Origin of the sequence: Blautia acetica (genome assembly GCF_038739805.1) — a bacterium.
Taxonomy (GTDB): Bacteria; Bacillota; Clostridia; order Lachnospirales; family Lachnospiraceae; genus Blautia.
The window spans coordinates 1-57,671 of sequence record NZ_JBBEWO010000022.1; the positions used below are offsets into that span (position 1 = coordinate 1).

Genomic DNA, 57,671 nt, shown 5'->3' on the forward strand with positions numbered 1-57,671 from the left:
GGGCGGCAAAGGTGGATTGGCAATTTAAAACTGCTGATGCACGAATCAAATTGAATTCGCTATATCCCAAATTTACTGCCACTTCCGTGTAAGTGGCAGTAATGCTAAATGTATACGTGTCAATGCACTAGAATATTCCAAAGAAAATTTACTTTCCAATTATATTGATATGGAGGACAAATCATGAGCATACAGGAAACCATGGATGATTTTTTAGAAATGTTAAAAGAGCAGACAAAGGAATGTCCGCATCTTATGGAACTTTTCACTACCTGCTACACCAACACACTGGATACCACGGTAAAGAGAATGGAAAACAATACCACCCATGTCATTACCGGGGATATTCCTGCCATGTGGCTGCGGGATTCCGCTGCCCAGCTGCGTCCGTACATCTTTCTGGCGAAGGAAAATGAAGAGGTGCGGGAATTGATAGCAGGTCTGGTAAGACGGCAGTTTTTCTGTATATGCATAGACGAGTATGCCAATGCCTTTAACGATTCTCCAAGCGGAGCCTGCTGGGAAAAAGATGACCCCAACCAGAATCCCTGGGTTTGGGAACGAAAATTTGAGGTGGATTCTCTGTGCTATCCCATTCAGCTTGCGTACCTCTTATGGAAGAATACAGGCTGCACCACCCAGTTTAACGAGGATTTCCAAAGCGGGGTACAGAAGATTTTAGAGGTGTTCCGAACCGAGCAGCACCATGAGGAAAAATCCTCTTACCGCTTCTGCCGCCATAACGGTTATTACCGGGATACCCTTTCCAGAGATGGAAAAGGTGCGCTGGTAAAATCCGGTACGGGCCTGATTTGGTCCGGTTTTCGTCCCAGTGATGACGCCTGCACTTACGGGTACCTGATTCCTTCCAACATGTTCGCCGTAACCGTGCTGGGATATCTGGAGAAAATTGAGCGGAAGATTTATGGCAATGGGGAAATTGCAGAGGCGGCAAAGGCTTTGAAAGAGGAAGTACATACCGCCATTGAAACCATTGGAAAGACTTTTACCGAAGAGTTTGGCATGGTCTACGCCTATGAAACGGACGGATTCGGCATGTACAATTTAATGGACGATGCCAATGTGCCAAGCCTTCTGGCCATGAATTACCTGGGTTATCCGTCAGATAAGGAAGTCGAAGCCAACACCAGAAGACTGCTTTTAAGCGAAGCCAATCCTTTTTACTTCAAGGGCGCAAAAGCGGCAGGGATCGGAAGTCCCCATACTCCGTCCAACTACATCTGGCACATTGCCATGGCGGTGCAGGGGCTGACCACCGGGGACAGAGAAGAAAAGAGAAGAATTCTGGAAAACATGGCTGCTACCACAGGAGGAAAAGGCGTGATGCATGAGGGCTTCTGCTGCGAGGATGACACCCGGTATACCAGAGAGTGGTTCTCCTGGGCCAATGCCATGTATGCAGAATTATTCTTGAATTATCTGGGGTATACACTGGACAAATAGAATTATGCAAAGCGTTTCTTTGCGCCTGTGATGATTTCCTGCCAGGAAGAAAGCTGGCTGACCCAGGAAGCCAACATGAACCGCCAGCATTTTGCATTTGAGAAATCTATTACCCTAAATGTGACAAATGAGACTTTAAAAGACAGAGAAATTTTGGTAAAATGGTATCTGCGGAACGCGAAGGCAGAAATTTTGGAAGCCTATGAAATACTTTAAATATGAAAATCCAAATCTCCGTTACAAAGTGGAGGGGAATACCATTACCGTGTGGGCGGATGCCTATGCAAAGAGTGTGGAAATCTTAGATGAGAATGAGGATATGGTGCTGTCCGACAATTATTTTGATTTGCACGGGGACAGCAGAACCGTGGAAGTTTTAAGAGGTGTGCCTGAGAATATCAGAGTCCGCAGCGTTTATGACATTCGATAGAGGAGGATAACAGCAATGGGTGAAATGAGTAAAAAATATTTGATTGATACGGAGGAAAACAGACAGTTTTTAAAAGAAATCAATGAGAATTTATTGAGTTTCGGACATAAATTCCCGTCTCCGGGAGGAAGCTCTTACTATCTGGGCGGGGACGGAACTCCCTGGAAGGAGAGAAACCGTGAAACCTGGATTACTTCCCGTATGGCTCATGTGTACAGCATCGGAACTTTTCTGGGACATGAAGGCAGCAAAGAACTGGCAGCCGTAGCCATCAAAGGTTTAAGAGGAGAGCTTCACGATGATAAAAACGGCGGCTGGTATGCAGGACTTACCGCAGACAATGAAATTGTGCCGAATAAACAGTGCTATGCACATGCATTCGTTATTCTGGCCGCTTCTTCTGCCGTACTGGCAGGGGTAGAAGGTGCTCAGGAACTTTTAGAAGACGCTTTGAAACTCTATGACCTGCGTTTCTGGAACGAAGAGGAAGGTCTTTCCTGTGACACCTGGAACACAGAGTTTACCGTGTTGGATGACTATCGCGGTTTAAATGCCAATATGCACACCGTAGAGGCATTCCTGGCAGCAGCAGACGTGACAGGAGATGAAAAATACCGCAAAAGAGCAGGACGTATCATTGACCATGTGCTGGTATGGGCATCAGATAACAACTGGAGAATCCCGGAACACTTTACAAAAGAGTGGGTGGCAGATTTGGAATGCAACAAAGAACAGCCGGCAGACCAGTTCAAACCATACGGTGCTACACCGGGACACGGCATTGAATGGGCAAGGCTGATTACCCAGTGGGCTTTATCTGCACACAAGGACAACAAAGAAGGCGCTGCAAAATACATCGAAGCGGCAGAAAATCTCTTTAACCGCGCAGTGGAAGACGCATGGAATGCAGACGGGGCGCCGGGTATCGTATACACCACAGACTGGGAAGGCAAGCCGGTGGTACACGACAGAATGCACTGGACACTGGCCGAGGCCATTAACACCTCCGCAGTGCTGTACCATGTGACAAAGAAAGAAAAATACGGCGAAGACTATACAGAGTTTATGAAATATCTGGACGAAAAAGTGTTGGATCATGTAAACGGTTCCTGGTTCCATCAGATGAATGAGAAGAATGAAGTCATTGGAACCGTATGGCCGGGCAAATCCGATATTTATCATGCCCTGCAGGCAACCCTGATTCCTTATCATACACCGGAACTGTCCATTGCTCCGGCGGTGAAGGCTGGGATGCAGATTTAGGCCGGTTTTGTTTAATTTTATAAAAAGCTTGTAAAACCAAGCGGAATTGCTTACAATACATCTGTTGCCCTATAACGATAGAAAACGGAGGAGAAATAGAATGTTGGAAAAGATATTCAAACTGCGTGAGAACGGTACAGATGTGAAAACAGAGATATTGGCCGGAATCACCACTTTTATGACCATGGCCTATATTTTGGCTGTCAACCCGGGTATTATGGCAGAAGCAGGCATGGACCAGGGAGCTGTATTTACCGCTACAGCTCTGGCTGCCCTTCTGGGTACTTTATTTATGGCGTTTTTTGCCAATTATCCATTTGCACTGGCACCGGGAATGGGACTGAATGCGTACTTTGCGTACACTGTAGTGCTGGGAATGGGATACTCCTGGGAAACCGCTCTCACAGCAGTTTTTGTGGAAGGTCTTGTTTTTATTGTTCTGTCACTTACCAATGTGCGTGAAGCAATTTTTAATGCCATTCCCCAGAACTTAAAAGCTGCTGTGAGTGTGGGAATCGGTTTGTTTATTGCTTTTATCGGCCTGCAGAATGCCAAAATTGTCATTGGCGGTTCCACTCTGCTGCAGCTGTTTTCTTTAGAGGCTTATAATGAGGTAAACGGAGTAAAGGCTTCCTTCCATGACGTGGGAATTACCGTGCTTCTGGCCATTATCGGAATTTTAGTCACAGGATATCTGGTTATTAAGCAGGTGAAAGGAAATATTCTGTGGGGGATTCTGATTACCTGGATTTTAGGAATTATCTGCCAATTTGCAGGAATCTATGTACCGAATCCAGAACTGGGATTTTATGGTCTGCTTCCTGATTTCAGCAATGGACTTTCCATTCCAAGTATTGCCCCTGTGTTTGGAAAATTGGATTTTAGCGGGATTTTTTCACTGAATTTTGTGGTTGTGGTATTTGCCTTTTTATTTGTGGATTTGTTTGATACCATTGGAACACTGATAGGGGTATCCTCCAAGGCTCAGATGCTGGATGAAGACGGAAAACTTCCCAATATTAAAGGTGCCTTAATGGCAGATGCAGTAGCTACAACATTGGGTGCCGTTATAGGAACATCCACCACCACTACTTTTGTAGAAAGTGCATCTGGTGTTTCAGAAGGAGGAAGAACAGGACTGACTTCCGTGACAACGGCTGTTTTGTTTGGTCTGTCCCTGTTCCTGTCACCAATTTTTCTTGCTATTCCGTCTTTTGCAACGGCGCCTGCACTGGTAGTAGTCGGTTTCTATATGCTGACGAATGTAGTGAACATTGACTTTGATAATGTTTCTGAAGCATTGCCGTGCTATATCTGCATTGCTGCCATGCCTTTCTTCTACAGCATTTCCGAAGGAATTTCTATGGGGGTTATCTCCTATGTGGTTCTGAATCTGTTTACAGGAAAAGCAAAAGAGAAAAAAATCAGCCTGTTGATGTATGTGCTGGCAGTACTGTTTGTGCTGAAGTATGTGCTTCTGTAAGAGAAGAAATAAAAAGATAGCCGGGAATGCTGCAGTTGGCAGTCTCGGCTATCTTTCTGTTCCGGCATAAGTATTTTCCAGTTTTCTCCCTCTTGTATGAAATGAGTTATCCGGTACATAATAACTCAAGTAGGAAAGAACTATTAAAAATTTAAAAAAATTGTAACAAAATGAAGAAATTACAAAAAAAAGATGATATAATAAGCGCACATTACGTAATTGAATCAGTTGTATTTTGGGTAAAGGGTGGTAATTAATATGAACCAGAGAAGCAGGAGAAGGCACAGAAGAAATATCCGAAGAGTCCGGCAGAGAAACAGAAGATTGCTGTTAATGGCGGTTCTTATGTGCTTTATTGCCTGGGCGGGCATTACGAATATAAAGAAACAGAAGGAAGCAGAGGAGTCCAAAGCGGCTTACGCAGAGCAGCAGAAAAAAGAAGAAGCAGAAAAAGAAAGTGAAAAAGAAGAATCCAAGCTGGTTCTGGCAGAGGAAAGCGAGAAGGACAAGTGGTATTTAAAGCTGGTAAATGCCAAAAATCCCATGACAGAAGCAGACGTGCCGGAGGTGGAGACGGAAACTCTGGATTCGGAAGGGTATCAGGTGGATGCCAGAATTATGGATGACCTGGAAGACATGTTTGCAGCGGCAAGAGAAGCCGGACGTTCTCCTATGATTTGTTCGGCATTTCGCTCCTGGGATACGCAAGTATCCTTGTATCAGAACAAAATCAGCAGAGTCATGAGCGAGGACGGGCTGAATGAGGAAGATGCAGCCATAAAAGCGGCCACTGTAGTGGCAAAGCCAGGTACCAGTGAACATCAGGTGGGGCTGGCTCTGGATATCGTTTCTTCCGAGTATACCAATCTGGATGAGGGACAGATGGAAACGGAAGACCAGAAGTGGCTGATTGAAAACTCCTGGAAATATGGATTTATTCTCCGTTATCCACTGGACAAAAGTGATATTACAGGGGTTATTTTCGAGCCCTGGCATTACCGCTATGTAGGGAAAAAAGCGGCAAAAGAAATTACCGAGCAGAATCTGACTCTGGAGGAATATCTGGGGGCAGAGCCGGTGGGAGACCCTACGGGGGATTTGTAAAAAGGGAATCGTCGTTTTATGCGACGGTTCCTTAAATTATTTACGGAGAATTTCTTCAAAAGGAAAAGATACACTTTTTCACAATCTTTATTTCTTCCCCCTTTTACAGTATGAAACAAAGAGTAGAAGCATCTGCTAATACTTTTGCAAAGATGCATCCATTTTTGTCATTCCTGGGGGTTTTTATCGGAATGCCGATTCTGACGCTGGGAGCCGTAGCTCTTTGCTCTTTCGTCGTGGTTTTTCCGGTAGCTTTGATAATGGGATGGATATAAAGATTTCTTTATACAGTCTTAATACTGTATAAAGTTTGCTTACACAGTTTTTATGCATGACAAGCCATAATTAAGATACCATAAAGATTGTGGAGGAAGAGAAAACTCATGCGTAAAAAAAGACATTTTACTTCATTTCAGATTATCAGTCTGGGATTTTTTATAGTAATTTTGACTGGTAGCCTTCTTCTGATGCTGCCTGTTTCTACCAATGGACCGGGAGGAGCCTCTTTTTGGGATTCTCTGTTTACGGCCACTTCTGCGGTTTGTGTAACTGGTTTGATGCTGCATGATACGGCACAGTACTGGTCTTACTTTGGGCAGTTTGTCATTATGATTCTCATTCAGATAGGCGGTATGGGCGTAGTGACTGTGTCCATTGCCATAGCCATGCTTTCCGGGAGAAAAATAGGATTTATGCAGCGAAGTACGATGTGCGAGGCGATTTCCGCCCACCATGTTGGGGGAATTGTGCGCATGACAGGCTTTATTTTAAGAACAACAATTATCATAGAACTGACAGGAGCAGCAGCCATGTTTCCGGTGTTCTGCCGGGATTTTGGCGCGGTGAAAGGGTTGTGGTATTCTCTTTTTCATGCGGTTTCAGCTTTTTGTAATGCCGGATTTGATTTGCTGGGAGTGAGAAGTGAATTTTCCTCCCTGACTACTTATGCGGACAATCCGGTGATTAATATTACCATTATGACCCTGATTGTCACCGGAGGAATCGGTTTCCTTACCTGGGATGATATAAAAACCCACAAAATTCATCTGAAAAAGTACAGAATGCAGAGTAAGGTGATTCTTACGGTAACCAGTCTGTTGATTTTACTGCCTGCCCTGTATTTTTATTTTGTAGAATTTTCTGCGGACAAGTGGAGCGGCATGAGCGTATCAGAGAGGATTTTGGGTTCCTTTTTCCAGTCTGTAACACCCAGAACAGCCGGATTTAATACAGTGGATTTGACCATGCTCAGCGAAGCGGGCGTATTTATTATGATTATCCTTATGATTACCGGCGGTTCTCCCGGGTCGACTGCAGGCGGCATTAAGACAACTACCATTGCCGTGTTGTTCTCTTCTGCCTTTTCTGTATTCCGAAGAAAAGGGGAGACCAATTGTTTTCATCGCAGAATTTCAGACGACACCATAAACCATGCGGCTACGATTCTCCTGATGTACCTGGTGTTGTTCCTCACCGGCGGAATTGCCATAAGCTGTATGGAAGGCATTCCTATTTTGGACTGTCTTTTTGAGACGGCTTCGGCCATAGGAACTGTAGGGCTGACCCTTGGAATCACTACAGAACTTGGATTTGCTTCCCGGCTCATATTGATTGTGCTCATGTTCTGGGGACGTGTAGGCGGCCTGACTCTGGTCTTTGCAGCTATTTCCGGCAAGCATCCGGACTTTGCCAAATTTCCTATGGAGAAAATTACCGTGGGATAGTGAAGCGCAGAGAAAAGTGTGCTAATATGGAAAACAGAAAAAGAGGAAAGGATGCAAAAAGATGAAAAGTACGTTCAGGGACTTGTTAAGCCGGGAAAAAGGGAAAATAGAAAATCTGGCAGGAGATGTTTTAAAAAGTATATTTGTGCTGGCAATCTCTACATTTATCAGTTACTTTTTTTCCCGGCGGGGATTTCGGGAAGCAAATATTATTACCGTATATATTCTGGGGGTTCTGATAACGGCTATATGGACTTCAAAGAGAGCATACAGTCTTGTCAGTTCCGTTATCAGCGTCCTGCTCTTTAATTTTCTGTTCACAGAGCCGCGCTATACTTTCAATGCCTATGACGCTGGGCATCTGGCGACCTTTCTGGTGATGTTTATCGCTGCTTTTATCACCAGTTCCCTGGCGGTGAGAATAAAGCAGCAGGCCATGCAGTCTGCGGAAACAGCATACAGGACAAAGATTCTTTTTGAAACAAATCAGCAGCTGGGCATGGAGCAGGATATTCAGGGGATTATTTCTGTTACCTGTGGGCAGCTCAGAAAACTTTTAAAGAGAGACATTATTTTCTATGAAGTGCAGAATAACAAACTGGGAAAGCCTGCAGTATTTCCTTATCAGGAGGAGGACTTACCCAATTACCTGTCACCGGAGGAAACGAAGGTTGCCCGATGGGTGCTGGAACACAATATTCATGCAGGTGCGGCTACGAAAACTTTTCCGGAAGCAGAATGCCTGTATCTGTCCGTAAGAGTGGGCAGTGATGTGTTTGGCGTAGTGGGAATTGCTATTGGAAAAAGCAGACCGGATTCCTTTGAAAAAAGTGTTATGCTGTCTATTCTGGGCGAATGTGCCCTGGCTATGAAAAATGACAAAGTTTCCAAAGAAAGAGCCGCCGCTGCGCTTTTGGCAAAGAATGAACAGCTTCGTGCCAATCTGCTGCGCTCCATTTCTCATGATTTGAGGACGCCTCTGACATCTATTTCGGGAAATGCAGGGATTTTGCTGTCCAGTGAAGAAAGTATGGACCGGGAAAAGCGCAGACAGTTGTATGAAGATATTTACGATGATTCCCTGTGGCTGATTAATCTGGTGGAAAACCTGCTTTCTGTTACCCGGATTGAAGATGGTACTATGAAGCTTCGGCTGAATACAGAACTTCTGGAAGAAATTGTTCATGAGGCAGTGAAGCATGTGGAAAAGAGAAGCAAGGAACACAGCATTACAGTTCACTTTTCAGACAGCCTGCTTTTGGTGAAGGCAGATGCCAGACTGATTGTTCAGGTATTGATAAATCTTATGGATAATGCTATTAAATATACCCCTGCCGGGTCGACGATAGAAGTAGAGACAAGGCAGAAGGATGGCCTGGCAGAGGTCAGCGTATCGGATAACGGAAGCGGTGTTTCAGAAAATGCCAAGGCGCATATTTTTGAAATGTTTTATACAGATGCCACAAAAGCGGCGGACAGCCGCAGAAGTCTCGGTCTGGGACTTGCTTTGTGCAAATCTATTATTACGGCTCATGGAGGAACAATAAAAGTCGAGGACAATCAGCCCCATGGCGCCCGCTTTGTATTCACATTGCCTGCGAAGGAGGTTAAATTACATGAATAAACCATTAATTTTAGTTGTTGAAGACGACACAGCAGTCAGAAACCTGATTGTAACCACTTTGGAAACCCATGATTATCGTTTCCAGGCAGCGCCCACAGGGGAAACTGCCATTATGGAGGCGGCTTCTCACAATCCGGACGTGATTCTTCTGGACTTGGGACTGCCGGACATGGACGGCATTGACATTATCAAAAAAATCCGTACCTGGTCTAAGAAACCGATTATTGTGATCAGTGCAAGAAGCGAGGACACGGACAAAATCGAGGCGCTGGATGCAGGGGCAGACGATTATCTCACGAAGCCTTTTTCCGTAGAAGAACTTCTGGCCCGTCTCAGAGTGACTTTCCGCCGTTTGAACGACAGCCGCGAAGAGCAGGTGCAGAATTCCGTATTTCAGGATGGAGACTTGAAGATTGATTATGCCGGGGGCTGCGCCTTTATGAAAGATAAGGAACTGCATTTGACTCCTATTGAATATAAACTGCTGTGCCTTCTTTCCAAAAATGTGGGAAAGGTGCTGACGCATACCTATATCACAAAAGCCATCTGGGGAAGCGCATGGGACAATGATGTGGCGTCCCTGCGGGTATTTATGGCAACTTTGAGAAAAAAAATTGAGCCAAACCCATCAGAGCCTATGTATATACAGACGCATATCGGCGTTGGGTATCGGATGCTGAAGGTGTGACAGGAAAAAACAGAAAATAACCACAGAAAACAGTAGTAATTTTATCCAGATTGGATTATACTGTAGGTAACACGAAATTGTATAAAAAGAAAAACAAAAGGGAGGTTACTTACGAATGGAATCCTTGAAATTGAGAGAAAATTTTTACTGGACCGGCATTGTAGATGACCAGCTGAGGGTATTTGACATTATTATGTATACAGAGTTTGGAACAACCTACAATTCCTATGTCATGAAGGCCGGCGATAAGACCATCCTGTTTGAGACAGCCAAGGCAAAATTTTTTGATGAGTATCTGGAAAAACTGAAAGAGATTACAGATATTTCCACCATCGACTATCTGGTGGTGAACCACACAGAGCCGGATCATGCCGGAAGCGTAGAAAAGCTTCTGGAATTAAATCCGGGGCTGAAAATTGTGGCAACAGGCTGCGCCATCAGCTTTTTGAAGGAAATCGTAAACGGCGAATTTACGGCCATTCCCGTAAAGGACAACCAGGAGATGAAAATCGGGGACAAAACCCTAAAATTTCTTGTAGTGCCCAATTTACACTGGCCGGATACCATGTATACTTATATTGAAGAAGAACAGATTCTGGTAACCTGCGACTCCTTCGGTTCGCACTACGGCTTCCATGATATTCTGGTGAGCAAGGTGACAGACCGGGAAGGCTATATGCGGGCAACCAAGTATTACTTTGACAACATTATCGGGCCTTTTAAGCCTTATATGAAAAAGGCGCTGGACAGAGTGAGAAATCTGGATATTTCCATGATTTGCACAGGACACGGTCCGGTGCTGGATACCAACATTGATTTTATGCTGGATACTTATGAGGAATGGTGCACCGTGGTGAATCCCAATCCCAGAAAAACCGTAATTATTCCTTATGTAAGCGCCTATGGATATACAAAACAACTGGCAGAAACCATTGCCAGGGGCATTGAAGAAAGCGGAGATATTGATGTGCGCTGTTATGATATGGTAGAAGCAGACCGGGGCAAGGTTTTGGAGGAACTGGGCTTTGCGGACGGAATCCTCTTCGGTTCGCCCACCATTGTAGGAGAAGCGTTAAAGCCTATCTGGGATTTGACAACCTCTATTTTCGCAGGCACTCACGGCGGTAAGCTGGCCGGCGCATTCGGAAGCTATGGCTGGAGCGGCGAGGCGGTTCCCCATCTGATTGAAAGACTGAAACAGCTTCGCATGAGGGTGATAGACCAGGGCTTCCGGGTGAAGTTCAAACCAGGAGAGGAAAATCTCATGGACGCTTATGAGTACGGCTATAATTTCGGCTGTGTGCTTCAGAATAAGGAAAATGTAAAGCAGGCAAAGGGAAGCAGAACACTGGTGAAATGTCTGGTATGCGGAGAAATCTTTGATTCTTCTCTGGAAATCTGTCCGGTCTGCGGTGTGGGCAAGGAGAATTTTGTGCCTGTAGACGTGGAAGAAAACAATTATCACAACGATACCAGAAACTTCTATGTGATTCTGGGCGGCGGCGCAGCAGGATACTCCGCAGCAGCGGCCATCCGGGAAAGAGATAAGACAGGCTCTGTGGTTATGATTTCCAATGAGCCATATCTTCCTTACAACCGTCCAATGCTGACAAAATCCCTTATGGCAGATTTGACAGAAGAGCAGATTGCCATGCAGAGCAAAGAATGGTATGAAGAGCAGAACATTCATCTGATACTGGGAAAAGAAGTTACCGGCCTGGATACAGAGCAAAAAGAGGTCCTGCTGGAGGACGGTACGAAGCTGGCTTATACAAAACTGATTTACGCCCTTGGTTCCGAGTGCTTTATACCGCCGATTCCCGGCCATGAGCAGGAAGGCGTTGTGGCTGTACGCCGTCTGGCAGATACCAGAAAAATTGAAAATATGCTTCCAAAAGTGAAACATGTTGTAGTTATCGGCGGCGGTGTGCTGGGACTGGAAGCAGCATGGGAAATGAAAAAAGCAGGCTGCAGCGTAACGGTACTGGAATTGGCTCCCCAGCTTATGGGACGTCAGTTGGACGAAGCAGCAGGAGAAATGCTGAAGCTTATCAGTGAGAGCAGGGGCATTTCCATACACACAGGCGTTCAGATTGCAGAACTGGAAGGAAACGGAAACGTAACAGGCGTGAAGCTGGGAGACGGTACAAGCCTTCCGGCAGAACTGGTTCTTGTATCCTGCGGTGTGAGAGCCAACACACAGCTGGCACAGGCAGCGGGCCTGGAAATTGACCGGGCTGTTGTGGTGAATGAGAAGATGGAAACCAGTGTGCCGGATATTTATGCCTGCGGAGACTGTGCCCAGTTTAAAGGCGTCAATTACGCAATCTGGCCTCAGGCGGTAGAACAGGGCAAGGTAGCCGGCGCAGCGGCCTGCGGCGATGAAGCCGTATACGAGACCGTTCCGGCGGCGCTTAGCTTCCACGGCATGAAGACCGCACTTTTTGCAGCAGGAGACAATGGCAAAAATCCGAACCTGATTTACAGGACAGCAGAGTTTAAGGATTTGGGAAGAAAACATTATCAGAAGTATTACTTCCTGAACAACCGCCTCTGCGGCGTCATTCTTATAGGGGATGTTAGCCGTATGGCAGAGATGACCCAGGCGCTGGAAAATCATGCGCTGTATCAGGAAATTGTGAAATAAAACGGGCAGAGATGATTTGTGAAACAACAGCGGGAATCTTTATACATGAGAGAATGGTGTATAAAGGTTTCCGCTTTGACTTTTGTCGGGTAGACAAACACAGAGGGGAAGGATATACTATTTAAAAGCAATAAAAATAAAACCAGTGAAAAGTGAGGTTACAGACATGGGAGAACGTCTTACCAAAAGCGATGTGGAAAAAATTCAAAAAGAAATCGAATACAGAAAGCTGATTGTACGCAAGGAAGCCATTGAGGCTGTGAAAGAGGCAAGAGCCCAGGGGGATTTGAGCGAAAATTTTGAATATTATGCGGCAAAGAAGGACAAAAATAAAAATGAGAGCAGAATCCGCTATCTGGAACGCATGTTAAGACAGGCTGTCATTGTGTCAGAAGACTCCAAAGCAGATGAAGCCGGTATGAATAACGTAGTCGAGGTATATTTTGAAGAAGAGGACGAGACAGAGACCTACAAGCTGGTGACCTCTATCCGGGGAAATTCTCTGGAGAATAAAATCAGCATAGAGTCTCCGCTGGGAAAGGCTATTCTGGGACATAAAGAAGGCGATAGAATCTGGGTAAAAATCAGCGACTCCGCAGGCTATTACATTGTCATTCGTCATATCCGAAAAAATACAGATGACGCAGAAGACGCCATTAAAAGTTTCTGATATTTTACATAGATTTAACATAAATCCTTAAAAGATTTTACATAGGCTGCTTATAATGAGAAAAACTAAAGAAATATACCGTACAGAAGGAGAAAATTATGGATTTTTTTAGCATTTTAAGTATGATAGGAGGTCTTGCCCTTTTCTTATATGGGATGCATGTTATGGGAGATGGTCTGGCAAAGGTTTCCGGTGGAAAGATGGAGAAGATTCTGGAAAGCCTTACCTCCAATCCTTTAAAAGCAGTAGGGCTGGGTGCCCTGGTAACGGCAGTGATACAGTCTTCCTCTGCCACCACAGTTATGGTAGTGGGGTTTGTAAACTCCGGCATTATGAAACTTTCCCAGGCAGTAGGCGTCATTATGGGAGCCAATATCGGAACCACGGTGACTTCCTGGATTCTCAGCCTTTCCGGTATTGAGAGCGATAATTTTTTTGTTCAGTTGTTTAAGCCTGCATCTTTTTCGCCGGTTCTGGCCATGATAGGTGTAGCTTTCTTATTGTTTGCCAAAAGTGAGCGGAAGAAAGATTTGGGAACCATTTTTCTGGGATTTGCCGTGCTGATGTACGGTATGGACAGCATGAGCGCAGCAGTGAAACCTCTGGCAGACGTACCAGAATTCACGGGAATTCTGACCGCATTCAGCAATCCTCTGCTGGGTATGCTGGCCGGCGCCCTTTTGACGGCTGTGATTCAAAGTTCTTCTGCGTCCGTGGGGATTCTGCAGGCCCTCTGTGTCACAGGGGCTGTCAGCTACGGAGCAGCCATTCCCATTATTTTGGGACAGAACATCGGTACCTGTGTGACGGCTTTGTTGTCTGCCATTGGCGCAAAGAAAAACGCAAAGCGCGCCGCTATGGTACATCTGTATTTCAATATCATTGGCACAACGGTATTTCTGGTGATATTCTACGGTCTGAATCTGGTTTTTAAGTTCAGCTTTTTGGACCATGCAGCCAATGCAGCAGGCATTGCCGTTGCCCACAGTGCTTTTAATGTTTTTGCTACCGCTGTGCTTCTGCCATTTTCCAAAGGTCTGGAAAAACTGGCCTGTCTTACCATCCGCGATGAAAAAGAAGAAACCGCACAGTCAGATGGTGCTCAGCTTTTAGACATTCGTTTTCTGGAGCAGCCAGCTTTTGCCATGGAACAGAGCCGCAACGTGGCAAAGCGTATGGCGGATACATCTAAGAATGCGCTTTTTACAGCCTTTTCCCTATTTAGGGAGTACAATCCCGAACAGGAAAAAGCAGTGACAGAAGAAGAAAAACGGGTGGATGCGTATGAGGATGCGCTGGGAAGTTATCTGGTGAAGCTGGGGCAGAAGGATTTGACGCAGCAGGACAGCAGAGATTTATCCATCATTCTGCACTGCATTGGAGATTTTGAGAGAATTTCTGACCATGCGGTAAATATTATGGAATCCGCCAGAGAACTCCATGAAAAAGGAATACACTTTTCTAAGAAGGCTCTGGAAGAACTGAAAGTTATCAGCAGGGCAGTGGCAGATATTGTAAATACTTCCTACCAGGTTTTTGAAGAAAAAGACAGAGAGCTGGCAAAGCAGGTAGAGCCTCTGGAAGAAATCATAGATGAACTGAACATGGAACTGAAAAACCGCCATGTGCGCAGACTGCGGGAAGGTACTTGTACCATTGAGCAGGGTTTTATACTGTCGGATGTGCTGACCAGCCTGGAGCGGATTGCAGACCATTGCTCCAACATTGCAGTGTGCGTTTCTCAGGTGGCAGAGGACAGCTTTGATACCCACAGTTACTTAAATGCCATGAAAAAAGAAGAAAATGAAGCCTTTCAGCGCAGAATGGAAGAGACAAGGAAGCAGTATTCTCTGCCGTAAGGAGATGCAAACGGGGGATACCAAGAAGGAGTAGGATACAGAGATGATTTATTGTGTGGAGGATGAACGGAATATCAGGGAACTGCTGGTATACACTCTTGGAACCACAGGATTTGAGGCCAGAGGTTTAAGCGATGGAAAAGAACTGAAGAAAGCGCTGAAAGAGGAAGTGCCGGAATTGATTCTGTTAGATATTATGCTGCCGGGAGAAGACGGCTACCGTATTCTGGAGAAGCTGAAGCAGAGCCCGGAGACCAGTGAAATTCCTATTATTATGGTAACGGCAAAAGAAGCGGAATACGACAAAGTACGTGGACTGGACGGCGGTGCAGACGATTATATTACAAAGCCTTTTGGTATGATGGAATTTATTGCAAGGGTGAAAGCGGTGCTGCGCAGAACCAAAAAACATTCTCAGAAACAGGAATATCGTTTTAAGGGGTTGAAGGTCCATGTGGAGCGCCATCAGGTTTTTGATAATGAACGGGCAGTGGAACTGACTTTAAAGGAATTTGAACTGCTCCGTTACCTGATGGAGAACCAGGGGCTGGTAGTCAGCCGGGACCAGATTCTGGAGCGTATCTGGGGATATGAATTTGCAGGTGAAACCAGAACCGTAGACGTACATATCCGGACATTGCGGCAGAAGCTGGGAGAATCCGGTTATCTCATAGAAACTGTCCGGGGTGTGGGGTATCGCATAGGAGACAGGCAATGAAGCAGAGAATCATGAATAATATAGGGTTTCTGGTGGCTCTGAGCATGCTTCTGACTTTTACCGCAGCCAGTGTTATTATGTATGAAAAATACAACAGTTATATGAGGCAGGATGTAAAAAATGAGGTAGAGTATATCCGATATGCCATAGAGAAGATAGGAGAGGAGTATCTCACGGAAGAGACCGGAAATCTGACAACCAGTCGGATTACCCTCACGGCGCCGGACGGAACCGTTCTGTATGATTCTGAGCAGTACGCTGACCAGGAGGAAAATCGTACCGGCAGTCCCGGATTTGAAAAGGTACAGGAAGATGGAACCGGAGAAGTCATGCGCTATTCAGAGTCCCTTTCCCAGCAGACCTACTACTATGCCGTTAAGCTGAACAGCGGGAATATTCTGGGGGTGGCGAAGACTACAGAAAGCGTTTTTCATACCATGTTTTCCAGCTTTGCCCTGATGGGAATTCTTTTGCTGGCAATTTTGGCGCTTGGCTTCTGTCTTATGGAGAGGCAGACCAAGAAACTCATAGAGCCTATCAATCAGTTGGATTTGGAACATCCTCTGGAACATGTGGAATACGAAGAACTGCGTCCTCTTTTAAACCGTGTGGACCAGCAGAACCGGCAGATTGCCCAGCAGGTGGAAGAACTGCGGCAGGCGGAAACCGTACGCCGGGAATTTTCTGCAAATGTGTCCCATGAACTGAAAACCCCTCTGATGTCCATTTCAGGATATGCGGAACTGATGAAAAATGAGATGGTGCGTCCCCAGGATGTGCCGGAATTTGCAGGCAGGATTTATGACGAGGCCAGCCGCCTGACCAGTCTGGTACAGGATATTATTGAGATTTCCAAGCTGGATGAAAAGAGCGGGGAAATGCCCTTTGAAACCGTGGATTTGTATGAAGTGGTGCAGGATATCTGTCAGAACCTCATGTTGCCGTCTAAGCGGAAACAGGTCACCATTTTTACAGAGGGAAAGAGTGCAGAGATATATGGAGTACGCCACATTTTATACGAGATGTTGTATAATCTTGTGGATAACGCCATTAAATATAACAAAGAAGGTGGATATGTAAAGGTTCTTCTGGCAAAAGAGAAGGAACATGTGATTTTCACGGTAGAAGACAATGGAATCGGAATTGCCAAAGAAGAGCAGGAGCGTATTTTTGAACGGTTTTACAGGGTGGATAAAAGCCATTCCCGCCAGACCGGAGGCACCGGGCTGGGACTTGCCATTGTAAAGCACGGTGCAATGCTCCATCACGCGGAAATTCTTCTGAGCAGCGAGCCGGGAAAAGGAACGAAAATCCAGGTACAGTTTTAAGAAAATACAGAAAAACAGCAAACAAAAAAGGCTATCGTTTTACATGCACTTCAAGCGATAGCCTTTTTTGCTGCAAAATTTTAATACCGTTTCCAGGTATCTCTTACAAATAACAAAAGCATGGGGAACAATTCCAGACGTCCCGCAAGCATATCAAAGGTCAGCACCAGCTTGGCGCCGTTAGAAAACAGACCGAAGTTCTGGGTCGGTCCCACCAGTTCCAGTCCGGGGCCGATATTATTCAGTGCAGAGGCCACGGCTGTGAAGTTGGTAATCATATCGAAATTATCGAATCCCACCAAAAGTACAGAAAAAGAAAATACCAGTACATAGGCAATGAGGAATACATTGGTAGCACGTACAACTTCATGTTCCAGGGTATGCCCGTCCATTTTCAGTTTCCGCACACTGCGGGGATGAAGCAGGGTGTGCAGTTCCTTTTTGATGGTTTTAATCAAAATCACGAAACGGGACACCTTAATACCGCCTCCGGTGCTTCCCGCACAGGCGCCTACAAACATCAGCAGTACCAGAATGGTTCTGGACGCTTCCGGCCAGTTGTTAAAGTCCGTAGTGGCATATCCGGTGGTGGTAATAATGGAACCTACCTGGAAAGCCGCATGGCGCAGAGCGTCTCCGAAGGTGTCATAGATATTCCGAATATTAAAGGTAATAAAGGCTGTAGTTACCAGAATAATACCGAGATAACACCGGACTTCTTCCATCTTAAAGGACTGACGGAATTTTCTGCACAAAATTAGGAAGTAGGCGTTAAAGTTAATTCCAAATAAAATCATGAAAACTGTGACTACCACTTGCAGGTAAGGGGAGTAGCCGGCAATGCTGTCATTTTTAATACCGAAGCCGCCCGTACCGGCTGTGCCAAAGGTGATTGTCAGCGTATCAAACAAAGGCATGCCGCCCAGAAGCAGAAAAAGAATCTCCAGGATAGTCATAAAAATGTAAATAAAGTAAAGGACTTTTGCTGTGGACTGTACCGTGGGCATGAGTTTGCCTACAGAAGGCCCGGGGCTTTCTGCTTTCATCAGGTTCATATGGGAACCGCTGCCATGGGTGTGCATGAAAGAAAGCAGGAACACCAATACCCCCATACCGCCAATCCAGTGGGTAAAACTTCTCCACATCAGCATACACTTCGGCACAATTTCCACGTCTGCGAGAATACTGGCTCCGGTGGTGGTAAAGCCGGATACTGTCTCAAAAAGAGCGTCCACCGGGTTTGTCATAACGCCTCCTATGAGAAAAGGAATTCCGCCCATAAGGCTCATGACAATCCAGCTCAGGGCAACGGTTACAAATCCCTCTTTTACATAAAAAACAGAGTTTTTTGGACTTTTTCTGGTAAGCACAGCGCCAATGAGCACGCACAAGAGGGCTGTAAAGAAGAAGGCCCAGCCGCTTTCTTCCTGGTAAATAATGGCAGTGACACAGGGCAGCATCATAAAAGCTGCCTCAAAGTACAGGACTTTGCCAATAATAAATTTAACAATTGCGTAATTCATTCCTCTGCCCTCTACTTTTTCAAAATATCTTTCAAATCGTTTAAGCCTTCTATCGTGGTTACCACAATGACGGTATCGCCCACCTGGATTTTATCCTGTCCTTTGGGAATCAGGATGTTGCCGTTGTGGTTGATACAGGCAATGAGAAGGTTGTCTTTGAGGTTCAGCTGGCTTAAGGGGACATCCGTAATACTGGAGGACTCTTTTACTGCAAACTCCAGAGCTTCCGCATGTCCGTCCAGAATGTGGTACAGCGTTTCTACGTTGTTGCTGCTGATGGAATTTTCCATAGCCCGGACATAGCGCAGAATATAGTCTGCTGTAATATTTTTGGGATAAATCACACTTCCCAGATCCAGTTCCTCCACAATATCGTCAAAGGCAATGCGGGTGACCTTGGTAATCAGCTTGGCATTGGAGTTTTTCTTGGCAAACAGAGACAGCAGAATGTTTTCCTCATCCATATTAGTAAGGGTCACAAAGGCCTCTGTCTGGGCCAGTCCCTCCTCAAGCAGCAGCTTTTTATCTGTACCGTCACCGCAGATGATGGTAGTTTCCGGCAGAAGCTGGCTTAATTCCTCGCAGCGGGCAATTTTGGATTCTACAATCCGTACATCGACTTTTAATTCCGACAGCAGAGTAGCGAGATAATAGCCAAGAGTACCGCCGCCTACAATCAGAGCGTTTTTTACCTGCTGGGTATGCACGCCGATTTTTTTGAAAAAGGCAGCCGAATTTTTTACAGAGGCCACAATAGAAATGCGGTCGCCGTTTTGCAGTACAAAGTTACCGGAAGGAATAAACACTTCATTCCCTCTTTCTACACCGCAGACCAGAATATTGCACCGGAGTTTGTCTACCATTTGCATAATAGACAAGCCGTCCAGACGAAATTCGGGCAGCAGCTTAAATTTCAAAAGCTCCACTCTTCCTTTGGCAAAGGTGTCCAGCTTAATAGCAGAAGGAAAGCGCAGAAGACGGAACATTTCCATGGCTGCGGAATATTCCGGATTGATAATCATGGAAATTCCAAGGCTTTTTCTGATAAAGTTCCTTTCTTTATTGTAAATCGGATTACGCACACGGGCAATGGTGTGGCATTTGCTCACCTTTTTGGCAATGACACAGCACAACAGGTTTAATTCATCCGAGCCGGTAACGGCAATCAGCATGTCCGCCTCCTCAATGCCGGCTTCTGACAAAACGTTGACACTGGAGCCGTTTCCAGCCAGTCCCATGACGTCAATGGTTTCGGAAAGCTGCTGGATTTTCAGCGGATTTGTGTCAACCACGACCAGGTCGTGTTGTTCGTAACTGAGCTGTGCTGCAAGGGTACATCCTATCTTGCCGCAGCCCACAATTATAATCTTCATAAGAACCTCCATAAGCATTAAAAATGTGTAAATATAATAAGAAAAAGATAAAGATTATATAAAGTTCAAGGCTAATTATAACACTCCCTGTTTTATTTGCAATGAAAGAATCTGTTTTTCATTCTTTTCATTAAAAATTGACAAGAAGAAGAGATTTTGGTATATCTAAAACATACAGAATGAAGGAAAAGGACGGGATGAATATGAGTAAGAAAAAACAGGGGACAACCAGCTGTGAATACTGCAGCAATTACATATATGATGAGGAATTTGGCTATTATATCTGTGATGTAAATCTGGATGAAGACGAAATGAGCCGTTTCCTTTCCGACAGTTTCTACCACTGTCCCTATTTTCAGATGAACGATGAGTATAAAATTGTGAGAAAGCAGATGTAGATTGCATAATGGAAACTTTCCATATATAATAAGTACATCTATTTATCAAGTTAAAGAGAAAAAGTAAAGAAGGGCGGTAAAACCATGGATATCAGAAGTGAAGTGAAAAAAATGAAAGAGGACAGCCCAAAGATGGCAGCGCTTTCTTTGGAGACCAGAAATCAGGCGCTGTTGGCAGTGGCAGAGGCGCTGCAGCAGCAGAAAGAAAAAATCTTTGAAGCCAATCAGAAAGACCTGGAAGCGGCAGCAGAGTCCGGCCTGCCCCAGTCTGTACAGAAACGGCTGAAATTTGATGCGCATAAACTGGCTGATGTTATCAGCGGAATCAAAGAACTGGTAAAACTTCCGGATCCTTTATCCCAGGTGCAGCTTTCCAGACAATTAGACGACCATCTGAACTTGTACCGGGTGACCTGCCCCATTGGAGTGATTGGCATTATTTTTGAGGCAAGACCGGATGCTCTGGTGCAGATCTCCTCTCTTTGTATCAAGAGCGGCAATTGCGCAGTTTTAAAAGGAGGTCGTGAGACCGCAGCCACCAATAAAGTTCTTTTTGGAATCATTTATCAGACAGTTACAGACTGCGGCCTGCCATCTGGCTGCCTTTTGCAGGCAGAGCAGCACAATGAAATTGATGAACTGCTTTCCTGCCATGACTGTGTGGATTTGCTGATTCCCAGAGGTTCCAACCAGTTTGTACAGTATATTATGAACCACACCAAGATTCCCGTTATGGGACATGCAGACGGCGTGTGTCATACTTATGTAGATGAGGACTATGATATGGAAAAAGCGCTGCCGGTTCTCGTAGACGCCAAGACCCAGTACACAGCGGCCTGCAATGCTACGGAAACCCTGCTGGTACACCGGAGGATTGCAGAAGAATTTCTTCCCAAAGCAGAAGCGGCTTTAAGAGCGGCGGGAGTGAGCCTGCGGGGAACTTTGGAAGCAAGTCAGTATATAGACTGCGAAATCATGGAGGAAGCAGAATTTCACACGGAATATCTGGACATGGTACTGTCTGTAAAACTGGTAGACAGCCTGGAGGAAGCCGTTCGCCATATCAATACTTACGGCTCCCATCACACAGACTGTATTCTTACGGAAAATCCGGAGCACGCAGAAACGTTTATGCAGCTTGTGGATTCCGCAGGCGTGTATCAGAACTGTTCCACCAGATTTGCCGACGGTTTCCGTTATGGCTTTGGAGCAGAGGTGGGGATCAGTACCGGAAAAATTCATGCCAGAGGCCCGGTGGGGCTGGAAGGCCTGGTTACTTATAAATACAAGCTGTATGGACAGGGACAGATTGTGGCGGACTATGCAGAGGGCAGAAAGTCCTTTCACTTTCAGGAACTGGATAGAGGATAAGAACAGATGAAAAAGGTTATATGCATTTTAAAGAGTCTGCTTCCTATGCTTCTCTGGCTGGGAATGCAGAGCGTCGTCAGCATCCTGTTTCTTTTGACAGGGGTTTTGACTGGAAAAGGGCCTTTATGGGCAACAGGGGGAGAACTGCCCTACGTCATTTCCGTGCTGGCGAATGGCGTTACTTTTCTCCTGGGATATCTGTGGCTGCAGAAAAAGAAGAAAGAAACCAGCGGGCAGGAGAGAAGGTTTTCCCTGGGCGCAGCAGTAAAACTTCTGGCTGTGGGTGTGATTTTTCAGATGATTGTCAGTCTGCTGCTGGCCGGTATGCAAGTGGTGTTTCCAAAAGCAATGGAATCTTATGCGCAGGTGCTGGAAAATCTGGGGGTGTTTGCACCGTCTGTCTTTTCTGTGCTGTATACGGTGGTGTTTGCTCCTTTGACAGAGGAAATGGTCTTTCGCGGCGTAACCCTGCGGATTTTACAAGAGGAACTGCCCTTTGCAGCAGCCAATGTGCTGCAGGCCGTTCTTTTTGCTCTGATGCATGGGAATCTTGTGCAGTCCTCTTATGCTTTTCTGGCAGGTCTGCTGTTGGGAACTGTTGTGAAAAGATACGGAAAACTCAGTGCAGCCATATGGTGTCATTTTGCAGTCAATGCTTCCGGTTTATTTCTGGGAGACATCAGCGTACCTGGAATCTTTCTTTTGCTGGGAATCAGTTTCGGAGTTCTCTTGGTATTTGTCATAATAGATAAAAAAATGGAGAAAACAAATGAAAAATATAGAGTATGACGTAAAAATAAAAACTGGAGTTGGAAAAGTGGCAAAAATAATGTTGATAATACAAAAATAGTGCAGGATAATACAAAGTTATTTGTGCAAAATTATGCTATTATAAGTGCATAAGAAAGAACGTATATAATGTAAGGAGGAATTTTCATGAAAAAGAAAGTTTTGAGTGCAGTTCTTTGTGAATGATGGTAGCTTCTCTGGCAGCCTGCGGAGGCGGCGGAGATAAAGAAACATCCGGCGGCGCCGACAGCGGCAAGGACGGGGGAAAAGAACTGGTTTACTGGTCCATGTGGAGTGAAGAGGAGCCGCAGGCAAAAGTGATTCAGGAAGCTGTGGACAAGTACACAGAAGACACAGGAGTTAAGGTAGACGTACAGTTTAAAGGACGTAACGGACAGCGTGAAGGTTTACAGCCTGCATTGGATGCTAAGCAGACCATCGACTTGTTTGACGAGGATGTAAACCGTGTAAACGGTTCCTGGGGAAGCTATCTGATGGATTTGGAAGAGCTGGCAAAAGATTATGAGGCAGAGCATGGAAATGAAACACTGTTTGCTATTGCCCGTAATGCAGCAGGCGGAACATTAAAATCCATTCCGTATCAGCCCTCTATTTTCGGTTTCTTCTATAACCAGACTTTATTTGATAAAGCAGGCATTGCAGCAGCGCCGACTACATGGGAAGAATTTGATGCAGCCTGTGCGAAATTAAAAGAAGCGGGAATTACACCAATCACAGGTGATACCACTTATATGACTTCCTTTATGGGATATCATCTGGGACGTTATCTGGGACAGGATGGCGTAAAAGCCTTAGTGAATGACCCGGCTATTCAGGAAAAAATTGACGCAGGCGAAGTGGAAGATGTAAACTGGGATGACCCAAGAGTTGCTCAGGCAGCAAAAGACATTGAAGACTTTGCTAAGAAAGGGTACTTCTCCGAAAATATTGCGTCTAACGTATATCCGGCAGGACAGAATCAGGAATTTGCCCCTGGAGAAGCAGCAATTATTATCTGCGGATCCTGGCTGCCAAACGAAATCAAAGCGTCTGTAGCAGAAGATTTGACATGGGGATACTTCAACTACCCATCTGTAAAAGACGGAACAGATGACAATACGGCAAACAACATTGCCAATCAGGTATTTGCCATTAACAAAGAATCCAAGATGGCAGAAGAGGCTATGGAGCTGATTACTTATATCACAACCGGGGAATTTGATAAGAAGATGACAGAGCAGTCTCTTTCCATTCCGGCTGACAAAGCAAACTCTGATGCATGGCCAACAGAACTTGAGGCGGTAAAACCTGGGTTTGAAGCAACAGCTACATACTATGACTGGGCTGTTGGCGCTGAAAACAATGGCGACCTGACACCTGTATTAAACGAAAACACAGTAAAACTTATGGCTGGCGACATGTCTGCTGATGAATTTGTAAAATCCTGTAAATCAGCAGCAGGAGAATAAGAAGTATAAAAGATATGGTGGCATGAGCGTACAGCGCGCTGCCACCATATTTCTTTTTGAATATTAAGGAGATACCCGCATGAAAAAAAATAAAGGAATGATTATCGGTTTTCTTGCCCCGGCAGTTCTGATTTTCCTGGCTGTATTCTTATATCCCATTGTCAGAACCGTTATTATGAGTTTTTTTAAGATTTCTTCTGTGACAGACAGTGTGGATTTGTGGAAATTCGTGGGAATAGAAAACTACCAGAAATTATTTGCAACTGATATTTTCAGAACCTCCATGATGAATATTGGAAAAATATGGCTTTTAGGCGGTATCATTGTTATGACAGTTTCCCTGCTGTTTGCCGTTATTTTAACCAGCGGAATCCGGGGAAAGAAAATCTTCCGCGCCATTATTTATCTGCCCAATATTGTAAGTGCTGTGGCTCTGGCTACCATGTGGCTGCAGTATGTATATAGCCCTAAGTTTGGTCTTCTTAAGAACGTTCTGGATAAACTGGGACTTCACGAACTGGCAAAAACCCAGTGGACGGCTCCGGACCATGTATTCTGGGCTCTGCTGTTTGCTTACTGCTTTGGTATGATTGGTTATCACATGCTTATCTGGATGAGCGGTATTGAGCGAATCAGCCCGGACTTTTATGAAGCGGCAACTTTGGACGGAGCAAACAAAATCAATCAGTTTCGTTATATGACACTGCCATTGTTAAAAGGTGTCTTTAAGACAAATATTACTATGTGGTCTGTAAGCACAGCAGGTTTCTTTGTATGGTCACAGCTGTTCTCTTCTGTTACAGCCAATAAAGCCACCATTGTTCCAGTACAGTATATGTATTCTCAGATTTTTGGCGCCGGAAATGCGGTGACAGAGCGTAATGCAGGATATGGTGCGGCCATTGGTATTATTCTTTGTATCTGTGTTGTTTTAATCTTTACCATCTGCAACGCACTGGTAAAAGATGATGATTTGGAATTTTAGAAGGGAGGACAGGTTCATGGCGAAAGAAAAGAAAATAGTCAAAGATAAAATTAACTGGAAAAAAGAACTGAAACTTGCTCCCGGATATATTATTATTCTTTTGTGGGTAGCGTTTACGCTTATGCTTCTGGGCTGGATTCTGGCTGCAAGTTTGTCCACCACAACGGATATTTTTGCGGGAAAAGCACTGAAGTTCCCTACGGGGCTGCATTTTGAAAATTATGCAAAGGCATGGGGCTCCGGCGGCGTAGCCACCTTCTTTATGAACTCCCTGCTGTATTCGGTAATATCCTGTACATTGCTGATTCTTATCTGCGCACCGGCTGCTTATGTGCTGGCAAGATTTACCTTTATAGGGAATAAGATTATTCAGACCGGTTTCGTGTCTGCTATGGGTGTTCCCATTACCATGATTGTGCTGCCGCTTTTCTGTCTGGTAGCAAATATGGGAATTTTAAACAACGTAGTGGCAAGTAAGGCAACGCTGATTTTCCTGTATATCGGAATTAACATTCCCTATACAACCATTTTCCTGCTTACCTTTTTTGCCAACTTATCCAGAACTTACGAAGAGGCTGCAGCCATTGACGGCTGTCCTCCGGTGAAGACTTTCTGGAAAATTATGTTCCTGATGGCTCAGTCTGGAATTGTTACAGTTACGATTTTTAACTTTATCAATATCTGGAACGAGTACTTCCTGTCTCTGATTTTTGCAAACAGTGATGAACTCCGTCCGGTAGCGGTAGGTCTTTATGGCATGCTGCAGTCTATGCAATATACAGGAAACTGGGCCGGTATGTTTGCAGCCGTTGTCATTGTATTCCTGCCAACCTTTATTCTCTATATTTTCCTGTCAGAGAAGATTATTGGCGGTGTTACCGGAGGTATCAAAGGCTGATATCGGTTTTGTATCGGGAATCAATCGAAGATGAAAGAGGATGTTGTTGCAAACAGCATTCTCTTTTTTTGCGAAAAAAATAATTGACAACTTTATTTGTCATTTGCTATAATAATGACAAATAAAGTTGTCAATATGACAAGAAAATAAGTCAAGGAGGCAGTGCGTATGCCGCTATATAACCGTCTGAAAGAATACCGGGCAAGGCTTGGCATTAATCAGCAGGAACTGGGAAAACGGGTAGGTGCTTCACGGCAGACGATCAGTCTGATAGAGAGGGGCGATTATTCGCCTTCCGTAACCCTTGCTCTGCGGATTGCAAAGGAATGCTCCGTAACGGTGGAAGAAATATTTCAGTATGAGGAGGATGAGAACGATGAACAGGAATAAGAAGAAAAAGGAAACCGATAGGAAGACAGCCTTGATACAAATGGTGATTATGCTTTCGTGCGGCGGTTTTATAGGAGGGGCGGGAACGGTGTTCTTTCTTTTCTATGGAGAATCTGTGAGCCAGGTGCTGAATCGGATTTCCGATTCTGTGGGAAACTATGCGCCCTGGATTTTGATAGTTCTTTGCACTTTGCTATGCGTGGCAGCACCTGTTGGTGTGGGAACTGTGAGGTACAAATTTAAACGCTGGAATCAGGATGATGAAGAAGAAACAGAAGCATTAGAGAAATATGTAGGGCGAGTTCAGAACTTTCTTTCGGTGTTTATCATTTTTGTCATGTGTATGGGAGGACCCTGCATGGCAGCACATGATGGGATGTCTACCATATCTGTTCTCTTTTTCGTAGCTACTACGTTCTGGACTCTGTTCTGGGTGAGCAGGGTCGTGTATTACCAGAAGCAGATGAACCCGGAGAAAAAAGGAAATATCCTAAGCTGGAATTTTGACAAAGAATGGCTGGCCAGTTGTGACGAAAGAGAACAGCTCAGAAGTTTTCGGGCGGGATATTATGCTTATTATTACAATCAGTTTATTAACCTGATTATTTTTGTTATACTTCTGTGCGCAGCCAATGTCTATGAGATGAGCAATCTTCCTTTTGTGATACTGGGCGTCGTCTGGTCTGCACAGACATTGATATACTGGTATGAGTATGAGAAGAAAAGGTGAGAGGAGCGTGAGATTATGGGACTTACAGTAGAGAATCTGACAAAGCGGTTTGGAGAAAAAACAGCGATTCATCATCTGAATTTTGTCATGGAGGAGCCGGGAGTATTTGGACTGCTGGGAACCAATGGTGCAGGGAAAACCACAACCATACGCAGCATTCTGGGTATTATGCAGCCGGATGAAGGAAAGGCACTCTGGAATGGAAAGAAAATTACCAGGGATACCCTGGCTTTCGGATATCTGCCGGAAGAAAGAGGCATTTATATGAAAGCAAAGGTTCTGGAACAGTTGATTTATTTTGGCATGCTCAGAGGCATGAAGAAAGCAGAGGCGAAACAATCGGCGCAGGAACTTATGGAACAGCTTCAGGTGACAGAGTACCAGAACATGCAGGCAGAAAAGCTGTCAAAGGGAAATCAGCAGAAGATTCAGCTGATTGCAGCTATTATACACAGACCGCAGTTGATTTTTCTGGATGAACCTTTTTCCGGTCTGGATCCGGTAAATGCCGTAGTGCTGCGGAATCTGGTAAAAAAGCTGGTAAAGGAAGGCAAATATATCATACTTAGTACCCATCAAATGGAAACGGTGGAGGAATACTGTAAAAATCTTGTGATTCTGGACAGAGGGAAAACTCTTTTAAACGGCACTCTGAAAGATATCAAAAGGGCGTATGGACGAAGCAATCTGATTGTTTCTGCGGAAAAGGATGTCAGGGATATTGCAAGGCAGGAAGGTCTGGAGGTTTTCGAGGAAAGAGCCGCGGAGACAGAGTATAAGATTCAGAGCGAGGAGATGGCCTGCTGTTTTTTGAAACATATGCTGGCAGAAGAAATTTACCCTTTGAAATTTCAGATTATGGAACCATCCTTACAGGAAATTTTTGTGAAAAAGGCAGGTGAGAGCAGATGAAACAAATGCTGATTGTGTTTGTCTATACCTTAAAAGAAGGAATCCGCAAAAAAGCGTTTTGGATTTCAACCATTATCATTATGGCAGCCGTGCTGCTGTTGTGCGCCGTTCCCAGAGTCTTTACAGCATTTACAGGAGAAAAGTCCACGGAAAAAGCAGACCATGAGAAAAAAGGTACCTGTTATCTTCTGGATGAAGTGGGGATTTTTCAGCAAAATCTTGAAATGTTTCAGGAACTGTATCCGGAACTTGATTTCCAGATTGCAGAGAACGAAAATCTGGAAACCTTGAAACAGGAAATTAAGGAGAAAGAAGACGATTCTCTTATTTATATTGAAAAGACAGACGGACAGCCAGTGGTACATGTGGTCAATGCAAATTTTATGAAAGGAATCAGTGCGAAAAATACAGCAGCTGTCTGTGACCAAATTATGCAGTCCCAGTCCCTCCGCGAGTTGGGCGTGGGAGAGCAGCAGATAAAAGTCATACAGACGCCCCTGTCCTATACGGAAGAATATGCAGGAGAGATGGATATAACAGGCTATATTCTCGGTGTTTTTATGACTATTGTTATGTTCTTTGCGGTTTATTATTATGGAAATGGGGTGGCTATGTCCGTAGCTGCCGAAAAAACCTCCAGAGTTATGGAAACACTGATTGTCTCAGCAAAACCTTCCAGGATTTTAGCAGGAAAATGTCTGGGCATGGGTGTTGTGGGGCTTTTGCAGCTGGGAGGCCTCCTGGTCTTTGGCGGATTGTGTTATAAATATCTGTTGCCCAACGATGTACAGCTGGGTGGAATTCAGCTTTCCGGAATTTCTGTTTCTGCAGGTACGGTAATTTTGCTGCTTGTGTACTTTATACTGGGCTATGCGCTGTATGCAGTGCTGAATTCCGTATGTGGTGCAGCAGTCAGCAGAATTGAAGACTTAAACGCAGCCCTGCTTCCGGTTTCCATTGTTGCAATCCTTGGTTTTTACTTAGGATATTTTACTTCCATTGCAGGAGGAGGCAGCAGTACCTTAACAGATCTGGCCCTGTACCTGCCCATATCCTCTCCTTTTGCAGTACCTTTTAAACTGTTGACAGGAGAAATCGAGCCGGTACAAATCGGTGTTTCCCTTGCCGTTTTGGCTGTTACAATTGTAGTGGCTGCAGCCATAGCTTCAAAGATATACAGTATTTCTGTAATGCATTACGGAAAACCCTTAAAATTAAAAGATATGAAAAAAATGAAATAAGAGAAGAAAGAAAGGGGGCTGCCGGAACAGTCCCCTCTTAAAATCTTATTTTACTTTGGAAAGTGCGGCTTCATCCGCTACGATGGTAACATCCGGGTGCAGCTGTAAGATAGAAGCCGGAACCTTTGGTGTAACCGGGCCGTTGATAACTTCATTGAGAATTTCCGCCTTGTCAGCTCCGCTGACTACAACCAGAATTTTCTTTGCACTCATAATGGTGCCGATTCCCATAGTGTAAGCCTGACGGGGAACATCGGCTTCGTTTTCAAAGAAACGTTTGTTGGCCTGAATGGTGCTTTCTGTTAAATCTACGCAATGTGTCGTTTTTGGAAAATCTTCTGCAGGTTCATTGAAACCAATGTGTCCGTTGTGTCCCAGACCTAAAAGCTGCAAATCAATGCCCCCCGCACGGCGAATAATTTCTTCATATTCTCTGCAGGCTGCATCGCTGTCTTCATTTAATCCGTCCGGCACAAAAGTACATTCCTTGCGGATATTTACAGAGTCAAACAGGTTGTGGTTCATGAAATAACGGTAACTCTGGTCATTGTCTCCGCTTAATCCTCTGTATTCATCTAAGTTGCAGGAAGTAATCTGAGAAAAATCCAAATCCCCTTCTTCATACCATTTTATCAGATTTTTATAAGTTCCCACAGGTGTAGAACCGGTTGCAAGTCCTAACACACAGTCAGGATTTAAAATTACCTGAGAAGCAATTATATGCGCTGCCTTTCTGCTCATTTCATCATAGTCTTTGGTTTTGTAAATTTTCATAATACCTTCTCCTTTAAGCTGGGATTTTTTCCCGTAATATAATTATTATAATATGAAAGTAATTGAAACACAATGTAAAAAACAGAAAGTAGAATCAAATTGGCAGGCGCAAAAGCAGAGACTACTTTCTGTCAGACAAAACTTTAATGGAAGAAGCATATTCTGACGGCGTCATTCCGGTAATTTTCTTAAACTGCCGGGAAAAGTAGTGAATGGATGTATAGCCGATAAATTCAGATATCTGCGTAAAATTGTGATGATTTTCCCGAATGAGCTGTTTGGCCAGTTCAATTTTTAAATGGGAAAAATAATCAATGACACCGCAGTGTGTCTGCTCCCGGAAGAGTTTCTGCAGCTGGGAACGCCCGATTAAATTGTCCTGGCAGATGGTCTCAATGGTCAGCCGCTCGCAGATGTGTTCTTCCAGATAAGTCGTAATCCGGTTGTAAATCAGAGAATCATTCTTCTGCTTAATGGATTTGATAGCAGGAGCGGAAAGCGTGCCCTCATCCATCTGGCGAATCATCAAAATCAAAAGCGTTTCCAGATATAGTTTAATCAACTGTTCAGAACCAAAGGGAGCTGTCTCCCGACGAAGCATTTCGGTGGTTCCAGGGTCGTCCAATGGATTGGCAATGCAGTGCTTGGCCTCATAAATAATCTGGGCAAGGAGATTTCGCTCCTGTTCGCCAATGCTGGTCAGCAGATTTTCAAAATATTTCATACAGGGAGAATGGCACTCAAAGGAGATGACTACCAGGTTGGGGGCAATGGTTCCATTCGCCTTTACGGTGTGAAATTCGTCCGGCTTGTGGAAAATGATTTCTCCTTTTTTCAGCGTATGGTGGATATTTCCGGCACATACCTCCACTTCCCCTTTATCCACGCACAGAAATTCCCAGAAATCATGTGTCTCTCCGGGAAAATTATAGTCGCTCATATATTCAAAGTAATGAATCGTAATAATTTTATTGATTTCAATGTCTTTTTTTAGTTCCAGACTTGTAAATGACATGACAAACCTCCTGAATAGGAAAATATATTCGTTTTTATTATAAAGGATTGCAGAGAAAAAATCCATATGTTGTCCTAAAATGTCTGGAAAAGCAATGAATTTACAGACAGGATATGGTAGAATAAAACATAAGAATTGAGAAAAGGCGGAGAAGGAAATGAAACATGTACAATTAATGATGAAACCGGCATCTTCCAACTGTAATCTGCGGTGTGCCTATTGTTTTTATGAAGATGAATGTAAAAACAGAGAAATCCCATCCTATGGAATTATGAAAGAGGCAGTTTTGGAAACCGTGGTGCGAAAAGCTCTGGAGGCAGCAGAAGAAAGCTGCACTTTTGGTTTTCAGGGGGGAGAACCAACACTGGCCGGACTGGAATTTTTTGAAAAGTTTATAGCGTTCACGAAAAAATATAAGAAACCCGAAACAAAGCTGTACTTCTGTCTGCAGACCAATGGAACACTGCTGGATGAGAAGTGGACGGAATTTTTAGGAGAAAATCATTTTCTGGTGGGAATTTCTTTGGATGGGACCAAAGAAATTCACGACAGAAACCGGCAGGACGCCGGTGGGAAGGGCACTTTCCAGAAGATTTTAAAGAATGCGAAAAATCTGCAGAAGAACCATGTAGAGGTGAACATTCTGTGTGTGCTTACCAAACAGAGCGCCAGAAAGATTACGTCTGTTTATCAGTATCTGAAAAAAGAGGGATTTTATTATCAGCAGTATATTCCCTGTCTGGACCCGTTGGGAGAGAAGGAGGGGCAGAACCCCTGGTCTTTGACGCCGGAGATTTATGGAGAGGCTTTAAAGTCCCTGTTTGATCTGTGGTTTGAGGATGTACGAAAAGGTACTATGGTTTCAATTCGGGAATTTGATAACTGGCTGTCCATGTTAAAGGGGTTTCCGCCGGAAGCCTGTTCCCAGACGGGAAGGTGTTCTATGCAGAATATTATTGAAGCAGACGGAGGGGTGTATCCCTGTGATTTTTATGTGCTGGACAACTGCAGGATTGCCAATGTGCAGGATGAGAAGTTCCGGTTTTTCCAGGGGATCTTTCCGGAAATGGAATTTTTCAGCCAGGGCAGGAAACGTGGAGAAGAGTGTACTGCCTGCAGATGGTATCCTCTTTGCCGGGGCGGCTGCAGAAGAAATTATACAGAGGAAAATAAGAATTATTTCTGCAAGTCTTATCAGGAATTTTTTGCCTATGCTATCAGCAGGCTGGAATGGCTGGCAGCCAGACTGTAGGGGACTGCTGCCAGCTGCGGCAGTCCCTTTGTAAATGGCAGCCCCCAAAGGGATTCAGGAAGGCATATATGGCGGATAGGGCTGTCCGGGAATCAGCTTGGTTCCGTCTGAAAAGCCCTCCGGCCGGTTCTTTAAAGTCTGGATTAAGCAATCCCGCAGCTGACAGATACGGTTCTGGCAGACCGGATTGTCTATTTCGTTATGCAGCTCTTTTGGGTCATCCAGCAGACGGAAATACTGCTCGGTTCCGGTTTCGCTGTACCAGATGAATTTATCCTGGGGCGTTACCAGCCAGTGATTGGAGTATTCTCCGTAGGAGTGTTCGCCGTGGAGCACTTCCCGCAGAGCTTTTTGCGGCTGCTCTATAAGCGGCAGCATGCTTTTTCCGTCCAGGGTATCTGGAATATGGGTATGAACAAAATCCAGCAGAGTAGGCATGACGTCCCGAAGTTCCACCAGACTGTGGGAAACCGTACCTGGTGTGAGCCCCGGAAGAAGCCTGTCGTTTCCTGAGAGAATCAGGGGGATGCGGATACTGCCCTGGTATGGCCGGGATTTGCGGAACATGTGGTGGTCACAGAGTTCTTCCCCGTGGTCGGAAGTAAAGAGAATCAGAGTATCCTCATAAACGCCGTATTCTACCAAAGCCTGAATCAGACGTCCAATCTGATGGTCCAGATGAGTAATGCAGGCATAATATCCCACTTGAGCTTCCCGTATTAAATCTTTATCCAGAGGACCGCATTTGGAATCAAAAACCCGTCCCTGACTCTTTAACAGTTCTTCGGTTTCCCAGTCGCCCAGAGCAGGCGGTGTCAGTTCTTTCCGATTGTACAAATCAAAATAATAAGAAGGCGCATCAAATGGCGGGTGAGGACGCAGATAAGAAGCCATAAGGAAGAAAGGTTTTTGCGGGTCTTTTCTGCGCAAAAAATCGATGCTGCGGTCTGTCACCCAGTTGGTGGGATGGTATTTTTCCTCATAAATCCAGGGACGAGCCACCCAGCTGTTGCATTCCAGTCCGGTATCCGTTACGTCTGCGTCGATGCCTTTTTCCTGTTTCAGCCAGTGAAAGTAATCATCGGCATTTTTCTGGGACTCCTGCCAGGGGACACTGGTATAGCGGGCGCTGTGAAGATAGCCGTCGTGAAGCTCAACATTGTGGAAACCCAGATAATTCCGCAGTGGGTGTACATGCATTTTCCCCACACACTGGCAGTAGTATCCTGCTTTGGAAAGTTCGCCTGCCATAGTGTGTGGATAATCCCAGATAATGCCATCCTCATAGCCGGTTCGCTTGTGATGTTCCTGGGACAGACCGGTGTGAAGAGCGGCTCTGGCGGCAATGCAGCTTGGGCAGGCGCTGTAGGCATTGTCAAAAGAAATACCCCGGCTGGCCAGTGTATCCAGATAAGGAGTTTTGACATCCGGATGTCTGGCAAAGCCCAGACAGTCCCCACGAAGCTGGTCAGTCATAATCAGTAAAATATTAGGCTGTTTCAAAGGTGATTCCTCCATTCATCAAAATTACCTATAAATATACGATGTTTCTCTGAAAAAGACAAGGTTTTTTCCGGAAATGCCCGTTTGTGTTATGAAAAGTGATGAAAGAGAAGAAGATGAAAGAAAAAAATATAAGAGGAAAAAAGAGCAAAAGATAAAAAGAGAAGGAGAATTTTGGGCAAAATAACGATGTGAAAGACGATTGTATAAAAGTTACAGCAGATAGTACAAATACAAAAATAGAAAATATGGTATAATGATTCGGTGAGATTTAAGAAAGATAGTTACTATCTACAATCTAGGGAGGAATTAGTAATGAAAATGAAGATGGTAAAGAAACTTGTAGCCATGGCTCTTGTTTCAACAATGACATTGTCCGGACTTGCTGCATGTGGAGGCGAAACAGCAGATACAAACAAAGATACAAGTAAGGATACTGCAAAAGAAGACAAGTCTGAAGGCAAAGAAGTGCTCAAATTAGCTGCTTTCAAAGGCGGTAACGGAGAAGAAATCTGGAACCAGATTGCAGCAGCATTTGAAGAAGAAAAGGGCGTTGACGTAGAATTAAACATTTCTTCCGAATTAGATAAAGACCTGACAAAATCCATTCAGAAAGGTGACTTCCCTGACGTTGTATACTACAATCTGGGACAGAAAAGCGGTTTCACAGAAACTATGCTGAAGGAAGGCGCAATCGCTGATATTACAGATGTATTTGATGACGAATTAAAAGGAAAGCTGTTAGACGGTATCACAGATGGTACAGACGCACAGCCATACGCAGACGGCAAAATCTATCTGGCGCCTATCTTCTACACGCCGACAGGATTCTGGTACAACAAGAATCTGTTTGAAGGAGACCAGAAAAAATATGACCTGCCGACAACATGGGAAGAGTTCTTTGCTTTAGGCGATAAGGCAAAAGCAGACGGGGTTTCCTTGTTTACATTCCCACAGGCTGGTTACCTGGACGCAACGATGTACAGCATGTTAGCACAGGCCGGCGGTACAGAGTTCTATCAGAAAGCAATCAAATACGATGCAGATACATGGACATCTGACGAAGGGAAGAAAGTTCTGGATACATTAGGCAAACTGGTATCTGCTGATTACACAGAAAAAGATACTGTAGCAAATGCCAACGCAGACGGTGGTTTCAAAATCAACCAGCAGAACGTTATCGACAACAAAGCATTATTCATGCCAAACGGTAACTGGGTAATCGGTGAAATGGCTGCTACAACACCGGAAGACTTCAGATGGGGTATGATGCCTGCACCGAAGTGGGATGGAGATGAAAAACAGACCATGTACACATTCACAGAACAGATGTGGATTCCTGCAGAAGCAGAGCACATGGATCTTGCAAAAGAATTCATTAAATTTATGTATTCTGACACAGTTGTTGATATTTTATTAAATAACGAAACAACAGACAAAGAAACAGGAAAAACTTCTCCGGCACCAGTTGTTGCACCTGTAAAAGGCGCTGCTGACAAATTACCGGAAGGTACAACAAGAGACTGTTATGCAGCTTCTACAGCAGACAACATTGTAACCGTTACAGGCGGTTGGGTAGCTACACAGCCAATCGAAGGTCTGAACATGAAAGACGCAGTTTACGGACCGGCATACTCTGTAAATACAGGAGATATGACTGTTGAAGACTGGCAGAAACAGTTAGTGGAAACATGGGAAAAATGTGCAGGCGCTTTAGAATAAGCACAATTTAAACCTGGTATCAGCAAACGGTGAGTTATTATAACTCACCGTTTTTAAAAGAAACAAGGAGGAAAACCATGAACAGGAAGAAATCACAGGGGCGTTTTGTTTTTGCCTGCCTGGCACCTGCCGCGCTTTTAATACTGCTTTTTATTTTCGTTCCTACGGTAAAGGTCTTTAAAATGTCTTTGTACCGCATGGGAGGAATTACCAATAAGAAAGAATTTGTAGGATTTGAAAACTTTACAAAGTTGTTCCAGGATAAGGCGTTTTTGGAGGCTATGCAGAATACCATCTTAATCATTGTACTGGTTATGATTTGTACAATCGTGCTGGCTGTTCTTTTTGCAGCTTTATTGTCCAGAGGAAACTTCAAAGGAAAGAACTTTTTCCGCGTTATTTTTTACATCCCAAACATTTTGAGTATCGTTGTTGTAGCCGGTATCTTCGGCGCGATTTACAACCCAAGTACAGGTCTTTTGAATACCTTCCTGGAAGCGATTCATTTAGACGGTCTGGTGCACCAGTGGATGGGTGAACCGAAAATTGTTATTTATTCCGTTATTTTTGCTCTGGTATGGCAGGCCATCGGTTATTACATGGTTATGTACATGGCCAGTATGGCAGCAATTCCGGAAGATTTATATGAGGCAGCCGCTTTGGACGGTTCTTCCGAGATACATACGTTCTTTACTGTAACACTGCCTCTGATTTGGAACAATATCCGTACCACCTTAACCTTCTATATTATCAGTACCATTAACCTGAGCTTCCTGTTTGTCCAGATTATGACGGATGGCGGTCCTAACGGAAAGACCGAAGTGGCGCTGAACTATATGTACAAACAGGCTTATGGTGCAGGGGTATACGGATACGGTATGGCTATCGGCGTTGTAGTCTTTATTTTCTCATTTGTACTAGCTGCAGTGGTAAACAAGATTACAGACAGAGAAGTGCTGGAATTTTAGAAAGGAGAATGAAGAGAAATGAAAGAAACACATAAATTTACAAAAATTTTGTCAAAAGCTATCATTTACATTGCTCTTTTTGTTCTGGCTATTTCTATTATTGTACCGGTTGGCTGGGTATTTATGGCGAGTGTAAAGCGCAATGCGGAATTTATCGGTGCAGATATTAATCCATGGGCGCTGCCGGCAGACCCACGTTGGGAAAACTTCAAACAGGCTTTTGTAGATGCGAGAATGGGAGAGTTCTTCCTGAACTCCGTTATGGTAACAGCTCTGGCGCTTTTCCTGCTTTTGGTGCTTGCTCTTCCGGCTTCTTATGTACTGGCAAGATTTGATTTCAAGTGCAAAAAGATTTTGAATTTGGCCTGCATGGCAGGATTATTTATCAATGTAAACTATATTGTAGTTCCGATTTTTCTCATGCTCACAGACGCCAACAAGGCTTTTCAGGTGGATTTTTTCCTGAATAACCGTTTCCTTCTGGCGCTTATTTACGCGGCAACCAGTCTTCCGTTTACGATTTATCTGTTAAGCGGATATTTCAAAACGCTGCCAAAGGGCTTTGAAGAGGCTGCTTATATTGACGGCTGCGGTTACTGGAAAACTATGGTGAAAATTATGGTTCCAATGGCAAAGCCAAGTATTATTACAGTCATTCTGTTTAACTTCCTTTCCTTCTGGAATGAGTACATCATTGCTTACACGTTGATGGATGGACATGACACACTGGCTATGGGACTGAAAAACCTGATGGCTGTGGAAAAGACAGCTACGAACTACGGTATCATGTATGCAGGTCTTGTTATTGTTATGCTTCCTACATTGATTCTGTATATTGCAGTCCAGAAACGTCTGACAGAAGGTATGACACTGGGCGGACTGAAAGGATAGGAGGAAATCGTAATGAATCATACAGTGAAAGTGATTATAAAGTGTATTGTTTTTGTTGTGTGTCTCGCTTTGATTATTATGGGACAGAAAAATATCAGCATTACGGGTCTGACTATGGAGTTGGTTGGTCTGGTAGGACTGCTGGTGCTGTTATTCCTTTACAATAAAAAGTATCAATAGAAGTATCTGTACGGAAAGAACAGACAGAGAGCGCCGGAAATACGGAGAGGAAAAGTTTCCCTCAAGTATTTCCGGCGCCTTTTTGAGTTCAGAAAAATATGCATAAAAATGACAAAAACAAATGAATTTGTGCAAAGGATTTGTGAAATATTTTTGATAAAATAAAGATAACTTAAAACGAAGTATGGTTGAGAGAAAAGGAGAAGGTAAGATGAAAAAACCAGTTTTAGTAGTTATGGCAGCAGGTATGGGAAGCCGTTACGGCGGTTTGAAGCAGATTGACCCGGTGGATAAACAGGGACACATTATTATGGACTTTTCTATTTACGATGCAGTAAAGGCAGGGTTTGAAAAGGTTGTCTTTATTATTAAGAGAGAAAACGAAGCAGATTTTAAGGCTGCCATTGGGGACAGAATGAGCAAAGTTATTGAGGTGGAATATGTATTTCAGGATTTGCACAATCTTCCGGAAGGATATGAAGTACCGGAAGGACGTGTGAAACCATGGGGAACGGGACATGCGATTTTGAGCTGTCTGGGTACCGTAGACGCACCGTTTGCCGTTATCAATGCAGATGACTACTATGGAAGCCATGCATTCCAGATGATTTATGATTATCTCACATCTCACGAGGATGATGAAAAATACCGCTATACCATGGTAGGCTATGTGCTGGAGAATACACTGACAGAAAACGGACACGTTGCAAGAGGTGTCTGTGTGACAGATGAAAACGGTTATCTGCAGGAAATCAACGAGAGAACCCATATCGAAAAGAGAGGAGACGAAACGGCTTATACAGAGGATGACGGAGCAACCTGGACCGTGATTCCGGAAGGCAGCATTGTATCCATGAATATGTGGGGATTTTCACAGAGTATTCTGAAAGAGCTGAAAGACCGTTTCGCAAAATTCCTGGATGAGAATCTGGAAGGGAATCCAATGAAGTGCGAATACTTCCTTCCTTTTGTGGTAGATGAACTTTTAGGGGAAGACAAGGCTACCGTACAGGTTCTGAAATCTCTGGATAAATGGTACGGGGTAACTTATAAAGAAGATAAACCAGTGGTGGTTGCGGCTATTCAGGCTTTGAAAGACAGCGGTTTATATCCGGAAAAACTGTGGGAGGAAAAATAGAAAATGGCAGAAATTAAAAAAGAAGTAATTGAGAATTTTCAGTTTGAGGGGGAATACACAGAAGGAATTCCTTACGGAAGCGGTCATATCAATGATACTTTCCGAGTGACTTTTCAGCATAAGGGAGAAACGAAACGATATATTCTGCAGCGCATGAACAATCAGATTTTTCTGAATCCGGAAGAACTCATGGAAAACGTTGTGGGGGTAACTTCCTGGCTGAGAAAGAAAATTGTGGAAAACGGGGGAGAACCGGAGAGAGAAACCTTGAATTTAGTGCCTGCAAAAGACGGCAAGGCTTTTTATAAAGACAGCGAAGGGGAATATTGGAGAGTGTACCTTTTCATTGAAGGGGCTAAGACGTATGACTTGGTGGAGAATCAGGAAGATTTCTACCAGAGCGCGGTGGCTTTCGGCAGATTCCAGGGACTCCTGGCAGACTATCCGGCAGAAACCCTTCATGAAACCATTCAGGATTTCCACAATACCGTAAAACGTCTGGATACTTTTAAGAAAGCAGTAGAAGCAGATGGGTGCGGCAGAGCAGCACAGGTGCAGGAAGAGATTCAGTTTGTGCTGGACAGAGAAGCACTGGCGCACAAGCTCTGTGATATGCAGGCAGAGGGAAAACTGCCGCTGCGTGTTACTCATAATGATACAAAGCTGAACAACATTATGATTGATGATGAAACAAGAAAAGCAATCTGTGTGATTGACTTGGATACCGTTATGCCGGGGCTGTCAGTGAATGACTTTGGTGATTCTATCCGTTTCGGCGCCAGCACAGGAGCAGAGGACGAACCGGATTTATCTAAGGTTTCCTGCAGTATGGAATTGTTTGAACTTTACACGAAAGGTTTCGTAGAGGGATGCAAAGGCAGTCTGACAGAGGAAGAACTGGATATGCTTCCGGTAGGAGCCATGACGATGACCTATGAGTGCGGCATGCGTTTCCTTACAGATTATCTGGAGGGCGACCATTATTTTAAGATACACAGAGAAGGTCACAATCTGGATCGCTGCAGAACGCAGTTTAAGCTGGTGAAGGATATGGAGGAAAAATGGAATCAGATGAATGAAATTGTAAACAAATACAGATAGTTTGCAAGGTATACTTGAATTTTCCAATGGAAAGTGGTAGCATAGAAACAAACATAGAAAATGTTTTGTAACATGAAAAATAGTTGATTTCTCAAAGGAGGAATAAAAAGATGGCAATTTTAGTAACAGGCGGAGCCGGATATATCGGCAGCCATACCGTAGTGGAACTTCAGAGTGCAGGATATGATGTAGTGGTTCTGGATAATCTTTCCAACTCCAGCGAAAAATCTCTGGAACGAGTGGAAAAAATCACAGGGAAACCTGTAAAATTTTATAAAGCAGATATTTTAGACAGAGAGGCTTTGAATGAAGTCTTTGAAAAAGAATCCATTGATTCCTGTATTCATTTTGCAGGCCTAAAAGCAGTAGGAGAGTCTGTTCAAAAGCCCTGGGAATATTATGAAAACAATATTGCAGGCACTCTGACTCTGGTGGATGTCATGAGAAAGCACAATGTGAAGAACATCATCTTCTCTTCTTCTGCAACGGTATACGGTGACCCGGCTTTTGTTCCTATTACAGAGGAATGCCCAAAAGGCACCTGCACCAATCCATACGGCTGGACAAAATCCATGCTGGAACAGGTTTTGACAGATATTCAGAAAGCAGACCCGGAATGGAATGTGGTTATTTTAAGATACTTCAACCCCATCGGTGCACATAAGAGCGGTACCATTGGAGAGAATCCAAACGGTATTCCAAATAACTTAATGCCATATATCACACAGGTGGCTGTAGGAAAATTAAAAGAATTGGGTGTATTCGGAAATGATTACGACACACATGACGGAACCGGTGTGAGAGATTATATCCATGTGGTGGATTTAGCCAAAGGCCATGTAAAGGCTTTAAAGAAGATTGAAGACAAATCCGGACTGTCTGTTTACAACCTGGGAACAGGTAAGGGATACAGCGTACTGGATATTGTGAAAAACTTTGAAGAAGCTACAGGCGTGAAGATTCCATATGTGATAAAACCGCGCCGTGCAGGCGATATTGCAACCTGCTATTCCAGTGCAGAAAAAGCGTACAAAGAACTGGGATGGAAAGCTGAAAACGGAATTAAAGAAATGTGTGAGGACTCCTGGAGATGGCAGTCTAACAATCCAAACGGATACGACGAATAAAAATAAGCCTATGGAAAGCCCCGTAAGAGAAGCAAAAGATTTGCTTTTCTTGCGGGGCTTTTTGTGGGGCGCCTGGCGGCGCAGGGTTTAATAAATTTTCTTGTGTTCGTATACAGGTTCAGAAGTAAGCTGCACGCCCAGTTTTTTGAAGACTTTCTTGTCCACAGAAGACAGCATGACAGAGGAATGTACCTGGCAGCCTTTCAGCTTTGGAAGCTGTTCCAGAGCCAATTTAGCCACGTCGCTGGTGGCAGCAGTACTGGACAGGGCAATGAGTACCTCGTCGGTATGCAGTCTTGGGTTTTTACTTCCCAGATAATCGATTTTCAGCTTCTGAATCGGTTCAATGGCTGTTGGGGAAAGCACATGCAGGTTGTGAGGAATCTGTGCCAGTTCCTTTAAGGTGTTCAGAAGGAGTGCAGCGGAAGCGCCCAAAAGGTCAGAAGTTTTTCCGGTGAGAATTCTTCCGTCCTCCAGCTCAATGGCAGCAGCCGGAGCCCCGGTTTTTTCCGCACGTTCTAAAGCAGCAGTGGTAACACGGCGGTTTTCAGTAGAAATGCCCGCCTGTTTCATCAGCAGTTCCAGCTTGAAGACTTCTTCCTCTGTGTTGGATTCCTCCAGACGGCCTTCCAATGCCTGGTAGTATCTGCGGATGATTTCCTGTCTGGAAGCCTCTCTGCAGGCTTCATCGTCAATGATACAGTTTCCTGCCATATTGACACCCATGTCTGTAGGAGACTGGTACGGGCATTTTCCGAAAATTCGCTCAAAAATAGCGCTGAGTACCGGGAAAATTTCCACGTCACGGTTGTAGTTTACTGTGGTTTCCCCGTAGGCTTCCAGATGGAAGGGGTCAATCATATTGACGTCGTTTAAGTCCGCGGTAGCTGCTTCGTATGCCAGGTTGACCGGATGTTTCAGAGGAATGTTCCAGATAGGGAAGGTTTCAAATTTTGCATAGCCTGCGTGGATACCACGTTTGTGTTCATGGTAGAGCTGGGAAAGGCAGGTAGCCATTTTGCCGCTTCCCGGTCCCGGTGCGGTTATAACAACCAGAGGACGGGAGGTTTCAATATATTCGTTCTTGCCGTAGCCTTCGTCGCTGACAATGAAAGGAATGTTGCTTGGATAACCGGCAATGGGATAATGCAGATATACACGGATTCCCAGGTTTTCCAGCTTGGTTTTAAAAGCCATGGCGCCGGCCTGACCGGAAAATTGTGTGATGACAACGCTGCCTACGAAAAAGCCTCTGTCCTTAAAGGCATCCATTAAGCGCAGCACGTCAAGGTCATAGGTAATCCCCAAATCCCCTCTGACTTTATTTTTCTCTATATCGCCGGCACTGATAACGATGACGATTTCCGCATGGTCAGAAAGCTGTTCCAGCATTTTCAGCTTGCTGTCCGGGGCGAATCCCGGCAGAACCCTGGAAGCGTGGTAGTCGTCGAAAAGTTTGCCTCCGAACTCCAGATACAGCTTGTTATCGAACTGACTGATACGTTCTTTGATATGTTCGGACTGCATGGATAAATATTTGTCATTATCAAATCCTATTTTCATCTTTAAGTGCCCCTTTTTCTTTGAATTTATTAAAAAACGCGTAAAGTTATCGTGTACTGCGTTAGTATACTACAATTATACGGGAAAATTCCAGTGTAAACGACAAAAATCTTTTATTTTGTGTAAATTTACAAAAGTTTAATAAATGTGTACAGTTTTTCATAATCTTATTGTTGATTTATAATCTCGTAATCCTTATAATAAAGAAGATAACGTGAGGAGGAAAGAAATGGAGCAAAATCAGAATAAAGGTCCGAAGGATGACGGGCCTAAGAATAAACAGTCATTGCTGGTAGTGGTGATTTGCCTGATGATGGGACTTATCGTAGTAAATCTTTTTAGTATCCTGACAAAAAATCATACCAATCAAATTAACTACAGCGAGTTCATTGAAAAGGTGAACGATGGTGAGGTCAAAGAAGTTGTGATAAAATCCGACACACTGGAAATCACCTTGAAAGAACAGAAAATTATGGGACAGCCGGTGAAGGTATATACAACGATGTCTGAAAGCCTGGACGAGCTGACAAAGCGTCTGGAAAAGGCGGATGTGACCTTTGGCAGAGAACAGCCAAGTCCGGTTGCGGAGGTGATTCTCAGCCTTTTAGGCATGGTGATTCCTATTGTCGTCATGATTTTTCTGCTGAGTTTCATGTTTAAACGTATGAACGGCGGCAGCGGCATTATGGGCGGCGTGGGAAAAAGCAAAGCCAAAGCCTATGTGCAGAAAGAAACCGGCATTACTTTTAAAGATGTGGCGGGACAGGACGAGGCCAAGGAATCCCTCCAGGAAGTGGTGGATTTCCTGCACAATCCAGGGAAGTATACAGCCATTGGCGCGAAACTTCCAAAGGGCGCGCTGTTAGTGGGACCTCCGGGAACCGGTAAAACGCTTCTGGCGAAAGCCGTGGCAGGCGAGGCTCATGTGCCTTTCTTTTCCCTGTCCGGTTCGGATTTCGTGGAGATGTTTGTAGGTGTGGGTGCGTCCCGTGTCCGGGATTTGTTTGAAGAGGCAAAGAAAAATGCACCCTGTATTATTTTTATCGACGAGGTAGACGCTATTGGTAAGAGCCGTGATTCCCGTTACGGCGGCAATGACGAGAGGGAGCAGACACTGAATCAGTTGTTGGCTGAGATGGACGGTTTTGATACCTCAAAAGGACTTCTCATTCTGGCGGCTACCAACCGTCCGGAGGTTCTGGACCCGGCGCTTCTGCGTCCGGGACGTTTTGACCGCCGCGTCATTGTGGACCGTCCGGATTTAAAGGGTCGTGTGAGTATTTTAAAAGTACACGCAAAAAATGTGTCTCTGGATGAGACCGTGGATTTGGAGGGCATTGCTCTGGCAACCTCCGGCGCAGTGGGTTCGGATTTGGCAAACATGATGAATGAGGCGGCTATTTTAGCAGTTAAGAACGGAAGAAGCGCTGTTTCCCAGAAAGATTTGCTGGAAGCAGTGGAAGTCGTTTTGGTGGGTAAAGAGAAGAAAGACAGGATTCTGAGCACAGAGGAGAGGAAAATTGTTTCCTATCACGAAGTGGGACATGCGCTGGTCAGCGCTCTGCAGAAGGATTCTGAGCCGGTGCAGAAGATTACCATTGTACCGAGAACCATGGGTGCTCTGGGCTATGTGATGCATGTACCGGAGGAAGAGAAATTCCTAAATACCAGAAAAGAACTGGAAGCCATGCTGGTAGGATACCTGGGCGGACGGGCAGCAGAGGAGATTGTCTTTGATACGGTCACCACGGGCGCAGCCAACGATATTGAACAGGCTACCAAGGTGGCCAGAGCCATGATTACCCAGTACGGTATGTCAGACCGCTTTGGACTTATGGGACTGGCGGAAACCCAGAATCAGTATCTGGACGGAAAAGCCATGTTAAACTGCGGCGATTCCACAGCCACAGAGATTGACCATGAAGTTATGAAACTCCTGAAAAAATCTTATGATGAGGCCAAGAGGCTGCTCAGTGAGAACAGGGATGTGATGGACAAGATTGCAGAGTTTCTGATTCAGAAGGAAACCATTACGGGAAAAGAGTTTATGAAGATTTTCCATGAGGCCAAGGGGATTCAGGAACCGGAGGTCAAGGGCAGAATCGAAGAAAAAACGGTGGAAACAGAAGCACCGATGCAGCTTCCTGGGACACATACAGATGCAGACGAAAATCAGAATTCGGAAGCGGTAGAAATATAAGAGATGAGCTGCCGCATTAAGTAATATCGGGAAGAAGTACAGACATTCCTGATTGCTGCTTAATGCGGCAGCTTTTTTCAGAAAGGAGAGCATATGTTTCATATAGAGGAAGAACTGAAAAAGCTGCCGTCGCTGCCGGGAGTTTACATGATGCATGACCGACATGATACGATTATCTATGTGGGAAAGGCCATCAGCCTGAAAAACAGGGTGCGGCAGTATTTTCAGAAAAGCCGCAATCTGGGAATTAAGAAAGAACAGATGGTGGAACAGATAGAGCGATTTGAATACATTGTGACAGATTCGGAGCTGGAAGCCCTGGTGCTGGAATCCAATCTGATTAAAGAGCACAAGCCAAAGTACAACACCATGCTGAAGGACGACAAGAATTATCCATTTATTAAGGTGACGGTAGGAGAAACATTCCCCAGAATTATGACAGCCAGAAGCATGAAAAAGGACAAATCCAAATATTTTGGCCCTTATACCAGTGCCGGGGCGGTGAAGGATGTCATTGAACTGACCAGAAAGCTGTATCATCTTCGGACCTGCACCCGCAATCTTCCCAGGGATGTGGGAAAAGAGAGGCCCTGTCTTTATTACCATATCAAGCAGTGCCAGGCTCCTTGTCAGGGCTATATTTCCAAAGAGGAGTACCGGAAGCAGGTAGACAGTCTTCTGGACTTTCTGGGAGGAAATCACAAATCTGTTTTGAAGGAACTGGAGGAGAAAATGCTGCAGGCTTCCGGAGAGATGAAATTTGAAGAAGCCGCACAGTACCGGGATTTGATGCAGAGTGTGGAAAAAATTGGTGAACGGCAGAAAATTACAGACCATCCGGGAGAGGATAAAGATATTATTGCAGCTGCCATGGAAAACGATGACGCGGTGGTGCAGGTGTTCTTTGTCCGGGACGGAAAACTCATCGGTCGTGACCATTTTTATATGAAGACAGCGCCGGGGGAGAATCGCAGAGGGATTTTGTCCAGCTTTTTGAAACAGTTTTATGCGGGGACTCCTTTTATTCCCAGAGAAATTATGCTGCAGGAGGAAATTGAGGACCGGGAACTTTTAGAAGAATGGCTGGAGAGCCGCAAAGGCAGGAAAGTCCGCATTACCGTGCCAAAAAAAGGAACCAAGGAAAAACTGGTGGAACTGGCTTACCAGAATGCAAAGTTGGTGCTCAGGCAGGATAAGGAACGAATACAGCGGGAAGAGGGAAGAACGATTGGGGCGGTCAAAGAGATTGCGCAGCTGTTAAATATGAGGGGCATCAACCGGATAGAGGCTTTTGATATTTCCAACATCAGCGGTTTTCAGTCCGTGGGCTCCATGGTGGTTTACGAGAAGGGAAAACCCAAGCGCAGTGATTATCGGAAGTTCCGGATTCAGTCCGTGGAAGGTCCCAATGATTATGCCAGCATGGAAGAGGTGCTGACCCGGCGGTTTGTCCACGGCATGAACGAGCAGGAGGAGCGGCAGCGTGAAAATTCGGGAAATGTGTATGGCAGTTTTACCAGGTTCCCGGATTTGATTATGATGGACGGCGGAAGAGGACAGGTAAACATAGCCCTGTCTGTGCTGGACAAACTGCAGCTTTCCATTCCTGTATGCGGTATGGTAAAGGACGACAAGCACCGCACCAGAGGACTGTATTTCCAAAATGAAGAAATTCCCATTGATAGAGACAGCGAGGGCTTTAAGCTGATTACCCGGATTCAGGACGAGGCTCACCGGTTTGCCATTGAGTACCACCGTTCCCTGCGCAGCAAGGGGCAGGTCCATTCTCTTCTGGATGATATTCCAGGTATCGGGCCTGCCAGAAGAAAGGCGCTGATGAAGCGTTTTAAAGGTCTGGAGGGGCTTCGGGAGGCTTCCGTAGAGGAATTGTCCCAGGTGGAATCCATGAACGAAAAAGCAGCCCGGCAGGTATACGAATTTTTACACCGGCGGAGGGAAGAAAGCGCCAGTCCGTTGTTGAACTTGCAAAGTCCATATGATAAAATAAGAAAAGAACCAAAAGACTGACACAGAAGGAGATTATGACATGACAGGTGTAGAATTAAATAAAATGATACAGGAATTAAACCTGTATAATAAAACACCGGAAATCGATACATCGGGCAAGCGTATCAACACACCGGAAATTAACCGTCCGGCTTTGCAGCTGACCGGGTATCTGGAACACTTTGAAAATGAACGTGTGCAGATTATCGGTTATGTGGAATACACATACCTGCTTCATTTGGAAAAAAAGGAAAAGCTGAGGGCTTTTGAACGGTTTGTTGCCAGCAAGATTCCCTGTGTGGTTTTTACAACCATGACAGAGCCGGATGAGGATATGCTGGGGCTTGCCTGCAAATATCAGGTTCCGGTGCTGGTGACACAAAAAACCACCTCTGCATTCATGGCAGAGCTTATTCGCTGGCTGGGAGTACAGCTTGCCCCTTGCATTTCCATTCACGGGGTGCTGGTGGACGTATACGGGGAAGGCGTTCTGATTATGGGCGAAAGCGGTATCGGTAAGAGCGAAGCGGCTCTGGAGCTGATTAAGAGGGGGCATCGTCTTGTCAGCGACGACGTGGTGGAACTGCGCCGTGTCAGCGATGTTACGCTGGTAGGGTCTGCTCCGGACATCACCCGTCACTTTATCGAACTGCGAGGTATTGGCATTATTGACGTGAAGACCCTGTTTGGTGTGGAAAGTGTAAAGGATACCCAGTCCATTGATTTGGTTATCAAACTGGAAGAGTGGAACCGGGATAAAGAATATGACCGCCTGGGCATGGAAGAAGAATATACGGAATTTCTGGGCAATAAGATTGTGTGTCATTCTCTGCCTATCCGTCCGGGACGAAACCTGGCAGTCATTGTAGAATCTGCCGCAGTCAACCACAGACAGAAAAAGATGGGCTATAATGCCGCACAGGAACTGTACCGCCGCGTACAGGAAAATATGGCGAAAAAGAGGGAAGAAGGAGAAGAAAATGAGTAAGTATTGCTTTGGGATTGATGTAGGAGGAACCAGTGTAAAATGCGCTTTGTTTTCAGCAGAAGGAACCATTGAGGAAAAATGGGAAATTCCCACACGGACAGAGCAGGAGGGAGTAAAGATTCTTCCTGATATTGCGGAAGCTATTTTGAAAAAAATGGAAGAAAAAGAAATTACCAGAGAAGAGGCCGTTGGCATAGGTATCGGACTTCCGGGTCCTATTGAAGAAAATGGGGAAATTGCCTGTGCGGTTAACCTGCACTGGGGAAGAAAAAATGTGGAAAAAGAACTGGAAGAGCTGACCGGTATGCCGGTAAAAGCCGGAAATGATGCCAACGTAGCGGCTTTGGGAGAAATGTGGAAGGGCGGCGGAAAAGGCGCAAAGAACCTGATTCTGGCAACCCTGGGCACTGGCGTAGGCGGCGGAATCATTATCAATGAGAAAATCGTTACAGGCGCTCATGGCGCAGGCGGAGAAATCGGACATGCCATGATAAATCCGGCAGAGGAAAAAGCCTGCAACTGCGGCAACAAAGGTTGTCTGGAGCAGTATGCTTCCGCTACGGGAATTGCTTCTCTGGCCCGAAAAGCCCTGGGAAAGACAGAAAAGGAATCTCTGCTGCGGAGCAAGAGTCATGTGACTGCAAAAGATGTTTTTGACGCCTATAAGGAAAAGGATGCTCTGGCGCAGGAGATTGTGGATGAGTTTGCAGAGTATCTGGGCAGAGCGCTGGCTGTTTTTGCCTGTGTGGCAGACCCGGATGTTATCGTTTTGGGCGGCGGCGTGTCTAAAGCAGGACAGGTGCTGGTGGACTGTGTGGAGAAATATTATCAGAAATATGCATTTTCTGCATGCAAGGCAACGCCTATTAAACTGGCAACTCTGGGAAATGATGCGGGAATCTGCGGAGCAGCTAAATTGATTTTGAGCAGATAAAAGCAAAGAAAATAGAAGAAGACTGCATAAACGGTATGTGCATTCGTTTATGCAGTCTTTTTTTGCTGTTTTATTCTGTTGGCGTTTCAGCCGGAGGCGTTTCCTGTGGAGTTTCCGGCTGCTGTGTATCTGTACCTCCGTCTGTCGGAGGCGTTTCCGTTGGCGTCTGGTTGTCTGCCGGAGGAGTTTCCGGCTGTGTCTGTTCCGGTTCGGTTACAGGATTGTCCGGTGTTGGCGTTTCCGTGGTTGTATCATTTTCTTCGGATCCGGATTCCGAACTGCTTTCGGAACTGTAGCTGCGGCGGTAATGACCGGAGCAGTATTTTTTCGGAAGCTGTTCTGTGTCAAAGAGTTCTGTCACAGAGCTGCAGCTTGAGGTTGCCAGCAGTCCTGTTTCGGTACAGATAGATGCCTTCTCCACGGTGGAGGGCATTTTGAAGTCTGTTTCCGGCAAATCCGCGTGAATACGCTGCATGATTTTCTTCCACAGGGTCTGCTGATAAGTACGGGCTGTTCCCTGAGGAAGCACGGTATTGTCATCATATCCGGCCCATACAGAGCAAGTGTAGTATGGAGTAAATCCTGAGAACCACAGGTTTTTGTAGTTATCTGTGGTACCGGTCTTTCCGGCTACCGGCATGTTGCTAAGCTGCAGTCTGGTACCTGTACCTTGATTTACAACGTCTTCCAGGGCGCTGGTCAGCAGATAAGCGGTGCTTGGCTTGATAACCGTAGTTTTTTCCGGTGTATTGTCAATGACCACGTTTCCGTCAGAATCCAGAATCTTGGTATAAAACACAGGTTTAATATAAGTTCCGTTGTTTGCAATGGCTGCGTAAGCTGCTGTCAGTTCCAGATTGCTGACACCCTGGGTAATACCACCAAGGGCAGTAGGCAGATTTTCGTCGGTATAATAGTCTCCGCTGCCTTCCGGAATTTCTTTCGGCTCGTCCAGGATGCTGGTGAAACCGAATTTTTTCAGATATTCCACGCTGACCTTTGGAGTGATTTTTTCCATAGCCAGTACAGCGGGAATGTTGTAGGATTTCATGATGGCTGTCCGCATAGAAACAGTTCCGTGATACTGGTGGTCATAGTTGTAAAGGGGCTGTCCGTTGGCATAGGTATAAGGCTCGTCCTCGAAAGTTGTTGCCAGTGTCATACCGCCTTCGTTTAAGGCTGCTGCATAAACGGCCAGCGGTTTAAAGGTAGAACCAGGCTGCCGCAGTGTGTTGGTGGCACGGTTTAAGGTAAGGCTGGAGGATTTCTCTCCCCGCCCGCCTACAATGGCCTTTACATAACCGGTGTGCTGGTCAATAATGGTAATAGAGGACTGAGGCTGAGGCGTCAGATGCATGGTTTCACTGACTACTTCGCTTCCGTCTGCCAGAATGGATGCTTTATAGGTATCCACATGGGCCTGTGCGCTTTCTGCGCTGTCGAAAAGCAGCGTGAAATTGGAATCTTCATTTTGGATGAAGTATTCCTTCAGCATTTCTTTACTGTAATTTTCCTGTTCCCCATTGGGGTGTTTCACCGTAAGGGCATAGTCCAGAGTTACCTGGCTGCCTGCCGGGAAATTGTCAGGATTTTCATATTCTTCATCACAAATCTGCTGAATGGATGGGTCCTGTGTGGTATAGATACGCAGGCCGCCGCTGTAAAGGGCCGTGTAAGCCTGGGCTTCTGTATAGCCCCGCTGTTCCTGCAAATCCCGTACCACCTGTTCGGTGAGTTCATCAATGAAATAACTGTATGTTTTATCTGTTTCTTCCTGTGTCTGTTCTACATTCTGAATCCGCTCATAGACGTTGTCGGCCAGACATTCGTCATACTGTGCTTTGGTGATGTATTCCTGCTCCAGCATGTGGTCCAGAACATCTTTTCTTCTCTGAGCATTTTTCTCAGGATATACTACCGGATTGAACTTGGTGGGGTTCTGACTGATTCCGGCAATGACCGTACATTCGGAAAGTGTCAAATCACTGACATTCTTGCCGAAATAACCCTGTGCGGCAGCCTGTACACCGTAGTTTCCGTTTCCGAGGTTGATGGTATTCAGATAATTTTCCAGAATAACGTTTTTGTCTTTTACCTGTTTTTCCAGCTGAATGGCCAGATACTGTTCCTGGAATTTACGCTTGAAGCGCTGTATCACGGACTCGTTGGTCCAGCCTGTGAAAACATTGTTTTTCAAAAGCTGCTGGGTAATGGTACTGGCGCCTTCTGTAAAGTGTCCGCCGTTGGCAATACCTTTAATCCCGGCGCGGAGAATGCCTCGTATATCAATACCATTGTGTTCATAGAAACGTTCGTCTTCAATAGCCACCACCGCATGCTGTAAATCCAGTGGAATCTGGTCAATAGTGACCGGCATTCGGTTGGAGTTGGGGGCGGTGAGTTTCTGAAGCTGGTTTCCGTTTGCGTCGTAGACAAAGGTAGCTTCGCCTACAGGGACAATGTTGACTTCTGAAATATCAGGTGCATTGTCTATGAGTCCTTTCAATGCGCCGATGCCCACACTGCCGCCTATGAACAGCAGGGCTATCAAAGAGATGAAAATGACACGCAGAAAAGAAACGTTTGCTTTTTTTCCCATCATGGTAGAATGGGAGGACAAATCATTTCGCTTCTTATTTACGGCACGTTTTCCAAAATTCATGTAGTTTGCCTCCTTTTCCCGTCCATTATAACAAATGGCTGAACCTAATTCAAGAAACTTTGGCTTTGTGCAGGGGAATTTCATTTTTTATTCATAAATGTTCCCTGTATGGCGGAAAGTATGCTAAAATACAAAGAAATAAAGATAGAGAAATCAGAAATGAGGAAATTTATGCTGGAACAATATAAAACCGTTTATCAGGGAGGCACAGGAGAAATCGTGGAAAAGAAATCCCGGTTTATTGCCACCGTGCGTCCGGTCAAAACAGAAGAAGAAGCTATGCTGTTTATAGAGGAAATGAAAAAGAAATACTGGGATGCCAGACACAACTGTTCCGCCTGGGTGATTGGAGAGCGCCGAGAGTCTATGCGCTGCAGTGACGACGGAGAACCCCAGGGAACTGCAGGAAAGCCTATGTTGGACGTGCTTCTGGGAGAGGAACTGTACAATACCGCTGTGGTGGTGACCCGGTATTTCGGCGGCACGCTTCTTGGCACAGGCGGTCTGGTGCGGGCTTATTCCAAGGCAGTACAGGAGGGACTGGCAGCCAGTCGGGTGATTACAAAGCGCCACGGCATTCTTACGGAGGTGGGAACGGATTATAACGGTGTGGGAAAACTGCAGTATCTGTTTGCACAGAGTGACATTCCTATTATGGATTCTGTTTATGCCGAAGATGTGAGGCTGCAGGTACTTGTCCCGGCAGCAGAGGCAGAGAGGGTAAAAAAAGCTGTGACAGAAGCAACCAGTGCACGGGCCTCTGTCACAGAAGTAAAAGAACTGTATTTTGCTGTTTCAGATGGAGAATATCTTCTGTTTGATGATTAGCATTTCTCCGGTTCCGGATAGTCTGCACCGAAGGTTTCTACAGTCATGGAAGCGATTTCCTGCTTCTCCAGGGGACGGTCGCTGTAGTCTGTGCGTGTTTCCGCAATTTTATTTACTACGTCCATGCCTTCGATGACTTTTCCGAATGCAGCGTAAGCACCGTCCAGGTGCGGAGAAGTTTCGTGCATAATGAAGAACTGGCTGCCTGCGGAATCCGGGTGCATGGCTCTTGCCATGGACAGAACGCCTGGTGTGTGTGCCAGATTGTTTTCAAAGTGGTTCTGTGCGAATTCTCCTTTGATGGAATAGCCGGGACCGCCCATGCCTGTGCCGTCCGGGCAGCCGCCCTGAATCATAAAGCCGCGGATAACTCTGTGGAAAATCAGACCGTCATAGAATCCGCTTTTCACCAGACCGATAAAGTTATTTACTGTATTTGGGGCGATTTCAGGATATAATTCTGCTTTCATTACATCGCCGTTTGCCATTGTAATGGTTACAACTGGATTTGCCATAGTAAAATCTCCTTTTGTTTTGTCTATATTGTTATGTCCAACATTATAAGCGGAAAAAATAAAAGGTGCAAGCCACAATTTTGTATGCTATACTGAAACAGGCAAATGGAACCAGAAAGAAAGCAAGTAAGAAGTAAAAGAGGATTATCCATGATAATAGAAACAAACAGTGCAAAGGAAACGTTCCTGCTGGGAGAAAAGCTTGGCAGACAGGCTGCGGCAGGACAGATTTATACATTAAACGGAGACCTGGGAGTGGGAAAGACGGTGTTCACCCAGGGCGTGGCAGCAGGGCTTGGCATTGCGGAACCAGTCAACAGCCCTACTTTTACCATTATACAGGAATACGAGGGCGGAAGGCTGCCGTTTTATCACTTTGATGTATACCGTATCGGAGATATTGAAGAGATGGAAGAAATCGGCTATGATGATTATTTCTTCGGAGAGGGCGTCTGTCTCATTGAATGGGCAGAGCTTATCGAAGAACTTCTGCCGGAAAATATCATTTCCATTACCATAGAAAAAAATCCGGAGAAGGGATTTGACTACCGGAAAATTACCATAGAAGGAGTGGAGACATTATGAAAATACTGGCGCTTGACAGTTCCGGGCTGGTGGCCTCTGTGGCCCTTGTGGAGGACGACATACTGGTTGCGGAATATACCATGAATTACAAGAAAACACATTCCCAGACGTTATTGCCCATGTTGGATGAAATTAAGAAGGCAGTCAATCTGGATTTGGAGAGTATCGATGCCATTGCCGTGGCAGCAGGACCGGGTTCTTTTACCGGACTTCGCATTGGCTCTGCAACGGCCAAAGGACTGGGACTGGCTTTGCAGAAACCTTTAATCGGTGTGCCTACAGTGGAGGCGCTGGCTTATAATCTCTACGGCACAGACCGGGATACGGTTATCTGTCCTATGATGGACGCCAGAAGAAAGCAGGTTTATACAGGGATTTATACCTTTGAGGACCATCAGCTGAAAACCATACAGGACCAGGACGCCCTTCCTATGGACGAACTTCTGGAAAAAGTAAATGCATTGGGAAAAAACGTAATCTTTCTGGGAGACGGCGTACCGGTTTTTAAAGAATTGATTCAGGAAAAGTGTCAGGTTTCTTACAGTTTTGCGCCTGCTCATTTAAACCGCCAGAGAGCCGGGGCTGTGGCTGCTCTTGGCGCTGTGTATTTTGCCCGGGGAAAGACTGAAACAGCGGCAGAACATCAGCCGGACTATCTGCGGGTATCCCAGGCGGAAAGGGAAAGGGCGGAACGCCTGGCAAAAGAACATGCCTGAAATTCGGGAAATGACAGAAAAAGAGGTGCAGGAGATTGCTGCCATGGAGGCGGAGAATTTTTCCAAACCCTGGAGTGAAAAAAGCTTTCTGGATGCGGTAAAAGATTCCCATGCCCTGTATCTGACTGCGTGGGAGGACGGGAAGCCAGCAGGCTATGCCGGTATGTGGATTGCTCTGGACGAAGGCGAAATCACCAATGTATGTGTAAAGCAGGAATACCGGGGAAGGAAAATCGGAACGGCTCTTTTAGCTGCCCTGGAACAGAGGGGAAAGGAGAGAGGGGTTGCCTCTTTCTTTCTGGAAGTGAGAGAGAGCAACGAAAAAGCCATTGGATTGTACGAAAAGGCAGGATTTGCCAGAATGGGTATACGAAAAAATTTCTATGAAGCGCCCGTGGAGAACGCAGCGGTGATGTGTAAAAGATAGCAAATCTGCTATCTTTTTCTAAGTTTACAGCTATTTCCCACTGGGATTTTACAGCCGGATTCGCTATACTCTTTTTGTAACCTCAAAACGTTTCACACTTTGGAGGACAAGAATGAAAAAATATACAAAACAGATGGAAGCACAGTTTCTGGAAGTTTACTGCAACTGCTGTGGAAGACAGCTGCGGACACAGAAGGACATGATTTTGGAAGGGGCTTTCCCCGGTCATGTACAGTGGGGCTATTTCTCAGAAAAAGACGGAGAAGTTCATGATTTTGATTTGTGTGAAAGCTGTTACGATAAATGGATTGGCTCTTTTCGGATTCCGGTAGAAGTGAAAAGGGAAAATGAGTTGTTGTAGCACAAAAAAATGTGTGCTATGATAAGAAACAGACAGAAACGAAACCGATAGAAACGAGGAAGATAGAATGTTGGATGTATGCCTGCTGGGTACAGGCGGTATGATGCCTCTGCCCAGAAGAAAATTAACATCTTTGATGACAAGATATAACGGAAGCAATCTGATGATTGACTGCGGAGAAGGAACACAGGTGGCTGTAAAGGAAAAAGGCTGGAGTTTTAAGCCCATTGATGTAATCTGTTTTACGCATTATCATGCGGACCACATCAGCGGACTGCCGGGACTTTTGCTGACCATGGGAAATGCAGAACGGACGGAACCGCTGACCCTGATTGGTCCTAAGGGGCTGGTGCGGGTAGTGTCTGCCCTGCGTGTCATTGCGCCGGAGCTTCCTTTTGAAATTCAGTGTATAGAGCTGACAAAGCCGGAGGAAACTTTTGTGCTGAATGGTTATCACATTACTGCATTTCGGGTGAATCACAATGTCACTTGTTACGGATACAGTCTGGAAATCAAAAGAAGCGGTAAATTTGACCCGGCCAGAGCAAAGGAGCAGAACATTCCTTTAAAATGCTGGAATCCTCTGCAGAAAGGAGAAACCGTAACCTTTGATGGTGTGACTTATACGCCGGATATGGTTCTGGGAGCTGAGAGAAAGGGAATCAAGCTGACTTACACTACAGATACCCGTCCGGTGCCTTCTATTGCAGAACATGCAGCAGGTTCAGATTTGTTTATTTGTGAAGGTATGTATGGAGAGCAGGACAAGGAGCAGAAAGCAAAAGCTTATAAACATATGACCTTCCAGGAGGCAGCAGGTCTGGCAAAAGAAGCCCGGGTAAAGCAGATGTGGCTGACCCATTACAGTCCCTCTCTGGTGCGGCCGGAGGAGGCTCTGGAGGAAGCGGCAAAGGTATTTCCAAACACCATTGCGGCAAGGGACAGACAGTCTGTGGAATTACAGTTTGAAGACGGTGAAGGAGATAAAAAGCAATGAAAAAGGAAGACGTACTGATTCTGGCAATCGAAAGTTCCTGTGATGAAACCGCAGCCTCTGTTATCAAGAACGGACGCACGGTGTTATCAAATATTATTTCTTCTCAGATTGATTTGCATAAATTATATGGAGGCGTTGTACCGGAAATTGCCTCCAGAAAACATATCGAAAAGATTAACCAGGTTATTGAAGAAGCTTTGAAAGAGGCAGGCGTTACCCTGGATGATTTAGATGCCATTGGCGTGACTTACGGGCCTGGGCTTGTAGGCGCCCTTTTAGTAGGAGTAGCAGAAGCCAAAGCTATCAGCTTTGCAAAAGACCTTCCTTTGGTAGGAGTGCATCATATAGAGGGACATATTTCTGCCAATTATATCGAAAATCCGGATTTGGAGCCACCGTTTTTATGTCTGGTAGTATCCGGAGGACATACGCATCTAGTCATTGTAAAAGATTATGGAAAATTTGAAATCCTGGGACGCACCAGAGATGATGCAGCGGGAGAAGCTTTTGATAAAGTGGCCCGCGCCATTGGTCTTGGATATCCGGGAGGACCGAAAATCGACCGCTTATCCAAAGAGGGAAACCCCTATGCCATGAATTTTCCAAAGGCAAAAGTAGAGGACGCACCCTATGATTTCAGCTTTAGCGGAGTGAAATCTGCAGTTTTGAACCATATTAATAAATGCAAAATGCAGGGAATCCCTGTGGTAGAGGCTGACGTTGCCGCGTCTTTCCAGCGCTGCGTAGTCGAAGTATTGGTAGAGCATGCCATTGCGGCAGCAAAAGACTATCACATTGATAAGCTGGCTATTGCGGGAGGGGTTGCCTCCAATCAGACTCTGCGGACGGCTATGCAGCAGGCCTGTGAGAAGAACCATATTCAGTTTTATCATCCCTCCCCTATTTTCTGCACGGATAATGCGGCCATGATAGGAGTGGCGGCTTATTATGAATACCAGAAGGGGACAAGACACGGCTGGGATTTGAATGCTGTGCCGAACCTGAAACTGGGAGAACGGTAGAGAAAGGCGGGAGAGCAGATGAAGTGTACAGCCATTGTTCTGGCAGCCGGCCAGGGGAAGCGCATGAACAGCAACATACAGAAGCAGTTTTTGATGATAAAAGGGAAACCTGTACTTTACTACAGCCTTGCGGTTTTTGAGCAGAGTCCGGAAATAGAAGAAATTGTCCTTGTTACGGGAAAGGATTGTATAGAATACTGTAAAAAGGAAATCATAGACTTATACGGGTTTCAAAAGGTGAAAAAGATTGCTGCGGGAGGACGGGAAAGGTATGATTCCGTATATGCGGGACTTTGCGCCTGTGAAGACTGTGATTATGTATTTATTCACGATGGGGCCAGACCCTTTGTTACAGAAGCAATGATAAAGAGGACCAAAGAGGCCGTGGAAAAATACGGTGCCTGTATTGCGGGTATGCCTTCCAAAGACACGGTGAAGCTGGCAGATGAAAACGGAATGGTGGCCAATACTCCGAAGAGAAGTCAGGTATGGACAATCCAGACTCCTCAGGTTTTTTCTTATTCCCTTATTCGGGAAGCACATGAAAAAGCGAGACAGTATGATATGAAAGAAATTACAGATGATTCCATGCTGGTAGAGCGGTATGGAAAGGTTCCGGTTTGTCTTGTAGAAGGGGCTTATGAAAACCTGAAAATCACCACACCGGAGGATATTCTGGTGGCTGAAAAAATTCTTGAAAAAAATTCTTGAAAAGTCTTGACATATCCTGTCAATACATGGTAATATACTACCTGTCGCTGACAAAGCGAGGGTACGGAGAGATATCGAAGTGGTCATAACGAGGCGGTCTTGAAAACCGTTTGTCCGCAAGGGCGCGTGGGTTCGAATCCCACTCTCTCCGCTCGGGAGTTACTTCCGAAAAAAAGAGAATATAAATTCTAAACAGGCTATGGAGAAATACCCAAGAGGCTGAAGGGGCTCCCCTGGAAAGGGAGTAGGTCGTTAATAGCGGCGCGAGGGTTCAAATCCCTCTTTCTCCGCTGACAGCTCTGCTGTCACAAAAAAAGTTTAAAAAAATTGTTGACAAGCGACTGAAGATATGATAATCTATAAAAGTTGCTGTGAGCGACAGAGAAACTTTGAAAGGCGACTT

At 45.2% G+C, this 57,671-nt stretch carries 53 protein-coding genes and 2 tRNA genes; 47 read left to right on the top strand and 8 right to left on the bottom strand.

Annotated features, from left to right (window positions below; translation table 11 throughout):
• Positions 1-183 precede the first annotated feature (183 nt).
• The 15 genes from WBS51_RS12860 (at position 184) to WBS51_RS12930 (ending at position 17,002) form a co-directional block, all read left to right on the top strand.
• Positions 184-1,464 (top strand): glycoside hydrolase family 125 protein, encoded by a 1,281-nt coding sequence (locus WBS51_RS12860; protein ID WP_173748927.1) that lies wholly within the window; start codon positions 184-186, stop codon positions 1,462-1,464.
• A gap of 30 nt (positions 1,465-1,494) precedes the next feature.
• The gene (locus tag WBS51_RS12865) at positions 1,495-1,680 is read left to right on the top strand and encodes a hypothetical protein (protein ID WP_302702870.1); all 186 of its coding nucleotides are present in this window, start codon (positions 1,495-1,497) and stop codon (positions 1,678-1,680) included.
• Positions 1,667-1,894, top strand: coding sequence for a glycoside hydrolase family 2 protein (locus WBS51_RS12870; protein ID WP_302702871.1), 228 nt, complete (start codon positions 1,667-1,669; stop codon positions 1,892-1,894). Before WBS51_RS12865 ends, WBS51_RS12870 begins: the two co-directional genes overlap by 14 nt.
• Before the next feature lie 15 nt (positions 1,895-1,909).
• Positions 1,910-3,157, top strand: coding sequence for an AGE family epimerase/isomerase (locus WBS51_RS12875; RefSeq protein WP_330489613.1), 1,248 nt, complete (start codon positions 1,910-1,912; stop codon positions 3,155-3,157).
• A 100-nt stretch (positions 3,158-3,257) separates the two neighbouring features.
• Positions 3,258-4,640, top strand: coding sequence for an NCS2 family permease (locus tag WBS51_RS12880; RefSeq protein WP_173748928.1), 1,383 nt, complete (start codon positions 3,258-3,260; stop codon positions 4,638-4,640).
• A 543-nt stretch (positions 4,641-5,183) separates the two neighbouring features.
• Positions 5,184-5,744 carry a M15 family metallopeptidase gene (locus WBS51_RS12885; protein ID WP_370779157.1) on the top strand — a complete coding sequence of 187 codons (561 nt, stop codon included), beginning with the start codon at positions 5,184-5,186 and terminating at the stop codon, positions 5,742-5,744.
• Positions 5,745-5,854: 110 nt separating this feature from the next.
• Complete coding sequence (locus tag WBS51_RS12890; RefSeq protein WP_302702872.1) at positions 5,855-6,019, top strand: hypothetical protein; 165 nt, start codon at positions 5,855-5,857, stop codon at positions 6,017-6,019.
• A gap of 108 nt (positions 6,020-6,127) precedes the next feature.
• On the top strand, positions 6,128-7,468 hold the full coding sequence (locus WBS51_RS12895; protein ID WP_294461417.1) for a TrkH family potassium uptake protein: 1,341 nt from the start codon (positions 6,128-6,130) through the stop codon (positions 7,466-7,468).
• Between the two features lie 61 nt (positions 7,469-7,529).
• Positions 7,530-9,092 carry a DUF4118 domain-containing protein gene (locus WBS51_RS12900; protein ID WP_291681870.1) on the top strand — a complete coding sequence of 521 codons (1,563 nt, stop codon included), beginning with the start codon at positions 7,530-7,532 and terminating at the stop codon, positions 9,090-9,092.
• Complete coding sequence (locus WBS51_RS12905) at positions 9,085-9,780, top strand: response regulator (RefSeq protein ID WP_173748932.1); 696 nt, start codon at positions 9,085-9,087, stop codon at positions 9,778-9,780. Before WBS51_RS12900 ends, WBS51_RS12905 begins: the two co-directional genes overlap by 8 nt.
• A gap of 115 nt (positions 9,781-9,895) precedes the next feature.
• Positions 9,896-12,427 carry an FAD-dependent oxidoreductase gene (locus WBS51_RS12910; RefSeq protein WP_294461420.1) on the top strand — a complete coding sequence of 844 codons (2,532 nt, stop codon included), beginning with the start codon at positions 9,896-9,898 and terminating at the stop codon, positions 12,425-12,427.
• Between the two features lie 166 nt (positions 12,428-12,593).
• On the top strand, positions 12,594-13,097 hold the full coding sequence (locus WBS51_RS12915; RefSeq protein WP_173748934.1) for a GreA/GreB family elongation factor: 504 nt from the start codon (positions 12,594-12,596) through the stop codon (positions 13,095-13,097).
• 98 nt (positions 13,098-13,195) lie between these two features.
• Positions 13,196-14,956, top strand: coding sequence for a Na/Pi cotransporter family protein (locus tag WBS51_RS12920; protein ID WP_173748935.1), 1,761 nt, complete (start codon positions 13,196-13,198; stop codon positions 14,954-14,956).
• A gap of 43 nt (positions 14,957-14,999) precedes the next feature.
• Entirely contained in the window at positions 15,000-15,674 is a 675-nt protein-coding gene (locus WBS51_RS12925) for a winged helix-turn-helix domain-containing protein (RefSeq protein WP_173748936.1), read from the top strand.
• Positions 15,671-17,002: a sensor histidine kinase gene (locus tag WBS51_RS12930; protein WP_173748937.1), complete on the top strand. Its 1,332-nt coding sequence runs from the start codon at positions 15,671-15,673 to the stop codon at positions 17,000-17,002. The genes WBS51_RS12925 and WBS51_RS12930 overlap by 4 nt, the downstream gene beginning before the upstream one ends.
• Before the next feature lie 80 nt (positions 17,003-17,082).
• On the opposite strand, the gene WBS51_RS12935 is transcribed toward WBS51_RS12930, so the two are convergent.
• Both WBS51_RS12935 and trkA read right to left on the bottom strand, forming a co-directional pair.
• A complete protein-coding gene (locus WBS51_RS12935; RefSeq protein ID WP_294461431.1) occupies positions 17,083-18,525 on the bottom strand; it encodes a TrkH family potassium uptake protein in 1,443 nt (480 codons plus the stop codon).
• Positions 18,526-18,536: 11 nt separating this feature from the next.
• Positions 18,537-19,898: a Trk system potassium transporter TrkA gene (gene trkA, locus WBS51_RS12940; RefSeq protein ID WP_173748939.1), complete on the bottom strand. Its 1,362-nt coding sequence runs from the start codon at positions 19,896-19,898 to the stop codon at positions 18,537-18,539.
• Positions 19,899-20,101: 203 nt separating this feature from the next.
• On the opposite strand from trkA, the gene WBS51_RS12945 reads away from it, so the two are divergent.
• The 10 genes from WBS51_RS12945 to WBS51_RS12990 all read left to right on the top strand — a co-directional run bounded on the left by WBS51_RS12945 (position 20,102) and on the right by WBS51_RS12990 (position 29,081).
• A complete protein-coding gene (locus WBS51_RS12945; RefSeq protein ID WP_173748940.1) occupies positions 20,102-20,296 on the top strand; it encodes a DUF6472 family protein in 195 nt (64 codons plus the stop codon).
• A gap of 84 nt (positions 20,297-20,380) precedes the next feature.
• On the top strand, positions 20,381-21,667 hold the full coding sequence (locus tag WBS51_RS12950; protein ID WP_173748941.1) for a glutamate-5-semialdehyde dehydrogenase: 1,287 nt from the start codon (positions 20,381-20,383) through the stop codon (positions 21,665-21,667).
• 6 nt (positions 21,668-21,673) lie between these two features.
• A complete protein-coding gene (locus tag WBS51_RS12955) occupies positions 21,674-22,456 on the top strand; it encodes a CPBP family intramembrane glutamic endopeptidase (RefSeq protein ID WP_173748942.1) in 783 nt (260 codons plus the stop codon).
• 182 nt (positions 22,457-22,638) lie between these two features.
• The gene (locus WBS51_RS12960; RefSeq protein ID WP_173748943.1) at positions 22,639-23,925 is read left to right on the top strand and encodes an ABC transporter substrate-binding protein; all 1,287 of its coding nucleotides are present in this window, start codon (positions 22,639-22,641) and stop codon (positions 23,923-23,925) included.
• Between the two features lie 79 nt (positions 23,926-24,004).
• Positions 24,005-24,910, top strand: a complete 906-nt coding sequence (locus WBS51_RS12965; protein WP_173748944.1) for a carbohydrate ABC transporter permease — start codon at positions 24,005-24,007, stop codon at positions 24,908-24,910.
• Positions 24,911-24,926: 16 nt separating this feature from the next.
• Positions 24,927-25,808, top strand: a complete 882-nt coding sequence (locus tag WBS51_RS12970; RefSeq protein ID WP_294461441.1) for a carbohydrate ABC transporter permease — start codon at positions 24,927-24,929, stop codon at positions 25,806-25,808.
• A gap of 168 nt (positions 25,809-25,976) precedes the next feature.
• Positions 25,977-26,198, top strand: coding sequence for a helix-turn-helix transcriptional regulator (locus tag WBS51_RS12975; protein WP_173748946.1), 222 nt, complete (start codon positions 25,977-25,979; stop codon positions 26,196-26,198).
• Complete coding sequence (locus WBS51_RS12980) at positions 26,185-26,928, top strand: DUF3169 family protein (protein ID WP_294461446.1); 744 nt, start codon at positions 26,185-26,187, stop codon at positions 26,926-26,928. The genes WBS51_RS12975 and WBS51_RS12980 overlap by 14 nt, the downstream gene beginning before the upstream one ends.
• 15 nt (positions 26,929-26,943) lie before the next feature.
• Positions 26,944-27,840, top strand: coding sequence for an ABC transporter ATP-binding protein (locus WBS51_RS12985; RefSeq protein WP_294461448.1), 897 nt, complete (start codon positions 26,944-26,946; stop codon positions 27,838-27,840).
• Positions 27,837-29,081, top strand: a complete 1,245-nt coding sequence (locus WBS51_RS12990) for an ABC transporter permease (RefSeq protein WP_294461450.1) — start codon at positions 27,837-27,839, stop codon at positions 29,079-29,081. Before WBS51_RS12985 ends, WBS51_RS12990 begins: the two co-directional genes overlap by 4 nt.
• A 45-nt stretch (positions 29,082-29,126) precedes the next feature.
• Here the strand turns inward: WBS51_RS12990 and nagB are convergent, their stop codons facing one another.
• Positions 29,127-29,855: a glucosamine-6-phosphate deaminase gene (nagB, locus tag WBS51_RS12995; RefSeq protein WP_173748950.1), complete on the bottom strand. Its 729-nt coding sequence runs from the start codon at positions 29,853-29,855 to the stop codon at positions 29,127-29,129.
• Positions 29,856-29,976: 121 nt separating this feature from the next.
• Positions 29,977-30,870 (bottom strand): AraC family transcriptional regulator, encoded by an 894-nt coding sequence (locus WBS51_RS13000; protein WP_173748951.1) that lies wholly within the window; start codon positions 30,868-30,870, stop codon positions 29,977-29,979.
• A 157-nt stretch (positions 30,871-31,027) separates the two neighbouring features.
• On the opposite strand from WBS51_RS13000, the gene WBS51_RS13005 reads away from it, so the two are divergent.
• A complete protein-coding gene (locus WBS51_RS13005) occupies positions 31,028-32,122 on the top strand; it encodes an anaerobic sulfatase maturase (RefSeq protein WP_294461454.1) in 1,095 nt (364 codons plus the stop codon).
• A 54-nt stretch (positions 32,123-32,176) separates the two neighbouring features.
• On the opposite strand, the gene WBS51_RS13010 is transcribed toward WBS51_RS13005, so the two are convergent.
• Positions 32,177-33,625, bottom strand: a complete 1,449-nt coding sequence (locus tag WBS51_RS13010; protein ID WP_173748953.1) for an arylsulfatase — start codon at positions 33,623-33,625, stop codon at positions 32,177-32,179.
• Between the two features lie 315 nt (positions 33,626-33,940).
• Here WBS51_RS13010 and WBS51_RS13015 point away from each other — a divergent pair, with 315 nt between their 5' ends.
• From WBS51_RS13015 to galE, 7 genes are all read left to right on the top strand, one after another.
• Positions 33,941-35,347, top strand: a complete 1,407-nt coding sequence (locus WBS51_RS13015) for a carbohydrate ABC transporter substrate-binding protein (RefSeq protein ID WP_173748954.1) — start codon at positions 33,941-33,943, stop codon at positions 35,345-35,347.
• 77 nt (positions 35,348-35,424) lie between these two features.
• Entirely contained in the window at positions 35,425-36,315 is an 891-nt protein-coding gene (locus WBS51_RS13020) for a carbohydrate ABC transporter permease (RefSeq protein ID WP_173748955.1), read from the top strand.
• Positions 36,316-36,333: 18 nt separating this feature from the next.
• Positions 36,334-37,206 carry a carbohydrate ABC transporter permease gene (locus WBS51_RS13025; RefSeq protein WP_173748956.1) on the top strand — a complete coding sequence of 291 codons (873 nt, stop codon included), beginning with the start codon at positions 36,334-36,336 and terminating at the stop codon, positions 37,204-37,206.
• A gap of 12 nt (positions 37,207-37,218) precedes the next feature.
• Positions 37,219-37,386 (top strand): DUF6903 family protein, encoded by a 168-nt coding sequence (locus WBS51_RS13030; protein ID WP_173748957.1) that lies wholly within the window; start codon positions 37,219-37,221, stop codon positions 37,384-37,386.
• 211 nt (positions 37,387-37,597) lie between these two features.
• The gene (locus tag WBS51_RS13035; RefSeq protein WP_173748958.1) at positions 37,598-38,524 is read left to right on the top strand and encodes a nucleotidyltransferase family protein; all 927 of its coding nucleotides are present in this window, start codon (positions 37,598-37,600) and stop codon (positions 38,522-38,524) included.
• 3 nt (positions 38,525-38,527) lie between these two features.
• Positions 38,528-39,625, top strand: a complete 1,098-nt coding sequence (locus tag WBS51_RS13040) for a phosphotransferase enzyme family protein (protein ID WP_173748959.1) — start codon at positions 38,528-38,530, stop codon at positions 39,623-39,625.
• A 110-nt stretch (positions 39,626-39,735) separates the two neighbouring features.
• Positions 39,736-40,752: a UDP-glucose 4-epimerase GalE gene (gene galE / locus WBS51_RS13045; protein ID WP_173748960.1), complete on the top strand. Its 1,017-nt coding sequence runs from the start codon at positions 39,736-39,738 to the stop codon at positions 40,750-40,752.
• A gap of 87 nt (positions 40,753-40,839) precedes the next feature.
• Here galE and WBS51_RS13050 read toward each other — a convergent pair whose 3' ends face one another.
• Complete coding sequence (locus tag WBS51_RS13050) at positions 40,840-42,315, bottom strand: DUF1846 domain-containing protein (protein WP_173748961.1); 1,476 nt, start codon at positions 42,313-42,315, stop codon at positions 40,840-40,842.
• A 229-nt stretch (positions 42,316-42,544) separates the two neighbouring features.
• Between WBS51_RS13050 and ftsH the strand changes: the two genes are divergently transcribed.
• The 4 genes from ftsH (at position 42,545) to WBS51_RS13070 (ending at position 48,444) form a co-directional block, all read left to right on the top strand.
• The gene (gene ftsH / locus WBS51_RS13055) at positions 42,545-44,515 is read left to right on the top strand and encodes an ATP-dependent zinc metalloprotease FtsH (RefSeq protein WP_294461465.1); all 1,971 of its coding nucleotides are present in this window, start codon (positions 42,545-42,547) and stop codon (positions 44,513-44,515) included.
• A gap of 93 nt (positions 44,516-44,608) precedes the next feature.
• Positions 44,609-46,543, top strand: a complete 1,935-nt coding sequence (gene uvrC, locus WBS51_RS13060) for an excinuclease ABC subunit UvrC (RefSeq protein WP_173748963.1) — start codon at positions 44,609-44,611, stop codon at positions 46,541-46,543.
• 19 nt (positions 46,544-46,562) lie between these two features.
• Complete coding sequence (gene hprK, locus WBS51_RS13065; RefSeq protein WP_173748964.1) at positions 46,563-47,510, top strand: HPr(Ser) kinase/phosphatase; 948 nt, start codon at positions 46,563-46,565, stop codon at positions 47,508-47,510.
• A complete protein-coding gene (locus WBS51_RS13070; RefSeq protein ID WP_173748965.1) occupies positions 47,503-48,444 on the top strand; it encodes an ROK family glucokinase in 942 nt (313 codons plus the stop codon). Before hprK ends, WBS51_RS13070 begins: the two co-directional genes overlap by 8 nt.
• Positions 48,445-48,514: 70 nt before the next feature.
• Here WBS51_RS13070 and WBS51_RS13075 read toward each other — a convergent pair whose 3' ends face one another.
• Entirely contained in the window at positions 48,515-51,106 is a 2,592-nt protein-coding gene (locus tag WBS51_RS13075; RefSeq protein WP_294461471.1) for a transglycosylase domain-containing protein, read from the bottom strand.
• Positions 51,107-51,277: 171 nt separating this feature from the next.
• On the opposite strand from WBS51_RS13075, the gene WBS51_RS13080 reads away from it, so the two are divergent.
• Positions 51,278-51,934 carry a YigZ family protein gene (locus WBS51_RS13080; protein WP_173748967.1) on the top strand — a complete coding sequence of 219 codons (657 nt, stop codon included), beginning with the start codon at positions 51,278-51,280 and terminating at the stop codon, positions 51,932-51,934.
• Here WBS51_RS13080 and WBS51_RS13085 read toward each other — a convergent pair.
• A complete protein-coding gene (locus WBS51_RS13085) occupies positions 51,931-52,449 on the bottom strand; it encodes a peptidylprolyl isomerase (protein ID WP_173748968.1) in 519 nt (172 codons plus the stop codon). The genes WBS51_RS13080 and WBS51_RS13085 overlap by 4 nt on opposite strands.
• A 150-nt stretch (positions 52,450-52,599) precedes the next feature.
• Here WBS51_RS13085 and tsaE point away from each other — a divergent pair, with 150 nt between their 5' ends.
• The 9 genes from tsaE (at position 52,600) to WBS51_RS13130 (ending at position 57,558) form a co-directional block, all read left to right on the top strand.
• Positions 52,600-53,034, top strand: coding sequence for a tRNA (adenosine(37)-N6)-threonylcarbamoyltransferase complex ATPase subunit type 1 TsaE (tsaE, locus tag WBS51_RS13090; protein WP_173748969.1), 435 nt, complete (start codon positions 52,600-52,602; stop codon positions 53,032-53,034).
• Positions 53,031-53,750 carry a tRNA (adenosine(37)-N6)-threonylcarbamoyltransferase complex dimerization subunit type 1 TsaB gene (gene tsaB / locus WBS51_RS13095; protein WP_291683522.1) on the top strand — a complete coding sequence of 240 codons (720 nt, stop codon included), beginning with the start codon at positions 53,031-53,033 and terminating at the stop codon, positions 53,748-53,750. Before tsaE ends, tsaB begins: the two co-directional genes overlap by 4 nt.
• A gap of 10 nt (positions 53,751-53,760) precedes the next feature.
• Positions 53,761-54,177: a ribosomal protein S18-alanine N-acetyltransferase gene (rimI, locus tag WBS51_RS13100; RefSeq protein ID WP_264293465.1), complete on the top strand. Its 417-nt coding sequence runs from the start codon at positions 53,761-53,763 to the stop codon at positions 54,175-54,177.
• Between the two features lie 112 nt (positions 54,178-54,289).
• Positions 54,290-54,538: a hypothetical protein gene (locus WBS51_RS13105; protein ID WP_173748972.1), complete on the top strand. Its 249-nt coding sequence runs from the start codon at positions 54,290-54,292 to the stop codon at positions 54,536-54,538.
• A gap of 67 nt (positions 54,539-54,605) precedes the next feature.
• Positions 54,606-55,535 (top strand): ribonuclease Z, encoded by a 930-nt coding sequence (locus WBS51_RS13110; protein ID WP_294461482.1) that lies wholly within the window; start codon positions 54,606-54,608, stop codon positions 55,533-55,535.
• Positions 55,532-56,557 carry a tRNA (adenosine(37)-N6)-threonylcarbamoyltransferase complex transferase subunit TsaD gene (tsaD, locus tag WBS51_RS13115; protein WP_173748974.1) on the top strand — a complete coding sequence of 342 codons (1,026 nt, stop codon included), beginning with the start codon at positions 55,532-55,534 and terminating at the stop codon, positions 56,555-56,557. Before WBS51_RS13110 ends, tsaD begins: the two co-directional genes overlap by 4 nt.
• Before the next feature lie 18 nt (positions 56,558-56,575).
• Positions 56,576-57,268 carry a 2-C-methyl-D-erythritol 4-phosphate cytidylyltransferase gene (ispD, locus tag WBS51_RS13120; RefSeq protein ID WP_291683523.1) on the top strand — a complete coding sequence of 231 codons (693 nt, stop codon included), beginning with the start codon at positions 56,576-56,578 and terminating at the stop codon, positions 57,266-57,268.
• A gap of 65 nt (positions 57,269-57,333) precedes the next feature.
• Positions 57,334-57,419: transfer RNA gene (locus WBS51_RS13125), tRNA-Ser, on the top strand.
• Positions 57,420-57,469: 50 nt separating this feature from the next.
• Positions 57,470-57,558: transfer RNA gene (locus WBS51_RS13130), tRNA-Ser, on the top strand.
• Positions 57,559-57,671: the final 113 nt, after the last annotated feature.

Coding starts and splice junctions, on each gene's coding strand:
- WBS51_RS13040 (WP_173748959.1), top strand. CDS start 38,528: ATGGCAGAAATTAAAAAAGAAGTAATTGAGAATTTTCAGTTTGAGGGG.
- WBS51_RS12910 (WP_294461420.1), top strand. CDS start 9,896: ATGGAATCCTTGAAATTGAGAGAAAATTTTTACTGGACCGGCATTGTA.
- WBS51_RS13080 (WP_173748967.1), top strand. CDS start 51,278: ATGCTGGAACAATATAAAACCGTTTATCAGGGAGGCACAGGAGAAATC.
- WBS51_RS13075 (WP_294461471.1), bottom strand. CDS start 51,106: ATGAATTTTGGAAAACGTGCCGTAAATAAGAAGCGAAATGATTTGTCC.
- WBS51_RS12865 (WP_302702870.1), top strand. CDS start 1,495: ATGATTTCCTGCCAGGAAGAAAGCTGGCTGACCCAGGAAGCCAACATG.
- ispD (WP_291683523.1), top strand. CDS start 56,576: ATGAAGTGTACAGCCATTGTTCTGGCAGCCGGCCAGGGGAAGCGCATG.
- WBS51_RS12935 (WP_294461431.1), bottom strand. CDS start 18,525: ATGAATTACGCAATTGTTAAATTTATTATTGGCAAAGTCCTGTACTTT.
- trkA (WP_173748939.1), bottom strand. CDS start 19,898: ATGAAGATTATAATTGTGGGCTGCGGCAAGATAGGATGTACCCTTGCA.
- ftsH (WP_294461465.1), top strand. CDS start 42,545: ATGGAGCAAAATCAGAATAAAGGTCCGAAGGATGACGGGCCTAAGAAT.
- WBS51_RS12945 (WP_173748940.1), top strand. CDS start 20,102: ATGAGTAAGAAAAAACAGGGGACAACCAGCTGTGAATACTGCAGCAAT.
- galE (WP_173748960.1), top strand. CDS start 39,736: ATGGCAATTTTAGTAACAGGCGGAGCCGGATATATCGGCAGCCATACC.
- WBS51_RS13035 (WP_173748958.1), top strand. CDS start 37,598: ATGAAAAAACCAGTTTTAGTAGTTATGGCAGCAGGTATGGGAAGCCGT.
- WBS51_RS13070 (WP_173748965.1), top strand. CDS start 47,503: ATGAGTAAGTATTGCTTTGGGATTGATGTAGGAGGAACCAGTGTAAAA.
- rimI (WP_264293465.1), top strand. CDS start 53,761: ATGACAGAAAAAGAGGTGCAGGAGATTGCTGCCATGGAGGCGGAGAAT.
- WBS51_RS12890 (WP_302702872.1), top strand. CDS start 5,855: ATGAAACAAAGAGTAGAAGCATCTGCTAATACTTTTGCAAAGATGCAT.
- WBS51_RS13025 (WP_173748956.1), top strand. CDS start 36,334: ATGAAAGAAACACATAAATTTACAAAAATTTTGTCAAAAGCTATCATT.
- tsaD (WP_173748974.1), top strand. CDS start 55,532: ATGAAAAAGGAAGACGTACTGATTCTGGCAATCGAAAGTTCCTGTGAT.
- WBS51_RS12860 (WP_173748927.1), top strand. CDS start 184: ATGAGCATACAGGAAACCATGGATGATTTTTTAGAAATGTTAAAAGAG.
- tsaB (WP_291683522.1), top strand. CDS start 53,031: ATGAAAATACTGGCGCTTGACAGTTCCGGGCTGGTGGCCTCTGTGGCC.
- WBS51_RS12955 (WP_173748942.1), top strand. CDS start 21,674: ATGAAAAAGGTTATATGCATTTTAAAGAGTCTGCTTCCTATGCTTCTC.
- WBS51_RS13110 (WP_294461482.1), top strand. CDS start 54,606: ATGTTGGATGTATGCCTGCTGGGTACAGGCGGTATGATGCCTCTGCCC.
- WBS51_RS12905 (WP_173748932.1), top strand. CDS start 9,085: ATGAATAAACCATTAATTTTAGTTGTTGAAGACGACACAGCAGTCAGA.
- WBS51_RS13015 (WP_173748954.1), top strand. CDS start 33,941: ATGAAAATGAAGATGGTAAAGAAACTTGTAGCCATGGCTCTTGTTTCA.
- WBS51_RS12960 (WP_173748943.1), top strand. CDS start 22,639: ATGATGGTAGCTTCTCTGGCAGCCTGCGGAGGCGGCGGAGATAAAGAA.
- WBS51_RS12970 (WP_294461441.1), top strand. CDS start 24,927: ATGGCGAAAGAAAAGAAAATAGTCAAAGATAAAATTAACTGGAAAAAA.
- WBS51_RS12880 (WP_173748928.1), top strand. CDS start 3,258: ATGTTGGAAAAGATATTCAAACTGCGTGAGAACGGTACAGATGTGAAA.
- WBS51_RS12975 (WP_173748946.1), top strand. CDS start 25,977: ATGCCGCTATATAACCGTCTGAAAGAATACCGGGCAAGGCTTGGCATT.
- tsaE (WP_173748969.1), top strand. CDS start 52,600: ATGATAATAGAAACAAACAGTGCAAAGGAAACGTTCCTGCTGGGAGAA.
- WBS51_RS12980 (WP_294461446.1), top strand. CDS start 26,185: ATGAACAGGAATAAGAAGAAAAAGGAAACCGATAGGAAGACAGCCTTG.
- WBS51_RS13005 (WP_294461454.1), top strand. CDS start 31,028: ATGAAACATGTACAATTAATGATGAAACCGGCATCTTCCAACTGTAAT.
- hprK (WP_173748964.1), top strand. CDS start 46,563: ATGACAGGTGTAGAATTAAATAAAATGATACAGGAATTAAACCTGTAT.
- WBS51_RS13105 (WP_173748972.1), top strand. CDS start 54,290: ATGAAAAAATATACAAAACAGATGGAAGCACAGTTTCTGGAAGTTTAC.
- WBS51_RS12985 (WP_294461448.1), top strand. CDS start 26,944: ATGGGACTTACAGTAGAGAATCTGACAAAGCGGTTTGGAGAAAAAACA.
- uvrC (WP_173748963.1), top strand. CDS start 44,609: ATGTTTCATATAGAGGAAGAACTGAAAAAGCTGCCGTCGCTGCCGGGA.
- WBS51_RS12915 (WP_173748934.1), top strand. CDS start 12,594: ATGGGAGAACGTCTTACCAAAAGCGATGTGGAAAAAATTCAAAAAGAA.
- WBS51_RS13085 (WP_173748968.1), bottom strand. CDS start 52,449: ATGGCAAATCCAGTTGTAACCATTACAATGGCAAACGGCGATGTAATG.
- WBS51_RS12950 (WP_173748941.1), top strand. CDS start 20,381: ATGGATATCAGAAGTGAAGTGAAAAAAATGAAAGAGGACAGCCCAAAG.
- WBS51_RS12895 (WP_294461417.1), top strand. CDS start 6,128: ATGCGTAAAAAAAGACATTTTACTTCATTTCAGATTATCAGTCTGGGA.
- WBS51_RS12885 (WP_370779157.1), top strand. CDS start 5,184: ATGACAGAAGCAGACGTGCCGGAGGTGGAGACGGAAACTCTGGATTCG.
- WBS51_RS12920 (WP_173748935.1), top strand. CDS start 13,196: ATGGATTTTTTTAGCATTTTAAGTATGATAGGAGGTCTTGCCCTTTTC.
- WBS51_RS12870 (WP_302702871.1), top strand. CDS start 1,667: ATGAAATACTTTAAATATGAAAATCCAAATCTCCGTTACAAAGTGGAG.
- WBS51_RS12900 (WP_291681870.1), top strand. CDS start 7,530: ATGAAAAGTACGTTCAGGGACTTGTTAAGCCGGGAAAAAGGGAAAATA.
- WBS51_RS13020 (WP_173748955.1), top strand. CDS start 35,425: ATGAACAGGAAGAAATCACAGGGGCGTTTTGTTTTTGCCTGCCTGGCA.
- WBS51_RS12990 (WP_294461450.1), top strand. CDS start 27,837: ATGAAACAAATGCTGATTGTGTTTGTCTATACCTTAAAAGAAGGAATC.
- nagB (WP_173748950.1), bottom strand. CDS start 29,855: ATGAAAATTTACAAAACCAAAGACTATGATGAAATGAGCAGAAAGGCA.
- WBS51_RS12875 (WP_330489613.1), top strand. CDS start 1,910: ATGGGTGAAATGAGTAAAAAATATTTGATTGATACGGAGGAAAACAGA.
- WBS51_RS12930 (WP_173748937.1), top strand. CDS start 15,671: ATGAAGCAGAGAATCATGAATAATATAGGGTTTCTGGTGGCTCTGAGC.
- WBS51_RS13050 (WP_173748961.1), bottom strand. CDS start 42,315: ATGAAAATAGGATTTGATAATGACAAATATTTATCCATGCAGTCCGAA.
- WBS51_RS13030 (WP_173748957.1), top strand. CDS start 37,219: ATGAATCATACAGTGAAAGTGATTATAAAGTGTATTGTTTTTGTTGTG.
- WBS51_RS13000 (WP_173748951.1), bottom strand. CDS start 30,870: ATGTCATTTACAAGTCTGGAACTAAAAAAAGACATTGAAATCAATAAA.
- WBS51_RS12925 (WP_173748936.1), top strand. CDS start 15,000: ATGATTTATTGTGTGGAGGATGAACGGAATATCAGGGAACTGCTGGTA.
- WBS51_RS12965 (WP_173748944.1), top strand. CDS start 24,005: ATGAAAAAAAATAAAGGAATGATTATCGGTTTTCTTGCCCCGGCAGTT.